General features: G+C 67.0%; 51 protein-coding genes (1 of these 51 only partly in view). 21 read left to right on the forward strand and 30 right to left on the reverse strand.

Annotated features, from left to right (window positions below; genetic code table 11):
• From M1248_RS20815 to M1248_RS20830, 4 genes are all read left to right on the forward strand, one after another.
• On the forward strand, positions 1–916 hold a 916-nt coding region (locus M1248_RS20815; protein WP_410506707.1), incomplete at its 5' end, for a hypothetical protein.
• A gap of 113 nt (positions 917–1,029) precedes the next feature.
• Complete coding sequence (locus M1248_RS20820) at positions 1,030–1,983, forward strand: hypothetical protein (RefSeq protein WP_317149595.1); 954 nt, start codon at positions 1,030–1,032, stop codon at positions 1,981–1,983.
• 66 nt (positions 1,984–2,049) lie between these two features.
• The gene (locus M1248_RS20825) at positions 2,050–2,487 is read left to right on the forward strand and encodes an HIT family protein (RefSeq protein WP_163730129.1); all 438 of its coding nucleotides are present in this window, start codon (positions 2,050–2,052) and stop codon (positions 2,485–2,487) included.
• A 3-nt stretch (positions 2,488–2,490) separates the two neighbouring features.
• Positions 2,491–2,934: a nitroreductase family deazaflavin-dependent oxidoreductase gene (locus M1248_RS20830; RefSeq protein WP_163730130.1), complete on the forward strand. Its 444-nt coding sequence runs from the start codon at positions 2,491–2,493 to the stop codon at positions 2,932–2,934.
• On the opposite strand, the gene M1248_RS20835 is transcribed toward M1248_RS20830, so the two are convergent.
• The 4 genes from M1248_RS20835 to M1248_RS20850 form a co-directional block, all read right to left on the reverse strand.
• Positions 2,935–3,972 (reverse strand): LLM class flavin-dependent oxidoreductase, encoded by a 1,038-nt coding sequence (locus tag M1248_RS20835; RefSeq protein WP_317149596.1) that lies wholly within the window; start codon positions 3,970–3,972, stop codon positions 2,935–2,937.
• Between the two features lie 13 nt (positions 3,973–3,985).
• Positions 3,986–4,249, reverse strand: a complete 264-nt coding sequence (locus tag M1248_RS20840) for a hypothetical protein (protein WP_317149597.1) — start codon at positions 4,247–4,249, stop codon at positions 3,986–3,988.
• Between the two features lie 227 nt (positions 4,250–4,476).
• Complete coding sequence (locus M1248_RS20845; protein WP_014805440.1) at positions 4,477–5,667, reverse strand: MFS transporter; 1,191 nt, start codon at positions 5,665–5,667, stop codon at positions 4,477–4,479.
• A 41-nt stretch (positions 5,668–5,708) separates the two neighbouring features.
• Positions 5,709–5,855 (reverse strand): hypothetical protein, encoded by a 147-nt coding sequence (locus M1248_RS20850; RefSeq protein WP_014805441.1) that lies wholly within the window; start codon positions 5,853–5,855, stop codon positions 5,709–5,711.
• A 103-nt stretch (positions 5,856–5,958) separates the two neighbouring features.
• Between M1248_RS20850 and M1248_RS20855 the strand changes: the two genes are divergently transcribed.
• Positions 5,959–6,366: a heavy metal-responsive transcriptional regulator gene (locus tag M1248_RS20855; protein ID WP_014805442.1), complete on the forward strand. Its 408-nt coding sequence runs from the start codon at positions 5,959–5,961 to the stop codon at positions 6,364–6,366.
• 424 nt (positions 6,367–6,790) lie between these two features.
• Here the strand turns inward: M1248_RS20855 and M1248_RS20860 are convergent, their stop codons facing one another.
• The 4 genes from M1248_RS20860 to M1248_RS20875 are packed head-to-tail and all read right to left on the reverse strand — an operon-like array spanning position 6,791 to position 8,955.
• Positions 6,791–7,717 (reverse strand): cytochrome c biogenesis CcdA family protein, encoded by a 927-nt coding sequence (locus tag M1248_RS20860; protein ID WP_014805443.1) that lies wholly within the window; start codon positions 7,715–7,717, stop codon positions 6,791–6,793.
• Positions 7,714–8,304 carry a TlpA family protein disulfide reductase gene (locus tag M1248_RS20865; RefSeq protein WP_014805444.1) on the reverse strand — a complete coding sequence of 197 codons (591 nt, stop codon included), beginning with the start codon at positions 8,302–8,304 and terminating at the stop codon, positions 7,714–7,716. Before M1248_RS20865 ends, M1248_RS20860 begins: the two co-directional genes overlap by 4 nt.
• 3 nt (positions 8,305–8,307) lie before the next feature.
• Positions 8,308–8,625 (reverse strand): hypothetical protein, encoded by a 318-nt coding sequence (locus tag M1248_RS20870; protein ID WP_014805445.1) that lies wholly within the window; start codon positions 8,623–8,625, stop codon positions 8,308–8,310.
• Between the two features lie 21 nt (positions 8,626–8,646).
• Positions 8,647–8,955 (reverse strand): ArsR/SmtB family transcription factor, encoded by a 309-nt coding sequence (locus M1248_RS20875; RefSeq protein WP_079633045.1) that lies wholly within the window; start codon positions 8,953–8,955, stop codon positions 8,647–8,649.
• Positions 8,956–9,120: 165 nt separating this feature from the next.
• Here M1248_RS20875 and merA point away from each other — a divergent pair, with 165 nt between their 5' ends.
• From merA to M1248_RS20890, 3 genes are read left to right on the forward strand one after another with little or no spacing between them, the layout of a single operon-like run.
• Positions 9,121–10,506, forward strand: a complete 1,386-nt coding sequence (gene merA, locus M1248_RS20880) for a mercury(II) reductase (protein ID WP_014805447.1) — start codon at positions 9,121–9,123, stop codon at positions 10,504–10,506.
• Between the two features lie 27 nt (positions 10,507–10,533).
• A complete protein-coding gene (gene merB, locus M1248_RS20885) occupies positions 10,534–11,175 on the forward strand; it encodes an organomercurial lyase MerB (RefSeq protein WP_014805448.1) in 642 nt (213 codons plus the stop codon).
• A gap of 49 nt (positions 11,176–11,224) precedes the next feature.
• A complete protein-coding gene (locus M1248_RS20890) occupies positions 11,225–12,580 on the forward strand; it encodes a dihydrolipoyl dehydrogenase family protein (RefSeq protein WP_014805449.1) in 1,356 nt (451 codons plus the stop codon).
• 45 nt (positions 12,581–12,625) lie between these two features.
• Here the strand turns inward: M1248_RS20890 and M1248_RS20895 are convergent, their stop codons facing one another.
• Genes M1248_RS20895 through M1248_RS20915 form a run of 5 tightly spaced genes read right to left on the reverse strand, consistent with a single transcriptional unit; the run spans position 12,626 to position 19,482 of the window.
• The gene (locus M1248_RS20895; protein WP_014805450.1) at positions 12,626–13,048 is read right to left on the reverse strand and encodes a hypothetical protein; all 423 of its coding nucleotides are present in this window, start codon (positions 13,046–13,048) and stop codon (positions 12,626–12,628) included.
• Positions 13,045–15,159 carry a hypothetical protein gene (locus tag M1248_RS20900; protein WP_014805451.1) on the reverse strand — a complete coding sequence of 705 codons (2,115 nt, stop codon included), beginning with the start codon at positions 15,157–15,159 and terminating at the stop codon, positions 13,045–13,047. The genes M1248_RS20895 and M1248_RS20900 overlap by 4 nt, the downstream gene beginning before the upstream one ends.
• Positions 15,156–16,994, reverse strand: a complete 1,839-nt coding sequence (locus M1248_RS20905) for a hypothetical protein (RefSeq protein ID WP_041783812.1) — start codon at positions 16,992–16,994, stop codon at positions 15,156–15,158. The genes M1248_RS20900 and M1248_RS20905 overlap by 4 nt, the downstream gene beginning before the upstream one ends.
• A complete protein-coding gene (locus M1248_RS20910) occupies positions 16,991–18,430 on the reverse strand; it encodes a tyrosine-type recombinase/integrase (protein ID WP_014805453.1) in 1,440 nt (479 codons plus the stop codon). Before M1248_RS20910 ends, M1248_RS20905 begins: the two co-directional genes overlap by 4 nt.
• 59 nt (positions 18,431–18,489) lie before the next feature.
• Positions 18,490–19,482, reverse strand: coding sequence for an NAD(P)/FAD-dependent oxidoreductase (locus M1248_RS20915; RefSeq protein WP_317149626.1), 993 nt, complete (start codon positions 19,480–19,482; stop codon positions 18,490–18,492).
• 54 nt (positions 19,483–19,536) lie between these two features.
• On the opposite strand from M1248_RS20915, the gene M1248_RS20920 reads away from it, so the two are divergent.
• On the forward strand, positions 19,537–20,190 hold the full coding sequence (locus tag M1248_RS20920; protein WP_163730132.1) for a TetR/AcrR family transcriptional regulator: 654 nt from the start codon (positions 19,537–19,539) through the stop codon (positions 20,188–20,190).
• Here M1248_RS20920 and M1248_RS20925 read toward each other — a convergent pair.
• Positions 20,129–20,974 (reverse strand): uracil-DNA glycosylase, encoded by an 846-nt coding sequence (locus tag M1248_RS20925; protein WP_317149627.1) that lies wholly within the window; start codon positions 20,972–20,974, stop codon positions 20,129–20,131. The two genes, M1248_RS20920 and M1248_RS20925, sit on opposite strands and share 62 nt — an antisense overlap.
• Before the next feature lie 58 nt (positions 20,975–21,032).
• Between M1248_RS20925 and M1248_RS20930 the strand changes: the two genes are divergently transcribed.
• The gene (locus M1248_RS20930; RefSeq protein WP_163737494.1) at positions 21,033–22,274 is read left to right on the forward strand and encodes an MFS transporter; all 1,242 of its coding nucleotides are present in this window, start codon (positions 21,033–21,035) and stop codon (positions 22,272–22,274) included.
• A 6-nt stretch (positions 22,275–22,280) separates the two neighbouring features.
• Here M1248_RS20930 and M1248_RS20935 read toward each other — a convergent pair whose 3' ends face one another.
• On the reverse strand, positions 22,281–25,019 hold the full coding sequence (locus M1248_RS20935) for a LuxR family transcriptional regulator (protein WP_317149598.1): 2,739 nt from the start codon (positions 25,017–25,019) through the stop codon (positions 22,281–22,283).
• 12 nt (positions 25,020–25,031) lie between these two features.
• On the opposite strand from M1248_RS20935, the gene M1248_RS20940 reads away from it, so the two are divergent.
• The 4 genes from M1248_RS20940 to M1248_RS20955 all read left to right on the forward strand — a co-directional run bounded on the left by M1248_RS20940 (position 25,032) and on the right by M1248_RS20955 (position 29,993).
• Complete coding sequence (locus tag M1248_RS20940) at positions 25,032–26,690, forward strand: L-lactate permease (protein WP_317149599.1); 1,659 nt, start codon at positions 25,032–25,034, stop codon at positions 26,688–26,690.
• 28 nt (positions 26,691–26,718) lie between these two features.
• A complete protein-coding gene (locus M1248_RS20945; protein ID WP_317149600.1) occupies positions 26,719–28,086 on the forward strand; it encodes an FAD-binding oxidoreductase in 1,368 nt (455 codons plus the stop codon).
• Between the two features lie 81 nt (positions 28,087–28,167).
• Positions 28,168–29,409: a cytochrome P450 gene (locus tag M1248_RS20950; RefSeq protein ID WP_317149601.1), complete on the forward strand. Its 1,242-nt coding sequence runs from the start codon at positions 28,168–28,170 to the stop codon at positions 29,407–29,409.
• Positions 29,409–29,993 (forward strand): TetR/AcrR family transcriptional regulator, encoded by a 585-nt coding sequence (locus tag M1248_RS20955; protein WP_163730137.1) that lies wholly within the window; start codon positions 29,409–29,411, stop codon positions 29,991–29,993. Before M1248_RS20950 ends, M1248_RS20955 begins: the two co-directional genes overlap by 1 nt.
• 9 nt (positions 29,994–30,002) lie before the next feature.
• Here M1248_RS20955 and M1248_RS20960 read toward each other — a convergent pair whose 3' ends face one another.
• The 4 genes from M1248_RS20960 to M1248_RS20975 all read right to left on the reverse strand — a co-directional run bounded on the left by M1248_RS20960 (position 30,003) and on the right by M1248_RS20975 (position 33,778).
• The gene (locus M1248_RS20960; protein ID WP_317149602.1) at positions 30,003–30,299 is read right to left on the reverse strand and encodes a hypothetical protein; all 297 of its coding nucleotides are present in this window, start codon (positions 30,297–30,299) and stop codon (positions 30,003–30,005) included.
• Positions 30,300–30,370: 71 nt separating this feature from the next.
• A complete protein-coding gene (locus M1248_RS20965) occupies positions 30,371–30,784 on the reverse strand; it encodes a heme-binding protein (protein ID WP_163730139.1) in 414 nt (137 codons plus the stop codon).
• A 169-nt stretch (positions 30,785–30,953) separates the two neighbouring features.
• Positions 30,954–32,093 (reverse strand): acyltransferase, encoded by a 1,140-nt coding sequence (locus tag M1248_RS20970; RefSeq protein ID WP_317149603.1) that lies wholly within the window; start codon positions 32,091–32,093, stop codon positions 30,954–30,956.
• The gene (locus tag M1248_RS20975; protein ID WP_317149604.1) at positions 32,090–33,778 is read right to left on the reverse strand and encodes a DEAD/DEAH box helicase; all 1,689 of its coding nucleotides are present in this window, start codon (positions 33,776–33,778) and stop codon (positions 32,090–32,092) included. Before M1248_RS20975 ends, M1248_RS20970 begins: the two co-directional genes overlap by 4 nt.
• A 6-nt stretch (positions 33,779–33,784) precedes the next feature.
• Here M1248_RS20975 and M1248_RS20980 point away from each other — a divergent pair, with 6 nt between their 5' ends.
• Entirely contained in the window at positions 33,785–34,429 is a 645-nt protein-coding gene (locus M1248_RS20980; RefSeq protein ID WP_410506708.1) for an LppP/LprE family lipoprotein, read from the forward strand.
• A 50-nt stretch (positions 34,430–34,479) separates the two neighbouring features.
• Here the strand turns inward: M1248_RS20980 and M1248_RS20985 are convergent, their stop codons facing one another.
• Entirely contained in the window at positions 34,480–35,409 is a 930-nt protein-coding gene (locus M1248_RS20985; RefSeq protein ID WP_317149605.1) for a hypothetical protein, read from the reverse strand.
• 191 nt (positions 35,410–35,600) lie between these two features.
• Between M1248_RS20985 and M1248_RS20990 the strand changes: the two genes are divergently transcribed.
• On the forward strand, positions 35,601–39,020 hold the full coding sequence (locus tag M1248_RS20990; RefSeq protein ID WP_317149606.1) for a TM0106 family RecB-like putative nuclease: 3,420 nt from the start codon (positions 35,601–35,603) through the stop codon (positions 39,018–39,020).
• Positions 39,017–40,369 carry an FAD-binding oxidoreductase gene (locus tag M1248_RS20995; protein WP_317149607.1) on the forward strand — a complete coding sequence of 451 codons (1,353 nt, stop codon included), beginning with the start codon at positions 39,017–39,019 and terminating at the stop codon, positions 40,367–40,369. Before M1248_RS20990 ends, M1248_RS20995 begins: the two co-directional genes overlap by 4 nt.
• A 14-nt stretch (positions 40,370–40,383) precedes the next feature.
• Here the strand turns inward: M1248_RS20995 and M1248_RS21000 are convergent, their stop codons facing one another.
• A complete protein-coding gene (locus M1248_RS21000; protein ID WP_317149608.1) occupies positions 40,384–42,489 on the reverse strand; it encodes an MFS transporter in 2,106 nt (701 codons plus the stop codon).
• Between the two features lie 81 nt (positions 42,490–42,570).
• Positions 42,571–43,872 (reverse strand): multidrug effflux MFS transporter, encoded by a 1,302-nt coding sequence (locus M1248_RS21005; RefSeq protein WP_317149609.1) that lies wholly within the window; start codon positions 43,870–43,872, stop codon positions 42,571–42,573.
• Positions 43,873–44,017: 145 nt separating this feature from the next.
• Between M1248_RS21005 and M1248_RS21010 the strand changes: the two genes are divergently transcribed.
• From M1248_RS21010 to M1248_RS21020, 3 genes are all read left to right on the forward strand, one after another.
• Positions 44,018–44,770 carry a hypothetical protein gene (locus tag M1248_RS21010; protein ID WP_163730148.1) on the forward strand — a complete coding sequence of 251 codons (753 nt, stop codon included), beginning with the start codon at positions 44,018–44,020 and terminating at the stop codon, positions 44,768–44,770.
• A gap of 225 nt (positions 44,771–44,995) precedes the next feature.
• Positions 44,996–48,679 (forward strand): multifunctional oxoglutarate decarboxylase/oxoglutarate dehydrogenase thiamine pyrophosphate-binding subunit/dihydrolipoyllysine-residue succinyltransferase subunit, encoded by a 3,684-nt coding sequence (locus M1248_RS21015; protein WP_410506709.1) that lies wholly within the window; start codon positions 44,996–44,998, stop codon positions 48,677–48,679.
• Positions 48,680–48,771: 92 nt separating this feature from the next.
• On the forward strand, positions 48,772–49,602 hold the full coding sequence (locus tag M1248_RS21020; RefSeq protein WP_163730150.1) for an SDR family NAD(P)-dependent oxidoreductase: 831 nt from the start codon (positions 48,772–48,774) through the stop codon (positions 49,600–49,602).
• A 9-nt stretch (positions 49,603–49,611) separates the two neighbouring features.
• On the opposite strand, the gene M1248_RS21025 is transcribed toward M1248_RS21020, so the two are convergent.
• Genes M1248_RS21025 through M1248_RS21035 form a run of 3 tightly spaced genes read right to left on the reverse strand, consistent with a single transcriptional unit; the run spans position 49,612 to position 52,701 of the window.
• A complete protein-coding gene (locus tag M1248_RS21025; RefSeq protein ID WP_163730151.1) occupies positions 49,612–50,469 on the reverse strand; it encodes a glycine betaine ABC transporter substrate-binding protein in 858 nt (285 codons plus the stop codon).
• Between the two features lie 9 nt (positions 50,470–50,478).
• Positions 50,479–51,663: an NADP-dependent malic enzyme gene (locus M1248_RS21030; protein ID WP_317149611.1), complete on the reverse strand. Its 1,185-nt coding sequence runs from the start codon at positions 51,661–51,663 to the stop codon at positions 50,479–50,481.
• 48 nt (positions 51,664–51,711) lie between these two features.
• The gene (locus M1248_RS21035; protein WP_317149612.1) at positions 51,712–52,701 is read right to left on the reverse strand and encodes a malate dehydrogenase; all 990 of its coding nucleotides are present in this window, start codon (positions 52,699–52,701) and stop codon (positions 51,712–51,714) included.
• A 140-nt stretch (positions 52,702–52,841) separates the two neighbouring features.
• Between M1248_RS21035 and corA the strand changes: the two genes are divergently transcribed.
• A complete protein-coding gene (gene corA / locus M1248_RS21040) occupies positions 52,842–53,945 on the forward strand; it encodes a magnesium/cobalt transporter CorA (protein ID WP_163730153.1) in 1,104 nt (367 codons plus the stop codon).
• Here the strand turns inward: corA and M1248_RS21045 are convergent.
• The 5 genes in view from M1248_RS21045 to M1248_RS21065 are tightly spaced (at most 31 nt apart) and all read right to left on the reverse strand, a layout consistent with a single transcriptional unit that may run on beyond the window.
• Positions 53,942–54,535 (reverse strand): suppressor of fused domain protein, encoded by a 594-nt coding sequence (locus tag M1248_RS21045; RefSeq protein WP_317149613.1) that lies wholly within the window; start codon positions 54,533–54,535, stop codon positions 53,942–53,944. The two genes, corA and M1248_RS21045, sit on opposite strands and share 4 nt — an antisense overlap.
• Positions 54,532–55,719, reverse strand: a complete 1,188-nt coding sequence (locus M1248_RS21050; RefSeq protein ID WP_163730155.1) for an ABC transporter ATP-binding protein — start codon at positions 55,717–55,719, stop codon at positions 54,532–54,534. The genes M1248_RS21045 and M1248_RS21050 overlap by 4 nt, the downstream gene beginning before the upstream one ends.
• 4 nt (positions 55,720–55,723) lie before the next feature.
• A complete protein-coding gene (locus M1248_RS21055; protein ID WP_317149614.1) occupies positions 55,724–56,560 on the reverse strand; it encodes a carbohydrate ABC transporter permease in 837 nt (278 codons plus the stop codon).
• A gap of 31 nt (positions 56,561–56,591) precedes the next feature.
• The gene (locus M1248_RS21060; RefSeq protein ID WP_317149615.1) at positions 56,592–57,503 is read right to left on the reverse strand and encodes a sugar ABC transporter permease; all 912 of its coding nucleotides are present in this window, start codon (positions 57,501–57,503) and stop codon (positions 56,592–56,594) included.
• Positions 57,500–57,671, reverse strand: the final stretch of a protein-coding gene (locus tag M1248_RS21065; protein ID WP_163730158.1) for an ABC transporter substrate-binding protein. It continues 1,223 nt past the right edge of the window; 172 of the gene's 1,395 nt are visible here — the last part of the coding sequence; its start codon lies beyond the right edge, outside the window; the stop codon is at positions 57,500–57,502. Before M1248_RS21065 ends, M1248_RS21060 begins: the two co-directional genes overlap by 4 nt.

Below are 57,671 nucleotides of genomic sequence, written 5' to 3' on the forward strand. Positions count from 1 at the left end.
GCAGACCAGCCTCACCGGCGCCAACATCAGCAACAACGTCACCGTCACCAACGTCGCGATGAACAACGGCAACGGCAGCGTCGCTATGGCGGACGCAGGCGGCTTACTGCCATTCCTTTCAGGTGGGGCGGGTAACGGCAACGCCTCTCAGTTCTCCCTCCTCTCGGGGAACATCTTCAATCCGCAGACCAGCCTCACCGGCGCCAACATCAGCAACAACGTCACCGTCACCAACGTCACGATGAACAACGGCAACGGCAGCCAATCGATCTCCTCGATGGGAAATCCGTTGGGCTCGTTCGTGTTCGGCGGCGGCAACGGCAACAGCCACCAATACGGGTCATTCGTATCCAACATCTCGAATCCGCAGTGGACGTGGGGCGGCGGCAACACGAGCAACAACTCGGCCATCACCAACACCGCAGACGGCAACGGCAACGGCAGCACCAACACCGTGACCGGTGGAGGCACCGTCGTCACGGGGACCGGCAATGGCAACACGAACCAGGCCGCAAGTGGCTCCGGCAATATCTACAACGACCAGGTGAACATCGGTCCCGGTGGTCGCGGTGCGGGGGGTTCCACCACCGCCGGGCCGAAAGACCTCGACGACGTTATATCCCTCGTGTCCGCCTCCCGCACCGAAGGTGCGCGCAGCGTAGCTACGGGTGGTACGGGCCGCAATCGTCAGAGCCAGCAGGAACGACGGAATCTGTTCTCTCTCAACAGGATCGCCGGTCTTACCGCGGCCCGTAACACCTCTGCAAGCGCGACGTCGAACGACACGAACCACGGGGGCCAGCCGACCGGCCAACCGACCGGTGGCGCCGGTGCCACCGGCGGCGGTTCCGTCGGTACCGGTAACGGTGAAGCAAGCGACAGCGGTGGCGATGGCAACGGCGATTCCGACGCCTGAGGGGTCCAGGGAGGTGTGGATGAACTGACATCGGGCAGCAGTGTGGGACAGGACGACACTGCATCCGACGCCAAAGTATCGGCACAGAGCAAAAGCAAAGGAGCTCAAGCGAAATGACCAAAGACAACAAGACTCGAGAACCAGGCAGGTTGAGTCGCACAGTGGCGATCGGCGCGATCGCAGGCAGCGCCCTCGGACTGGGTGCCCTCGCGGGCGCAGCCAGTGCACAGGCCGACAACTGCGTTGATTCAGGCTTCGGCTGCGGCTGGTTCAACGAAGTGTTGAGCCGCAACAACAGCCAGATCGGATCGAACGGCAACGGCATCAGCAACCAGTTCGGGGTCGCCAACGGCAACATCGCCAACGGCCAGCTGAACGTCCCGATTCTCAGCCCCGTCATCGCCGGCGGTAATGCGACCAACGCCGCACCAACAACCGGCGGCGCCGCGGTCGGTGGCACCGCGGCGAGCACCGCCGCTGATGTGGACGTGGTCACCGCGGGCTCTGCACTGGGCCTGAACCCGGCACTCGGCGGCATAGGCGTCGGTGGCTCGAATCTCGGTGCAGCACTGGGCGGGCTGGGATTGGGCGGCTGGGGCGTCGCCACCGGCGTGCCGGTGTCGACCGGTGGTGTGGCGGTTCCGGTGACTACGGCCGCTCAAACGGGCGTCGGTGGAGCCGGCACCGGCGCGCTCGACGGACCGGGCACCGGCGGCGCCGGGACCGGTTCGCAAACGGTGGGCGGCACCACGGGTGCCACCGGCGGCACCAGCACCGCCAACTCCGCCGCAGCCGGGGGTGACGCCACCGGCGGCGACGCTGACGTGGATCAAGACGCCGGGGACGGCGAGGGCGGTTCGGCGAGCAGCAGCCAAAACATCACCCGCGGCGGCAATGCCACCAGCACCGGTGGTGCCCGTAGCGGTACCGCCAATGGCGGCACTGCGACCGGCGGCAGTGCGCGCAGCAGCGCCAACGGCAACGCCGGCGGCAACCAGTCGAACAACAACTCCTCGAACAACTCGTCGAGCAACAACGGCAACAACAGCAGCAATAGCAATGGCTGACGAGGTCTGACCGATGCGGCGCCCACCGAGAGGTGGGCGCCGCAGTGGTTTCGCTAACGTGGCGGGATGTCCTGTGTGTTCTGCGCCGTCGTCGCCGGCGAATCGCCGGCCATCAAGATCTATGAGAACGCCGACTACCTGGCAATACTGGACATTCGGCCATTCACCCGCGGCCACACCCTGGTCATCCCGAAGCAACACACCGTCGACTTGACCGATACGCCGCCGGAAACCCTTGCCGCCATGGTGACCATCGGGCAGCGGATCGCGCGGGCAGCGCGTCAATCCGGTCTGCACGCCGACGGCAACAATGTGGTCATCAATGACGGAAAGGCCGCTTTTCAGAGCGTGTTCCACATCCACCTGCACGTGTTGCCGCGCCAGAGCGGCGACAAGCTGTCCTTCGCGAAAGGCATGCTGATGCGACGGGACCCGGATCGCGAGGAGTCCGGACGCCTTCTGCGGGAGGCGCTGGCGAAACTCGACCCCGCTGAGCAGGATTGACCCATGACGTCACGTGTGCAGCGGGCGATGCTGAAGGTACTGAGCATCCACGACAAGATCTATCAAGCGACCAACGGCTGGGTGGGCCACCGCCTACCCTTCGCTCCCCCGAACCTGTTGCTTCGCTCGGTCGGAGCGAAAACCGGTGCGGCAAGGACGAACTCGCTGACCTATGCCAAGGACGGGGAGAACTACCTGATCGTCGCGTCCAACGCGGGCGCCAGACGCTATCCGGCGTGGTACCACAACTTGAAGGCGAACCCCGACGTCGAGATCAATGTGGGGCCGAAGCGGTTCCCGGTCACCGCGCGCATCGTCGGGCCGGATGACCCCGACTACGCCCGCCTGTTCCGCATCGCCGACGAGAACAACAGCGGCCGATATACGGCCTATCAGAAGAAGACGACGCGACCCATCAGTGTTGTCGCTCTGACGCCGAAGTCCTGACTAGAAAAGCTCTTTCGCCAGCAATTCCAACGTCTTGTCCCGTGCGGGTGCCGTCGCGGGGTCAGTGCCGCGGCGCGCCGACGCCGCGGGGTTGACCATGACCTCGTCGACGCCGAACTCATCGGCCAGCGCGCGCATCTGCTCGGCCGCCTCGCTAGGCGATCCGACCACCGAACGGCGCAGGACGGCGTCGGCGATGAGCTCTGCCTGGGGGCTGACCACCGCGGATTGGGCGTCCTCGACAAGGTCCAGCGCCCCGAGCGGCTGACCCGTCCGCAGCCGCGCCATCATCTGCAGGTTCGGCAGCGCCAGAGCCACTGCCTCGTCGTGCGTTTCGGCCACCACCGCATTTACGGTGAGAAACGTCAGGGGTTCCGACGCCAGGTCGCTCGGCCGGAACTCCGACCGGTACACCGCCAGCGCCTCCGCGGTGCCCTGACCTGAGAAGTGGTGCGCGAACACGTACGGCAGCCCCTTGGCCGCGGCCAGATGCGCCGAGTACATCGACGAGCCCAACAACCACAGCTTGGGTTCCGTCACCGCGGCCGGGGTCGCCTTGAGGACGTAGCGCTGGTTCGGAATCGGTACCCGCACCCCGGCGGCGCCCATCAGGGCCACCACGTCGTCGAGATACTCGGGGAACGCCTCGATATCGCGGTCGTCGCGACCGGCAGCACCGCGCAAGGCCATCGACGTCACCGGGTCGGAGCCCGGGGCTCGGCCGATGCCGAGGTCGATCCGTCCCGGATGCGCGGCCTCCAGTAACGCGAACTGTTCGGCGACCGCAAGGGGGGCGTGGTTGGGCAGCATGACACCGCCCGAGCCGAGACGCAGCCGGGTTGTGTGCGCGGCGAGATGGGCGATGACGACCGGCGGGCTGGTCGCCGCGACCGAGGGCATGTTGTGATGCTCGGCGATCCAGTATCGGGTGTAACCGAGCTGGTCAGCGGTCTGCGCGAGGTGGGTCGAGGCCGCGAGCGCATCCGACGTGGACTGGTCGGTGCGTACCGGGACGAGGTCTAGGACGGAAAGCTGCATTTGAACTTCAACGCTACGTCGCGCCCACGGCTTCCCCGACGAGTAGGTCCGGGTCCGGCTGTTCCTGCAGCAGCCGCTGAATCGGCCGCAGCGCCCGTTCCACGCTGACGAACCGCATCGCGAACTCCCGGGCCCACGCGAGGCTCCTGCTGCGGTGGAACATCAGCGTCGCCAACAGGCGGGAATTGTCCTGGGCGGCCTCCACCCGGGGGCGCTGGCCGAGCTCGAAGTTGCGAAGCAGAACGGGGAGCCGTGACGTATCCCCATGCCGCAGCATGCGAGCAAGCACCCCCGTGCTTATGTAAACAGTCAAGCTGTCGCAGAAGGAACGGTGTCGCAGGGCGGCGGCGCCTCGGTGGAACCTACCTCGGGATTCTCCAAGGGCGGGCCTGGTGTGAATGGCGATTTTCCAGCCGGCCCCTGGTGATCGCTGCGGAGTCGGAGCTCTGTTCGTCGGACTGATGCCAGTGGCCGAGCGTCGTCGCCGGCGCCGAAGTCCTCGCGTCAGCGCCTCTTCTCTTGGTGGTGGCGATGGTCGGTCAGACCGGCTCGGCCGATCAGAGCGGCAGCGACGAGCAGTGCAGCCCCTGCGGCGTAGACGGCGGTGATCCCTGCCGCATCAGCCAGCCACCCACCCAGCCCGAGGGAGGCCAGGCGGCCGAGTTGCCAGATCAGATCGAAGGCGGCGAAGACCCGGCCGCGTGCGGCGGGTGGGGTTTCGGCCTGCAGCAGCGAGTTGAAGGTGACTGCGCCGGCAGAGGTGCCCCCGCCGTAGCCGGCCAGGCTGCCCAACGCCACCACCGGGACGCGGACACTCGCAAGGACGGCATCTACGGCGGCGCGCAACAGATAGGGTCCGAAAATGAACGCGGGTTTGCGAGGATCGGTGATCAGCCGGGTCAGCAGTAACGGGCCTGCTGCGGCGCCCACGCCGATGCAGGCCAGCGCGATTCCGTATCCGGCGGGGCCCCTGCCCAGGCGCTCGCGGATCAACACAACCAGCAGGGCACTGGTCGCTCCGGCCGACAACGCCGCCAGGGCCTGACCAGCGGCCAAGGCTCGCAGCACCCGGTGCCCGGCCAGCACCCTGATGCCGTCTCGGGCCTGATGCCACCAGGCGGCACGGGCCGCATCGGCTGCCGGGCGCAGCAGGTGCAGGCGGGACAGCAGCAGCGCCGAGACGGCGAAGCTCGCTGCGTTCACCCAGAACGCCAGGCCATAGCCGACGGTCGCGACCACGGCACCCGCAGCCGGGGCGAGCACGATCTGGGAGAGCACCGCGGCGGTCCAGATCCCCGAGTTCCCGGCGATCAACTCCTCCTCGTTCACCAGCGCGGGCAGCGCGGCACTGGCGGCCGGATTGAACAACGCCGACGCTGCGGACATGGCGAACGCCACCGCGTAGATGCCCGGCACCGAGCCGGCGACCAGCGGTAGCCCCGCAGCCACCAGCACGCGCGCCAAGTCGGCAACCACCATGACCCGCACCGGCGAGAACCAGTCGACTGCCACCCCAGCGAACGGTGCCAGCAGCAGCACCGGGACGATCTCCGCGACGATCACCCCGGCCACACCGAGCCCGGAGCCGGTGCGGTCCCACACCAGCAGGCCCAACGCCACGGTGGCGAACGCGTCACCCCAGGCAGAAGCGGTGCGCGCCGCCCACAACCGGCGGTAACCAGGATGGGAGAACACCTGGCGCAGCCCGGTGCCCGCACGTCCTGGCTGGCCGCGGCTCAGCGGACTTTCTCCATGGTGTGCCCGCAGCAACAGGTGGGGTTGCGGTCGCGACCGTGGCCTGGGACGGCGCCCTTGGTGACGGTCATCTCACATCCGCGCTCCGGGTCCGGGCGCCGGTACACCTCGCACTCGACTATTGCCATGACCTGCGCCTCCCTTCGGTTTCCGGTCCTACACTGGAGACGCTAAAACCTTCACCCCAGGTGAAGGTCAAGGCGAGCGGCCGGGACGCGAAGGAGGCAGACGATGGCCCAGGCGATGACCGTCGGGCGGGCCGCCCAGGCGGCCGGGCTCACCCGTAAGGCCGTGCGCTTGTATGAGGAGCGCGGCCTGCTGCCGCCCGCCCAGCGCACTGCGGCCGGGTACCGCCTTTACAACCAGGACGACGTCGACACCCTCACCTTCATCCGCCGCGCCCGCGCCCTGGACCTCCCCCTGGACGACATCGGCACCATCCTCACCCTCCGCCGCGCCGGTCCCACCCCGTGCGGAGCCGTACGGGATCTACTCGACGCCCGGATCGCGGAGATCGACAACACCATTACCGAATTGCTGGCGCTGCGTGCGAGCCTCACCGCCAGTCGGGACACCGCCGTGGCAGCCGATACCGAGTCGGAACCGAACAGATCGATCTGCCCGATCATCGAACGGTGAAGTAGCCGCTCAAGGACCCTCATGTCTCACTGAACTCTTGATGGCCGCGTTGCGAACTGGCGGTAGCCGAGCCTTTGCGGAATGGCCACTCGTTGCGGCAAATGTCCAGTCAGACTGGGCCGACCGATCATCGGACGGCTGAGCGGCGTTCGATAAAAGACTGTGTTGTGCCAGACGCCGCCCCGCTGGGCGATGCGTTCGCGGATGCCGACGGTTCAGCAACCGGCGGCGTGGTGCGGGGCGATGCTTGCGCGATTCTCCGTGAAGATGGAGGCATGCAGAGTCCGCAGCCCTGCGTCGTCGACTGTGGTGGTTTGCTTCTACAGCAAGGCTTTGCCGCCTGCCGGACTCCCATGGGGACAATCCGGCCGCCTCGGGCTCGCATCGTAGAGGCCCGCGTGCCAGTTGGATCCCGGCAGGCAGGTCACCTGCTGCCGGGTCCTCCTACCTGGTCCGCATTTTCTTCGGGCTGTGGCCTGGGTGCGCAGCAGTCGTCGGCGGTGTCGGTGGTGGTGTGGCGGCGTTCGCGGCGGGTGAGGGTGGCGATCGCGGTGACGAGGATGAGGCCGAGTGCGGTGATGGCGATCGCAAGTTGGTGTCCGGTGATCCAGGCTGACACGGTGCCGACGACGCCGGTGAGTGCGCCGATGCCGGGGTGCCCGCCGAGTAGTTGTGGCAGCCAGTAAAGGAGTAGGTAGCCGCCGGAAAGGGCAAGCACGGCGCCGGTGATGCGGTTCATGTGGGGCAGCAGCCGTCGGAGGAACCGGTTGATCAGGCCGCTGGCGAATGCGGCGAATAGCGCGAGGGACAGCAGCAGGGTGGCGGAGCCGGCGGCGTAGGCGGCGAATACGACCAGGACGCCGGAGATGTTGGTGCTGGCCAGGGCTTGGGTGACGACCGCGAGCAGCACCGCGAGCGTGCAGGAGGCGGAGGCCAGTGCGTACCCGGCGCCGAAGGCCACCATGCCTCTGGGCCCCTGCCGCGGGGTGCCGGAACGGCGGGTGGGTAGCCGCAGCGGCAGGTGTCCGCCGGCGACCATGGCCAGGCCGCCCACGGCCAGGATCGCGCCGAGCGCGGCGGCCAGCCACGGGATGACACCGGTCAGGGAACGCAAGCCGAGGGCGAGTAGTAGTCCGATGGCGGTGAAGGTGCCGGCGAACCCGGCGGTCAGCGCGAGCCCGGCGCGCAGGCCACCGGCCAGCCGGGACAAAGCGCCGGGCCGCGCGTCCGCCTGGCCGTCGCCGGTGTCGACGGCGTAGGCGAGGAAGGCGGGCAGTACGGCGAAGCCGCAGGGGTTGACCGGGGCGAGCATCCCGGCGCCGAAGGCGAGCGCCAACAGCGGGCCGATCACGCGCTCACCTTGGCCAGTTCGGCACGGATCTGATCGGCGGTGGGCTCGACAGCGCGGAACACCGGTTTGCCGGAGGCGTCCAGCACGACGGCGGTGGACAGCTGAGTGACCTGGTAGGCGCTGATCAGGGTGGCGTTGCTGTCGCTGGCGTAGGCAAGGCTGGTGGCCTGGTTGGCGGTGAGGAAGTCTGTGATGTCCTGCTCGGTTTCGCCGGGGCCGATGTCGACGGCGACGAAGTTCGCCTTCGTGCCGACCGCCTGCTGGACCTGGGCGAGGGTGTGGGTGGCCGGACCGCAACCGCCGCACCCGACGGAGAAGAAGAACAGCACGCTGGGCCGCGAGCCGGGCACCGCGACCTGCACGCCCTGCAGGGTTCGGGCGGTGAACGCTCCCGCAGCGGCAGTGGTCCCGGCCTTTGCGCTGCCGTCGGCAGCGGGTGGGGACGCGGTCTGCTTGCTCGACGGGGAAAACGCCGAATACAGCACGACGGAGATCCCGACGACGGCGATAACGGTCAGCGCGATCGTGACGAGTCGTCGACGAGAGCGCGGCGCGGCAGGTCCGGTCGGGGCGGGTGCGTCAGGCATGGGTCAGGACTCCTGGTTGGGGTGGGAGGACTCGTGTGGCCGATCGGGCTGGTCGCGGGCGGGTGGCACGGGCGGGCAGCACGAGTTGTCTCGGGTGGCGCCGTGTCGGGTGACGCGCCGGCGCGCGAACCGCGTCACCGCGGCGAGGACCACCACGACGGCGGTGCCGATGACCCAGGGGTTGCCCAGTACCGAGCCCACCGCGCCAAGGGCTCCGGCGGCGATCAGCACCGGCAGGCCGCAACACACGATGGGGACCAGGAGGAAACCGGCGGCGGCGAGCGCGGTGCGCTTGCTCTCGGAGCCGGGGTTGGTCGACATGGAGGCGGTCTCCTCGGCTGGTCAGGCGTTCGGGGCGGTGATGCGCATGCACGCGGCGAGGGCGGCGGCGTTGTCCGCGGCCAGCGAGCGCGCCAGCAGCACCAGTTCCGCGACGCGGGGGTCGGTGACCCGGTAGTAGGCGAAGCGGCCTTGGCGGCGCAGCTGCACGTAGCCGCAGTCGGACAGGCAGGCCAAGTGACTGGACACCCGGCCCTGGGACAGGCCGATGTGCGTGACGCATTCGCCCACGGCGTGTTCCTCGTGCAGCAGGAACTCCAGCAGCCGCAGCCGGGCGGGGTCGCCGAGGGCGCGGAAGAATTTCGCCATCATCTCCACCCCGTTCGGCTCGGTGGGCAGCAGCGTGCTGCTGCGTTCGGAAGCGTCGGCCACGGTCGCCGTCCTCACATCGAGTGTCTGTCGTATCCGGATGTACGAATCTTAGGTTAGCATCTATGCATCCGGGAAGACGAATATGTCAGTGGGAGGAGATCGCTGGTGCGGTACGACTTGGCGGTGATCGGTTCGGGTGGGGGTGCGTTCGCGGCGGCGATCGCGGCCCGCGGCAAGGGCAAGAGCGTGGTGATGATCGAGCGCGGCACCGTTGGCGGGACGTGCGTCAACGTCGGCTGTGTGCCGTCGAAGGCACTGCTGGCCGCGGCCGAGGCCCGCCATGTGGCGCTGGACCAGCACTTTCCGGGGATTTCCACCAGCGCGGGCCCGGTGGACGCCGCCGCGCTGATCGGTGGCAAGGACACGCTGGTGGCAGGGTTGCGGGCGGAGAAGTACGTCGACCTGGCCGCCGAGTACGGGTGGGAGATCCTGCCCGGCGAGGCCCGGTTCATCGAGGGACCGGCGCTGGAGGTGAACCTGCATGACGGCGGCCACGTCCGGGTCGAGGCCGAGCACTACCTGATCGCCACCGGCTCCACCCCGCGTACCGACGGCCTCGACGGAGCCGACCGGGTGGACTACCTGACCTCGACCACCGCGATGGAGCAGACCGAACTGCCCGAGTCGTTGGTCGTCGTCGGCGGCGGCTACGTCGGGCTGGAGCAGGCGCAACTGTTCGCCCACCTCGGCGTCCGAGTGAGCATCGTGGGCCGATTCGCCCCGCACACCGAACCGGAACTCGCCGGCCTGCTGGCCGGGGTGTTCGCTGACGACGGCATCGCCGTGATCGCCGAGCGCGCCACTGAGGTTGAGGCCGATGGTTCGGGCGTCGTCGTCACCGCCGGTGGGCAGCGGGTGACTGGGCAGCGGCTGCTGCTCGCGACTGGGCGGAACCCGGTCACCGCCGGGCTCAATCTCGACGCGGTGGGCGTGAAGACCGGGCATCGCGGGGAGGTGGTCGTCGACGAGTATCTGCGCACCGACAACCCGCGCGTCTGGGCGGCCGGGGACGTCACCGGGCACCCGCAGTACGTCTACGTCGCCGGGGCCCATGGCAGCGTCGTGGTCGACAACGCCTTCGGCGACGCCGGGCGCACCCTGGACTACCATCACCTGCCCGCGGTCACCTTCACCACGCCCAGTCTCGCCTCCGCCGGGCTGACCGACGTCCAAGCGGTGGAGCAGGGCTACGCCTGTAAGTGCCGGGTGCTGCCGCTGGAGTACGTGCCGCGGGCGCTGGTCAACCGCGACACCCGCGGCGCGATCAAGCTCGTCGCCGAACAAGGCTCCGGGCGGCTGCTCGGCGCGCACGTGCTCGCCGCGGGCGCCGGGGACGTCATCGCCACCGCTGTCTATGCGCTGGCAAACCAGATGACGGTGCACGAGATGGCCGACCTGTGGTGCCCCTATCTGACGATGGCGGAGGGCATCAAACTCGCCGCCCAAACCTTCACCCGCGACGTGTCCAAACTCTCCTGCTGCGCCTCCTGAAACCCTGCTCTCGGAAGGACAATCCCGATGACGAATGACCTGGACACCGTGGTGTCCACTATGGATAGTGTCTTCTCCCGCCAGGACAGCCCGGCCGGATGGCTATGGCAGCCGCTGTTGCGGCAACTGGCCCGCGGCGAACCCCTCACGATTGCCGACCTCGCGGCCGCCACCGGCCGCGCCGGTGACGAGGTTGCGCAGGCGGTGGGCCGACTGCGCGACACCGAATACGACGACGCCGGACGGATCGTCGGCTACGGCATCACGCTGCGCCCGACCCCGCACCGTTTCACCGTCGACGGCCACCAGCTCTACACCTGGTGTGCCCTGGACACCCTCATCTTCCCCGCCACCCTCGGCCAATCCGCCCAGGTTGAATCCCCCTGCCACAGCACCGGTGCCCCGATACGGCTCACCGTCGAGCCCGACCGAGTCAGGGATGTCGAGCCCCAGACCGCGATGGTCTCCATCGTCACGCCTGACGACTTGGTCTCCGTACGGGCTTCCTTCTGCAACCACGTGCACTTCTTCGCCGACGCCGACGCCGCGGCGCCCTGGCTCGCTGAGCACCCCGGCGGATCGGTCCTCCCAGTCGCCGACGCTTATCAACTCGGCCGGCAGCTGGACGCCGCTCAATCCGAGGAGCCCGAGCCCGGCGGGTGCTGCTGACGCCCACCTGCGCCGCCCGAACCGCCATCACCGAGAAGGGACAGCCACTGTGAGTACGGACTTCGATGTAATCGTGATCGGCGCCGGACCGGGCGGCGAGACCGCCGCCTCGCGCCTGCACGCGGGCGGACGGCGGGTCGCGTTGATCGAGCAGGAACTGATCGGCGGGGAGTGCGCCTACTGGGCGTGTATCCCGTCCAAAACCTTGCTGCGCCCACCCGAGGCCCGCGCCGAAGCCGCCCACGCGGCCGGCCTGTCCACTCCGGCGCAGAACTGGGCGGCACTGCGAGACTACCGCGACTACATGATCCGCCACCTCGACGACACAGAGCAGGTCACCGGATACGAGAAGCAGGGCGTCACGGTTATCAAGGCCACCGCAGCCCTGGTGGGCCGGGACCCGTGGCGGGTACGGGCCGGTGGCCGGGAACTCACCGCCGAGCACGTGGTGATCGCCACCGGCTCCGACGCGATCCACCCACCCATCGAGGGCCTGGACGAGGTCAGCGTATGGACCAACCGGGAAGCTACCACCCTGCGCGAGATCCCCGAGCGGATCGTGATGATCGGCGGCAGCGCCGTCGGGATCGAACTCGGCCAATTCCTCGCTCGCATGGGCGCTCGGGTCACCCTGATCCAGCGCGGCGACCGGCTGCTGGACCGGGAAGACCCCCGTGTCGGGGACATCGTCGCCACCCACCTGCGCGCCGACGGCATCGACGTCCGTCTCGGCCGGCAGGCCACCGCCGCGCGCCGCGACGGCGCCGATACGGTGATCGACCTCGACGACGGCACCACCGTGCGCACCGACGTCGTCGTGCTCGGCACCGGACGCCGCCCCCGCACCCACGGGCTCGGCCTGGAGACTGTCGGGGTCACACCGGACCCGCGCGGCGCGCTGGAGGTCGACGAGCACTGCCGCGTCACCGCCGGCCTCTGGGCGCTCGGCGACGTCACCGGGGTCGCGCTGTTCACCCACGTCGCCATGTACCAAGGACGGGTCGTGGCCGACAACATCCTCGGCACACCCCGCCAAACCACCTACAGCGGCATCCCCCGCGTCGTGTTCGCCCAACCCGAGATCGCCGCTGTCGGCCTGACCACCGACCAAGCCCGCCAGCGTGGCCTCGACATCGCCACCACCGAACTCGACCTCGCCGACTCGATCGCGCGACCCTGGACTTACGAAACCGACCCCGACGGCACCCTCGGTCTCATCGCCGACCGCACCCAGCGGACGCTCATCGGGGCCTGGGCCATCGCACCCCAAGCCGGGGAATGGATCCACACCGCCGCCCTCGCCATCCGCGCCCAGATCTCCATCGACACCCTGCTCGACGGCGTCGCCCAATTCCCGACCTACACCGAGGCGTACCTCGCCGCCCTCGAACAGCTCGCCATCTAGAAACCGCCCGGCCGCTCTCGGTGTCACAGCGTCGGTGGACGGGGGTCACCTCCGGGTGTGAAGCGAGATCACGTCGGGATCGTGGTGCGCCAGATGTCGGATCTGGTCCTCCAACTCCGAGTTGCGCAGGGCGAGGACCTGGATCTGGTTGGCGTAGACCCTGATCGTCTCCTCCAGTTCCCGCACGGTGGCGGCGTGGTCGCTGGCGGTCTGTTTGCGTTCCCGCTTGAGGGCGGTGATCTCCTCGCGCAGCGCGACGAGTTCAGGTTGCTGGGCTTCTCGATTCGCTTGTGCCGCAACAACGGCGTCCTTGAACTCCGGAGGCGAGCGGTAGAACGAGTCGCGGCCCACACCGGCTTCCCGGCACAGGTTGGAGACCGTCAGCTCGCCGTCGGTCACAGTCGGCTGACCGGCGAGCAGCCGGGTCAGCGCCTGCTCCAGGCGGACTTGGGTAGCGACGCGGGTCACGCCTGCGCCTCCTCGCTGTCGAGATCACCGATGAGCTGGTCGAGCTCGGTGATGTAGCCGGTGAGCGCGACCTGCTGGAGTTTCGGGACCGGACCGGCTTTCTCGCAGGACGCCTGGAGATCCAGGGCCTGATTGCGGGCGGCGGCCAGCCGGGGCCGGTGCACTGTGGACCGTCGGGCGTTCGGACAGCGCAGGCACATGTTGTGCTGCGGAACGGGCTGCCCGACGACCTTGGCTCGCTTGACACAGACCGCGGTCGCCGCGTTGAAGAAGCAGTCGTTGAGCACGCCGGGATGCAGCGTCTTGGTGAGATGCCGAAGCATCGTCCGCAGCCGCAGCTCGTCGGACACGACGCCGGGGAGATCACCCAGCTCGCGCCGAATGCGCTGGAACTCGGCGTTGATCCGCTCGGCCGCCCCACCGCCGGACTGGGCGCCGGTGTTCCAATCCCGGTAAAGATCCTCCACGTAGTCGAGCATGGCGACCGCCTCCTCGGCGGCGACCTCGGCGGCGAACCCAGAGGCTGAGGTCCCGGCATAGCCCTCGAACATGGTCACCTTGGCGTGGTGGTACTGCCGGGCACCGGCGACCACACCGAAGGGCTGGTGTGCGATATGCCAGGCCAGACTCCGCCGGAACTGCCGGGTGGTGAACACCCACTGCTGTTCCCCGTCGGCGGGGACGAACGGTTCGGCCACCCCGTCGGACGATTGGGTACCGAACAGCTCGTTGACGTGGTCCCGGAAACCACCGAGGCGCTCGGTGAGCTTGTTCGCCAGCCGTGGCTTGCTGGCGGGCCAGAGCCGGTAACCGAACAGATGCGTGGGGTCGTCGTTGATCTGCAGCAGGACGTCGATCGCCTCGTGAACGGCGTCGAGCACGACCCACTCGGCCTCGTCACCGGTGAGCTTGCGGCCCTTGAAGACCCGGCCGCGCAGCTTGTAGCGGGTCCGGCCGTCAACGGCGGTGGTGGTGGTGACAGCGCAGTCCCGCGCCAGCTCCAGGACTTCCATGTCCCGAAGTCCTGACAAGTAAGCCACCAGCACCCAGCAGGCGGTGCGCAGGTGGTGCAGTTCGTCATGCAGGCTGCGGTGATTCAGCCGCCCTCGCCAGGGTCGCCCGGTGTCCGGCCACGTCGAGATCGGCGTGTCCAGACCACCCTCTTCGTAGCCGATCTCGGCGCCGATCTGCTCCATCAGCCGTGTCGGATGCCCCTGGAAGCTGTTGGTTCCGCTCATCAGGGCGACGAGAGCGGCGTTCGGGGCTTGCACGACGCCGTCGACAACCGGCGCGGTCGGGCGCTGGGCCAGGCAGTACAGCGGCAGTGCGGGAACACCTCGCCCCTCCTGACGGCGGCGGTCCAGGAACGCCTCGATCTTGGTGACAGCCTCGCCATGCCGGCACCGGCCGCCTGCTCGGGCCTGCTCCAGGTCGGCGATTTCCCGCTGGGCGGCCAGGAGGTCCCGGCTGGCGGTCTGGACGTAGAACAGGGCGGCGCGCAGCAGTGGAGCCATGATCGGCTCGGGGATGCGCGGGGTGCTGTTCTCCTCGTCCGGTCGCCGCCCGGCGACCTGGGTGGCCGGGCGGCCCTTCCAGGGCACGACGGTGAGGCGGTCCGCGGTCAGGTACGGGCTGTGCGCCTCCAGGTGCTGGATGACGCCGATCCGGACAGCCAGCGTGTTTGGCACACAGGTCTCACGCCAGACGCGTGCGGTCGCGTCCAGGTGGGATTGGCGGGCCTGCGCCAAGCGCGTCACGCCCTGCTTGCCGAGCTCGGTAAACAGTTGACGCACGATGATGAAGTCCTTGTAGGTGTTGGTGATTTTCATCGGTCGGGCGGTCCGCGATCCGTAGGACAGCGGGACCACGCGGTGGATGCGGGAGTAGATGAACTCCTTGGCCGTGAGCATCGCGATCTCGTCGGGCAGCTCGGTGAAGTCCAGCCGGAGGTAGCCGTTGCTGCGGGGCGCGAACGGTCGGAAATCCCAGATGTCGTCGCTGAACCGGGGGCCGCGGCCAGTTGTCTCGGTGGTCAAGGACTCGGGCAGCACCCAGGGATCGGCCGATGGCTCCGGCGCGGCGGACGGGCGCGGTGCGGGGGCGCGGGTCACGCGACGGCCTCCCAGAACTCGGGCGGCAGCAGCAACCGTGCCCCACCGCTTTCGGCGATCGTCTGGGCGGTGGTGATCTGCTCGTCTCGGAACTTGGCCCGGATGCCGCGCACGATCCGGTCCCACGCCAGGCCGTAGCGCACGTTCCACTCGCTGACGGGGTACTCCTCCCGCTGGCGCTCGATGAAGTCCAGGAAGGTCAGAACCTGCGGCAGGTGCCGGGTGGTGAACACCGCGTTCGGGCACTCCAGGCAGCCCCACAACGACACCGGGCACGGCTTGCCCTTCGCCCCGAAAGGCGAGTCGTAGAAGTCGCGGCAGGAGGCCAGGAACACGTCGCTCTCGCGCGACAGCAGCGCCTGCACCTGCTCGGGTGGCAGGTCCCCTTCTCCGGCATCGAGGCGGGTGCCGTCCTCGTCGAGTACCACCGGCGGCGGCAGCGCGACGTCCAGCGCTTCGCGCAGGCCGTTCTCCACGGCTTGGTCGTGCAGCTCGTCGTGGGCGGGGATGTTTGCGTAGTGGTTTGCGGCGACGTCGGCGGTGTGGCCCTGGGTGAAGTCGGCGAGCACGCCGGTGGCTTTGAGGTATTGCTGGGACTTGTAGGTCTTGCGCAGCCGCCGCAGATCCAGCCGCACCGGCGTTCCGTCAGCGTCGGTCATCTGGTCGATGCCGTGTCGTTTCTGCCAGTTGTCCACGTGACCCCAAGGACCCTGCCCGCCGAGCGGGAAGGAGTCCCGCAGGCCCTTGTCTCCGTAGTCGACCCACAAATCGGTGCTGCCACTAAACTCGCGGGCTCGCGCGGTGAGCCGCAGCGCCAGTCGGATCAGACCGCCGGGATGGTGCAGGGCACCGCCATCGCTGACCCGCATGGACTTAGAGATCCGGCGACCGTGCGCGCGCCGCTTGACATAGTTGACACTCACGAACCCGCGGGCCGGGTTGGTCAAGCAGTCGGCCTGCAACCGCTTGGCGCACTCCGGCTCAAGCCCGGTCATGCAGATCAGCAGGATCAGGAACACGACGTTGTCCTCCCGAGTGAGGATGAGCGCCGCGTTGAGCGGGCGCCCGTTGCCCAGCCTCTTGCCGACCAGGGGCCGCAGGAACTGCATCGTGACAGGCCCGTGACGGGCGATGTGCCACAGCACGTTCTCGATCACATCCCAACCGCCGACGTTCGGGTCCTGGCCCGTCGCGGCTCGGGCTTCGCCATCCTGTATTCGGCGCGCGATCGCGCGGACATCCGCCAGCGCGGCGTTCCTGATCGCCTCGAACACGTTCTGCGGGTAGGCATCCAAGGGTCTCGTCTGACGGGCACGGGTTTCCCGTCCGAGGAACCTCAGCCGGATAGCCAGGTCGGGATCGAACGTCGTGGGGCTGGCGTCGAACGCCACGCGGAGCAGCCGGACCACCACACCGATGCTGATGCGCGGCTGGTCACTGTCCGGTCCGTACTCGGCGATCAGCGCCTGCTCGAACGCGTCGATGTGCTCGGCCTCCAGGTCACTGAACTCGACCTCGGTGGCGTTCTGCGGTTCGGCTCCAGTGATGAACCGCACGAACTTCCGCACCGAGAACAGGTTCACCTTGAACGCCTGGTAACTCGATTCGGGTCCGTCGGCGGCCACCGTGCGCAGCGTCGCGGCAAGCTGGCGGGTCAACCGCGGGCATGGCCACGCGGACATGTCGAACGTGCGGTCGGCGCCATCCAGGTGCAGCCGGAGCACCAGCGGACCGATGTCCGGGACAGGAGCGGGTTGCGCGGGCATCTGCTCCTCGGTCGGGAAAGCCGCCCAGCGGCCACGGCGACCGGAGCCGGCACCCTCGGTGCGGTTCACGCGGCAGCACCATCCTCAAGCCGGACCCTGCTCAGCGCTTCGGCTTGTTCATCCCATTCGCGCAGCGCGGACAGCACGATCTCCTGCGCCTCGTCCAGGACGTCGAGGTAGACGAAGACCGTCTCGCGCTGGCGATGGCCGAGCAGTAGCTGCAACTTGCGCAGCGGGTCGCCGACCAGCAGCCGTTTCACCTGCTGGCTCATCAGGGTCTCGCCGGGCTCCATGCGCAACGCGCGGACGGTCTGGCGCAGCAGCAGCCCGAGCATGTGCACGGCGAATGTGTGACGCAGGGCGTGCGGATGGACCACCAGGTCCAGGCCGAACCGGGCGCACCGTTCGTTGGCTCGCCGAAACACCGCCTGCCACGTCGACCGCGACAGCGGCAAGCCGTCCTCACCGAGCCACAGCCACAACGGACCACCCGGACCGTCGTCGCCGACCCGGCACAGTCGCTGCCGTTCCTCGATCGTCACCCGCGAGTACGGCCGCGAGCGGCCATCCTCGACGAGCGTCAGCGCAGTCTTGCCGGCGGAGCGAACTCCCATCCAGGCGTCCGTACACCCGTAAGCCCCGGCCGCCCGGCGGCGCTCGACCAGTTCGTCGCGTTCGATGTCGACGTAGTGGTGCAGGTCGCGCAGCACGCGGCGCGACACGAAAACCGTCCTCGGCCGGCTGCGCTTGGTGATCGTCGCGGGCAGGTTTAGGTCTCCGGTCAGCCGCCGCTGCGCCAGCGGCGGTACCTCGGTGACCAGGAGGCTCGACGCCTCTCTCAGCCGCATCCCGGTGCAGACCAACAGGTCGGCGAACACCGCGTTGCGCTCGCCGTGCCGACCGCGCCAACTCGGGTCCGGCGAGCCGTCGGGTAGTTGGCCACGCAACCCGACGTCCCGCCACACCAGGTAGTCCTCGTAGGCCAGGAACCGCACCGGCCCGGCGCTGTCCTCGACCTCGCGCTCGGCATTGAACAGCACCCGTACCAGCCCGCGGGGCGTCAACACCGTCTTCTCCACCATGCGGAACGGCTGGGCCTCGATCAGCTCCTCGTGTATCGCCCACTTGACCCACTTGTCTAGCGCCGCGATGAACCTGTTCCAGGTCGACGCGGACACCGTGAAGCCCTTGGTCCGCCGCCGCGCCCGCTTGTAGGCGCGCAGATCGTCCTGGCCGGCGTCCCAGATGGACCGTCCACCACGGTGCTCGTGGAGGAAGCGGCCGAACAACATCAGATCACGCGCGTACGCCTCTCTCGTGTGTTCCGAGCGCACACCCCACCCGTCCAACTCGCGCACGAACCGGTTCAACTCCAGGTCGTACGAGCCGTCGGGGCCGAGTAGGAACGGCAGCCCGTCGCCTACACCGGCACGACGCAGCACCTGGGCTTCGTCACCGCCGAGCCCAGGTGCGCCGAGCGCTCTCACCGGTGACGTCTTGTACATGAGCAAGGTTGAGATCCTCCGGGATCTGAACACGCCAAACACAGCGAAGCTGGCGTTGGCTAGGGACCTCTGCGACAGCAGTGAAGTGTCACCATAAACGCCGATTCCATCGCCATCCCCGCGCCCACACCAGCGGTGGGTAGAAAGCCCGCGGCCGCGTCCCCGAGCAATACCGTGCGGTCGGTGGTCCACGCCGGTGCGCGGCAATCGGTCAGCGGCCAGTAGTAGGGATCGGCGGCCCGGGCCACTGCCGTCAGCGCACGCGCGATTCGCGGGTTGACCGTCGCAAGCTTGCCGCGGATCCACTCGACGAACGGTCCCGGCCCCACGGCGGTGTCGGCACGCGGCCCGCCGAGAAAGATTCCCAGCTGTCCGGCGACGGGATACATGCCGATGAAAAAGCCGTCGCCCCAAACCTCTTCGCCGAGGTCGGTGTCGTCGTCACCCGGCGACCACACCACCCAGCCGCCCCACTTTGTATCGGTGATCGCGGCTGGCCGGTAAGCCGGCACCAGCTCGCGCGTCGTCGATCCGATCCCGTCGGCGATGACGACGAGGTCGAAATCGAGTTGTTGTGTCACACCGTCGGTCGTGATACCCACCTCGACGCCGCCCGGGTTTTCTTGAAGCGCGGTGACCGTCGAATCGAACGTCACGGGACATCCTCCGGCCGAGAGCACATCGAGCAGCGACCCACGTGCGATGCCCCGGTAATCGCCATAACTGGCGATGACTTCGGCCATCGAATCCTCACGCAACATGCGGCCGGTGTGCCCGTGTACGGCGTAGCGGTCGAAGGAAACGCTGGACGCGCGATACCGGTCCCGGACCCCGAGGTCGTCGATGGCGCCGTCGACCATCGGCATCAGGGCAAGCATGTAGCCGGCGGCTGAGGCGTCGTGTGCCCGCTCGATGAGCACCGGGCGACGCCCGCCCCGGCGGAACAGTTGCGCGGCCGTGACGCCGGCGATTCCCGCCCCCACCACCAGCACGCGCAGGTCGTCGGCACGGGCCTGCTCATATTGCGCTTCGACGGATTTCGGCACGAACATATTCGCCAAGTTACCATTCTGTGTACTACCCGGTCCACTTGGTATCATCTGGACGTGAACACGGGCCGAATTCGGCGGATGGACCCGGAGCGAAGGCGGCGGCTCGTCGAGGTGTCAGCAGCTGAATTCGCCTCTGCGGGTTACGCTAACGCATCCCTGAACCGCATCATCGAGGCGTGCGACATGAGCAAGAGCTCGTTCTACTACGTGCTGAGCTCGAAAGCGCAGCTCTTCGAATTCGTGGTACGCGAATTAGTCGAGACTGTGGCGGGGACCATCACATTTCCGAAGCCAGAGGAATTCGCCGGCCGCATGTTCTGGCCGCGGCTCGAACGGTTCTTCGCCGAACTCGTCGTCGCCTCCCAGACCCAGGAGTCGTTCCTCACCCTGGGCCGGATGTTCTACAGCCGGTCGCCGTCCGCGGAGCACGGCACCGTCGGCGACACCATGGCCGCGGTGCGCACCTGGGTCGAAGAACTACTCCTGATCGGTCGCACGTCGGGGGCGGTGTCCGACGACCTGCCGCAGGCGTTGCAGGTCAGCCTGACGTTCAGCGTCATCCAGGTGTTCGACGAGTGGACCATCGCCCACTACGACGAGATTCCGCCGGCCGAGATTGGCGCGCTGGCCAACGCCCAGTTCACGACTATTCGTCGGATGCTAGAGCCTTCGCCCGCACGAACACGTCGTCGAGCATCTGCGCAGTGAGGCGCCCGGTGAACGTGTTCTGCTGACTCGGGTGGAAGCAGCCGATGAGCGTGACCTCACCGAGGTCAGCGGTCACGCCGTGGCCGAAGCGCGGTGCCGGCGATCCGATGGTTGCGCCACCGTTGCGGACCATCTCCAGTGCGGCCCGCCACCCGAACCCGCCGAGCGCAATGATCACTCGAACCGACGCACGTGTCAGGCGCCACTCGGCGTCCAGCCATGGCGCGCAGGTGATCCGCTCCTCCGGTGTCGGCGCATTGGCCGGCGGTGCGCATCGCACCGCGGCAGCGATCCGAGTGTCGTTGAGCGCCAACCCATCAGCGGCATCGACGCAAAGTGCCTGATTCGCCAGGCCTGCACGGTGCAGTCCGGCGAAGAGAAAGTCACCGGATCGGTCTCCGGTGAAGACCCTGCCAGTGCGGTTGCCACCATGCGCCGCAGGCGCCAGTCCGACGACCATCACCCGCGGACGCGGTGACCCCCACCCGGGTATGGGCCGCCCCCAATACGGTTGGTCGGCGTAGGACTTGCGCTTGCCGACGGCCACGTCCTCGCGCCACCGCACGAGCCGCGGACAGGCACGGCAGACGGATATCTCGGCGTCGAGTTGCTCGATCGACATCGCCGCGGCGGCCAGCCGGACCACCTGCGTCGACTTGGTCGCGACCGGGGTCGCGGGAGAGGCGACGTCTCCAGGCCAGCCGGCACCGGGTGGTACCGGCGAGGCGAACCGCTCGCCGGTACGCGGATGGGGCAGCTTCAAATCCACATGACCACTGTGCATGCGCTGCGAAATGGCATGTCGAGCGGCCCTCGCCGCTGTTATCTTCGTCAAGATCAACATGATGACGAACAAGCGCGGCCCGCTCTTTCTGATCCTGTTCTCCGCGCTGATGGCCGGCGCCGGCAACGGCATCTCGATCGTGGCATTCCCATGGCTTGTGTTGCAGCGCAACGGCTCTGCTGTCGAGGCATCGGTGGTCGCGATGGCCGGAACGCTGCCGCTGCTCGCGGCGGCCCTGATCGCCGGCGCCGCGGTGGACTATCTCGGGCGCCGACGCGTGGCGATGATCTCCGATGCGTTGTCCGCGATATCGGTGGCCGCGGTGCCCGTGCTGGCGTTGACGTTTGGAGTCGATGTCATCAACGTCGCGGTGCTGGCGGTGCTCGCCGGACTCGGCGGCTTCTTCGACCCGGCGGGCATGACCGCCCGCGAGACGATGCTGCCGGAGGCGGCAGGGCGGGCGGGTTGGACCCTGGACCGAGCCAACAGCGTGTACGAGGCGATCTTCAATCTGGCCTACATCGTCGGGCCCGGTATCGGAGGCCTGCTGATAGCCACGCTCGGCGGCGTCAACACCATGTGGGTCACTGCGACGGCGTTCACGCTGTCGATCATCGCGATCGGCACTCTGCGGCTGGAAGGCACGGGCAAACCCGACCGAGAAGCGCTGTCGGAGAGCGTCTGGGCGGGCATCGTCGAGGGGCTCCGGTTCGTCTGGAGCAACAGGGTCCTGCGCACATTGGCGTTCATCAGCCTGGCGGCCAACGGCCTGTATCTGCCGATGGAGTCAGTTCTCTTTCCCAAGTACTTCACCGACCGCAACGAACCCGCGCAGCTGGGCTGGGTGTTGATGGCCATGGGCATCGGCGGTCTGGTCGGCGCGCTGGGATACGCGGTCCTGTCGAGGTACATGAGCCGCCGCACCACGATGCTGACCGCGGTGATCACCCTCGGCGCGGCGATGACGGTGATCGCGTTCCTCCCGCCCCTGCCGCTCATCCTCGGGCTCAGTGCCGTCGTCGGGCTGGTGTACGGACCGATCGCACCGATCTACAACTACGTGATGCAGACCCGCGCGCCGAAGCATCTGCGGGGTCGGGTGGTCGGGGTGATGGGTTCGCTGGCCTACGCCGCTGGCCCGCTCGGGTTGATCGTGGCAGGACCGCTCACCGATGCCGCCGGCCTGACTACGACCTTCCTTGCCCTGTCGCTGCCCATGCTGCTGCTCGGCATCGTCGCCGTGTTCCTGCCAGCGCTGCGGGAGCTGGATCGCCCACCGCCGGCTGAACACTCACGCTGAGCGGGCTTAGCGGGTCGCGGCCGGTCCCGCCCGTGCGATCCTCGTCAGTTCCTCGCGAGAACTGGCCCCGACCCGCTGACACGCGCGGTACACGTGGCCCTCGACGCTCCGGACGGACATCACCAGCCGGTCAGCGATCTGGCGGTTGGACAGCCCCGCCACGATCAGTTCGACGATCTCGCGCTGCCGTCCTGTCAACGGTTGACTTGCCGGGCTGCGCAGAGCGGGGGTGCACAACCCACCGCACGCGTCGCTGAGTTCCTTGGCCAACGCAGCGGCCCAGAGACCGCGCTTACGCTGCTGATCCGCGGTAAACGCCACAGCCGCCTGAGCGGCGACGTCGGCAGCGGTCGCGCGGTCACCCATCGCCTGGTAATCGCTCGACGCCCGCAAGAGCCCTTCGCCGTCGTTGGCGGCCAACGATTCCGCGTGCTGGGCAACGGCTTTGGCCAGCGGCAGGTCCAGGTCGTTCGCGATCTCGCGGGCCCGTACCGCGCCGGAGACGTCGCCCCACTGCGCCGCCACCTGCAGGCAGGCCAGCTCGTGCGTCGGCTGTTCGCGTTGACGCGCCTGGGCTGCAGCCGACTTGACCGCGCGGATCGCCTCGTTGACACAACCGTTCGCGGCCAGCGACCATCCCGTGGCGATGCTCAGCGCGGTCTGCATGAACAGATAGTCGGGTGGAACGCATTTCTGGGCCTCGACGATCGCTTCTTTGGCCGCTTCCGCCTCGCCGAGTTTCGCATGCGCCTCTGCAAGCAGAAAACAGGTAGCGGGACGCAAACCCGTTCTGACACTGTGCCGTTCGACGCCGGCCAGCGCCTCGTGCAGCAGTTTCGCGGCGCTCCTGACATCGCCGCGCATCAACTCGGCGACACCCATCAGCGACGCCAGGTTCGCATAGGCCAGGCCGGGAACCTCACGAGCCGAGTCAGCAAGGCGTTCAACCATCGCCACGCACTCCTCGGTGCGCCCAGTCAGCCTGCAGGCCCGGGCGTAGACGCTGCCGAACCAGAACCGCATGTGGGATGCCTGGAACGACGTGATGGCACGGTCGAGGGCACCTTGGGCGACGGTGGTGAGGTCATCCCCCCGGCCCAGCGCACCGAGTGCCATGGTGAGCGCCACCGATGCGAGCATCGCGTGGAAATCCGACAGTAAGCCGGACTTCAGTGCCGCTGTTGCCTTTTCCGCAGCCGCGCCGCACCGGGCGGAAACCGCGTCGACGCAGGCCTCCACCGCCGTCCGAGCCGCCGCATCGGCGGGTGATTCGGTGTCGGGGCCCGAATTCTGCAGTAGCGCCGCGGCATCGTTGCACCGACCGAGCATCCAGATCATGTTGGCGGCGCGCAGCGTGTTCCATTGATTCGCCCCGGCCGCGCCGCCTTCGCCGATCTCACGCAATACGTTCTCGGCCTGCGGACCGCGACCGAGAAGTAACAGGTTCATCGCTCTGACCCCGAGGGCGTCCGGCGCCCCGGCCGACGCCGCCGCGGTCGCGAAGCGGTCGGCCAGATCGAGATCCAGCAGAGTCATCGCGTACTGCGCGGCCTGCAGGCACAGTTGTGGATCCGGCGGCAGATCGGACTCGAGGGCAAGCAACGCCCTGCGCACCGTCGCCTGTGAATCCGCATCCGCGTCCCTTGCGAGTCGCTGCGCCAGTCGGCCGCGGATCTTCGACAGGTACATCTCGCCGGCCGCGGCCCGGCGCAGTTCGCCGTACAGCGGGTGTGCCAGGCGGGCCATGAGTTGATCGCCGGACCTTTCGATGGTGATCAGGCGCATCCGCTCGGCGTCCTCGAGATCGCCACGCCCCACCAGATCGCACAGCACATCGACGGCCAGCGGTTCGCACTGCGACAGGAGGTCGACGACCACGGCCATCTCTGGTGTGAGCTCGTGCAGTTGTCGACCGACCATGTCGCTGATGCTTTGCGACACCGCGACGTCGCCGTCCCACATCCAGACGCCGGCCATCAGTCGCATCCGGCCCGCGGCGACCTGATCCTTGACGAGCTGGTGCAGGAACAGCGCGTTTCCGCCGGTGAGCTTCCAGAAGCGACGCGCGCTGCGGGCGTCCACCACGCCGCCGAGAGCGGTCTCGATCATGGCGCGCGTGGCATCGACGGTCAGCGGCTCGAGATCCAGACGTGCGAGCAGGCCGTCCTTCCACAGCGCGGTGATGGCATCGGGTGGTTTCGTGCCTGCCCGCAGGGTCACCACAAGACGGGCGTTATGCGTATTGGCAAGTTGATGAACCACATGCGCGGACAGGCCGTCGAGCAGGTGAGCATCATCGACGCCGATCAGGACACGCCCCTGACGCTGTTGCGCGACAAAGGAATTGATCAGGTGTCGCACATTGGGCATGGGGTCGGCGATCGCATCGCCGATCAGCGCCGTGAAAGCACCTAGCGGGAGTGCCCGCGCGGACTCGGTACCGACGATCCAGTTGGTGCGCTCCCCGGCGGTTTCGGCGCGCGCGAGGACTTCGCGTGCGAGCCGGGTCTTTCCGACCCCTGCAGCGCCCACGATCACAACGCCTGAATTCTTGCTTCCCCCGCTGAGTGCGCGACGAATCGCCAAAAGCTCGCTGTCGCGCCCTGCCAGCGGATCCCCGCTGATCACGGCGCGACTATAACGCGCCCGCCGTGCTTGTCGGCGCGAATAACAGGGATTCTCGCGACGGCGTTTGGCATCACGCGGGCGCTGGGTAAGCGAGTCTCGATGTGATGCGCACCACAACCGAGGTAGGCCATGTATCAGCAAGTTCTCGATCCAGTCGCCAACTCGCTCGCCTGGAGTGCGGTGATCGCCGCGCTGCCGCTGCTCCTGCTGTTCGTCTTGCTGGGCGCTTTGAAGGTCACCGCCTGGGTGGCGTCGCTGATATCGCTGGCCGTAAGCATCGTGATCGCCGTCCTGGTTTACGGCATGCCGATCGGGCAGACCTTGCTGGCCGGGACCGAGGGTGCCGCGTTCGGGTTCTTCCCGATTCTGTGGATCGTCATCAATGCGATCTGGGTGTACCAAATGACCGTCGAGACAGGGCATTTCGACGTGTTGCGCCGCTCGTTCAGCCAGGTGAGTGACGACCAGCGGATCCAGGCCATCATCATCGCCTTCTCGTTCGGCGCGCTGATCGAGGCGTTGGCCGGATTCGGCACCCCGGTGGCGGTCACCTCGGTGATGCTGATGGCGCTCGGCTTCAAGCCGCTGAAGGCCGCCGTGATCGCATTGGTCGCCAACACCGCGCCCGTCGCGTTCGGCGCCATGGCGACTCCGATCATCACGTTGGGCAAGGTCACCGAGATACCGGTCGACACCCTGGGCGCGATGGTGGGTCGGCAGACGCCGATTCTGGCGCTGTTCGTTCCGCTGGCTCTGGTCGCCATCGTCGACGGCTGGCGCGGCATCCGGGAGACGTGGTTGGCGGCGGTGGTCTGCGGATTCGTGTTCGCCGTCGCGCAGTACGCCACGTCGAACTTCCTGTCCGTGCCGCTGGCCGATGTGGTCGCATCGCTGCTGTCCGCCGCCGCGGTGGTCGCGCTGGTACGGGTCTGGCGGCCGCGGCACGCATACACCGAACAGCCGACCCCCGTCGCGGGCGGTGCGGCCGACGAACCGTCCGCGGACTTCGCCCAGCGAGTCGAGAATGCCGACGGCCGTCACGATTCGCGCGCCGATGTCGTTCGGGCGTATGCGCCGTACGCCATCATCATCGCGGTCTTCGTCGTATGCCAGATCTCGGCGGTGAAGAGCCTGCTCGAGAAAGCCACGTTCACGTTCAATTGGCCGGGACTCGATGTCGTCGACCCGGACGGCGACCCGTTGTCACTCACCAAGTTCAGCCTGAACCTGCTCACCACCCCGGGCACTCAGATGCTCGTTGCAGGCATCCTCACGATGATTGCGTTGAAGCTCTCGGCGCCGCGCGCGCTGAAAGCGTACGGCGCGACGCTGCACCAGCTCCGGTGGGCGGTCGTGACGGTGATGGCGGTGCTGGCGTTGGCGTTTGTGATGAACCTGTCCGGTCAGACGATCACGCTCGGCACATGGATGGCCGCGACGGGTGGATTGTTCGCGGTGATCTCACCCATCCTGGGATGGCTCGGGGTAGCCGTCACAGGGTCGGACACGTCGGCGAACTCACTGTTCGGCGCACTGCAGGTGACCGCGGCCAATCAGGCCGGGCTTTCGGACGTTCTGATGGCGGCCTCGAACAGCTCGGGCGGCGTCCTGGGCAAGATGATCTCACCGCAGAACCTCGCCATTGCGGCCGCGGCCGTCGGTCTCGACGGCAAGGAAGGCGACATCTTCCGCAGGGTCGTGCTGTGGAGCCTGGGCTTCCTGTTACTGATGTGCATCCTGTCGGGGCTGCAGGCCACCCCGGTGCTGTCGTGGATGGTGCCGTCATGACGTCCGACGCTGCTCGTAGCATCTACTCATGAGTGCGGATGCGCTGGCCGACCTGACCGCCGAGCTACCCGAAGGTGCCGTCGTCACCGATCCCGACATCCTGGCGTCCTACCGCCAGGACCGCGCCTTCGACCCGAATGCGGGAACACCACTGGCCGTGGTGCGGCCGCGGTGCACCGAAGACGTGCAGGCGACGCTGCGGTGGGCCACCGCCAACCACGTGGCCGTCGTGCCCCGCGGTATGGGCACCGGATTGTCCGGCGGCGCAACGGCGTTGAACGGCGCGATCGTGCTGACCACCGAGAAGATGCGCGACATCACCGTCGACCCGGTGACACGCACGGCCGTCGTGCAACCCGGCCTGCTCAACGCCGAAGTCAAGGCCGCGGTCGCCGAGCACGGGCTGTGGTATCCGCCGGATCCGTCGTCGTTCGAGATCTGTTCCATCGGCGGCAATATCGCCACCAACGCCGGCGGGCTGTGCTGTGTGAAGTACGGCGTCACCACGGACTACGTCCTCGGGCTGCAGGTGGTCTTGGCCGACGGCACCGCGGTGCGACTCGGCGGTCCGCGTCTGAAGGATGTCGCCGGGCTCTCGTTGACCAAACTGTTCGTCGGCAGCGAGGGCACGCTCGGCGTGATCACCGAGGTGACACTTCGCCTGCTTCCGCCGCAGCGGGTGGCCAGCACCGTCGTCGCCACGTTCGATTCCGTCGAGGCCGCAGCGCAATCCGTCGTCACCATCACCGGCAAGATGCGGCCCTCGATGCTGGAGTTCATGGATTCGGCGTCGATCAACGCCGTCGAGGACAAGCTGCGGATGGGGCTGGACCGGACCGCCGCCGCCATGATGGTCGCGGCGACCGACGACCGCGGCGCCACCGGAGTCGAGGATGCCGAGTTCATGGCCGGGGTGTTCACCAAGTACGGCGCGAAAGAGGTGTTCACGACCGCGGATCCCGACGAGGGTGAGGCGTTCGTCGCGGCTCGTAGATTCTGCATACCCGCTGTGGAGATGAAGGGTTCGTTGTTGCTCGAGGACGTCGGCGTTCCGCTGCCCGCGCTGGCAGAGCTGGTCGGCGGCGTGGCGAAGATCGCCGCGAATCACGACCTGTTGATCTCGGTGATCGCGCACGCCGGCGACGGCAACACCCACCCGCTGATCGTCTACGACCCTGCGGACGCCGCGATGACCGAACGCGCCCACCAAGCGTTCGGCGAGATCATGGATCTGGCCGTCGGACTCGGCGGCACGATCACCGGCGAGCACGGCGTGGGCCGGTTGAAGCGCCCCTGGCTCGAGGGCCAGATCGGCCCGGATGCGATGGAGCTCAATCGGCGCATCAAAGCGGCGCTGGACCCCGACAACATCCTGAATCCCGGGGCCGCGATCTGACCGCTGTGCGTTATCTGCGACAAATCGGCCAGTCTGCTTCTACCTATTGACACTCGGGGTGGGTTGTCGTACCAATGAGACATGACGGCAACTCTGTCTCAGAGCTCTCCGGTCCGTTTTCAGCTAGCCACCGCCAGCACCTGGGCCAACCCATGGGGTATGTACCGGGCGCTGCGCGACCACGACCCCGTCCACCACGTCGTGCCCGACGACAAACCCGACCACGACTACTACGTCATGTCGCGGCATGCTGACATCTTTGCGGCGGCGCGCGATCACGAGACCTACTCCTCCGCCCAGGGTCTGACGGTCAACTACGGCGAACTCGATCTCATCGGCCTGGCCGACAACCCGCCGATGGTCATGCAAGATCCGCCGGTGCACACCGAGTTCCGCAGGCTGGTGTCGCGTGGCTTCACACCTCGTCAGGTCGAGGCCGTCGAGCCCAAGGTGCGCGAGTACGCGATAGAGCGAGTCGAGCGCATCCGTGCCAACGGTGGCGGCGACATCGTCGCCGAACTGTTCAAGCCGCTGCCATCGATGGTCGTCGCGCACTACCTCGGCGTGCCGGAAGGCGACCGCGACAAGTTCGACGGATGGACTGACGCAATCGTCGCCGCCAACACCGCCGAGGGCGGCATCGGTGGAGCCCTCGAGCATCTGGGTGATGCGCTGGGCGAGATGATGGCCTACTTCACCGCGCTGATCGAAAAGCGTCGCTTCGACCCCGAGGACGATACGGTCTCGCACCTCGTGGCGGCGGGCGTCGGCGCCGACGGCGACATCGCCGGTGTGCTGTCGATTCTCGCGTTCACCTTCACCATGGTCACGGGTGGTAACGACACCACGACCGGCATGCTCGGCGGCTCCGTGCAACTGCTGCACCAGCGGCCCGACCAGCGAAAGCTGCTGGCCGACAACGCCGATCTGATCCCCGACGCGATCGATGAGTTCCTGCGTCTCACCTCGCCGGTCCAGATGCTCGGCCGGACGGTGACCCGCGACGTCACGGTCGCAGACACCACCATCCCCGAGGGACGGCGGGTGATGCTCCTCTACGGATCGGCCAACCGCGACGAACGCCAGTACGGCGACGATGCGGGCGAGCTCGACGTGACGCGTAAACCGCGCAACATCCTGACCTTCAGCCACGGTGCCCACCACTGCCTCGGTGCCGCCGCCGCCCGGATGCAGTCCCGCGTCGCGCTGACCGAGCTCCTGGCGCGAATCCCCGACTTCCAGGTCGACGAGGACGGGATCGTCTGGGCCGGAGGCAGTTACGTGCGCCGGCCGCTGTCAGTTCCGTTCACGGTCATCCGCTGATGGCGGGCGACTGGCTGGCGGCACGGCGGACCGAGGTCGCCGCCGACCGGATCCTCGACGCGGCGGGTGAGCTGTTCGCCGCAAAAGAGGCCGCGACCGTCGGCATGCACGAAATCGCCTCCGCCGCAGGATGCTCGCGCGCGACGCTGTACCGGTACTTCGAGAACCGTGAAGCGCTCTACACCGCGTATGTACACCGTGAGGCCTACCGGCTCTATCGCGAGATGACCGATCAGATCACCGCGCTGGTCGATCCCCGTGAGCGTCTGATCGAAGGCATGATCGCCTCGCTGCGTAATGTTCGCGAAAGTCCCGCGTTGGCATCGTGGTTCGCGACGACGCAGCGACCGATCGGCGCGGAGATGGCCGAGGAATCTGAGGTCATCAAGGCGTTGACCGAGGCGTTCGTCATCTCGCTGGGACCCGACAACCCCGAACTGGTCGCACACCGGTCACGCTGGCTGGTGCGCGTCATGACGTCGCTGATGCTCTTCCCCGGGCATGACGAGGACGACGAGCGGGCGATGCTCGAGGAGTTCGTCGTGCCGATCGTGCTGCCCGCGGCCCGCGAGACCGCTAGGTAGAACGGCGGTCTAGTTGCATCCGGAGGCGTTGACCCACCGGCCGTTGTAGCCGACACACGCGCTGACGTTCGGGGGCGGCGGCGGGTCGTACGGCATGGGCGCGTAGTACGCCGGCGGCGGAACGTAAGGCGCAACGGCGTCGGCGATATTCGCGCAGCCACTCACAGATACCCGGCGGCCCGCACTCACGCACACGTCGGCGTTTGCGATCCCCGGGGCGTGAACGGTGACGATCGCCCCGGGGACGGCGGCGAGGGCGAAGACGCTCGCCGCCGCGATAGCCCAGGATCGTGTCCATCGGGTCATTTCGGTTATCTCCTCACAGGCGCTCGATTGGCGCATCAAGCCGAAAGATGAGCGTGGCAACGCTCATGTCGTTACCTATCCAAAGGGGCTGGCGCGTCGCAGCGAGTCCGCAGATCCGTAACCGGCTGACGGATCGCGTTGAGCTCGGCCTCAACCTGAGGATTGGCGTCCATATATGTCTGCACCCTGCCGCGGAGTTCCTCGTTCGGCAGCCCACGGAGACTGGTGAAGAAGTTGTTGACGTCCGGGTGGGTGAACAAGTACTGCCCCGTCGCCGTTCCGACTGTGCCCGACGCCTGCGCCAGGTCGGCCGCCGTGCACCCAGGCGGCGGGGCCCCAGGCGCCGGAGGCGGCGGAGGCGGCGGGACGGGCGTGGGTTGAGCAAATGCCATTGCGGCGCCCCCGAACAGCATCGCGCCAGCCACCGCCCCGCTACCGATCACTGCAGCCACTGCACGCCGTGCAGCGCGGCTCGCTTTCACCATTCTCGCTCCCTTCGTAGAGGCGTTGGGAGCCCTCCCGTGAGACGGCTACCGACGACAATGACACAACCACAACCGCCGGCCCCAATGTCGCGATTGGGCCGATCGTTTCCGGGATCGGAGTGGCCTACAACCACGACGCGAAGGCCCTTCGGAGTGCTGACCCAGACTCCTAAGCGGTGCGCACGCGGGTGACTCGGTGCAACAGCCAGGCCATCGGCACCGTCACCGCGAACGTCACGATGAACAGCCACCCCATCGAGCCGGTGTAGATCGGATACCGCAAAATCTCGACCATCACCAGCTCCATCGTGAGCAGGTGGATCAGGAAGATCTCGTAGGAGATCTCGCCGAGGAAGACCATGGGCCGTGACGACAAGAACCTCGCGTAGAGGCCGCGGTCCCCCAGCGCCAGCGGCGCCACCATCAGCGTGGCGATCACTGCGTAGAAGCCCGCCTTCACCAACGCCTCACGCAGTTCCGCCGGTGACGTCGTCGGCTCACCGCCAATCGGCGTGGACACGATGAAGTAGCAGACCATGGCGAGCGGGATGCATGCCAGCCCGTATGCCCTCACCCCGAGTGGCTGCAGGACCGCGAGAAACATGCCGCCGAGGAACCACACCAGATATGTCGGCAACCATAGCCGCGCGGCATCGGGCAGGAAGTCGGTGGTGTGCACCAGGAGCAGCCACGCCGGGGTGAGCAACGCCAACGCGCCAAGTCCCGCCAACAGCCGACCCGGCCGCCATTGCCTGCGGCACAACACCACGAGCAGTAGGTAGGCCAGCGCCGGTAGGGCGATGTAGAACGCCACCTCGACCGCCAGGCTCCACATCTGCGTAAGCCCTTGGTGCAGAAACGAATACAGGTAGTTGTCGGTGTAGATCTGGGTCAGGGTGAGGTTGCGGAACAACCCTTCCCACGTGTGGCCGGGGTTGGGCCCTGCCGTGCGGAAGTGGTACAGCAGATATGCAGCGAGCACCGTGACGACGTATGCCGGCATGATGCGCCGCACCCGATGCCAGGCGTAGCGGCGCACCGAGGGCGGGGCGTCACCCGTCGCGGCAGCCTTCACCCACGGGCTGAAAAGCAGAAACCCGGAGAGCACGAAGAAGATCGGCACGCCGATCTCGGCGCGCGACCACACCAGACCGATATAGCCGTGCGTGTACTTGCCGGTGGTGTACGCGGCATGGGTGAGCATGACCAGCAGCGCCGCCACGGCCCGGACGCCGGTGAGCGATGAGACCCGCTCGGCCTTTGCCACCGATTCCAGTCCGCCTTGAGCGACGCTGTTCGATACGGTCATTTGGCTTTGTGGCCGGGTTTCCCGCCTTTTCGTGGCGGACGATCAGGTTGCAGGTTGATGAGGATGCCCTGAATGCGAGTGCGCTCAAGGGCTTTCATCGTTTCGGGGGACAGCTTGGCCGGCAGCTCCACCAGGGAGTGGTCGGGCCGGATCGAGATGTGCCCGAAGTCGCTGCGGTGCAAGCCACCCTCGTTCGCGATGGCGCCGACGATCGCACCCGGCATCACCTTGTGGCGCTTGCCGACCGCGATGCGATAGGTCGCGAAATCACCCCGCCGCTCGCGCGGCTTGCGCGGACCGTCCTCACGCGGACCGCGGTCGGGGCGTTCGCGACGCTTCTCCGGCGGCGGCTCGGTCATCAGGAACTCTTCGCCGTCGCGGCTCTGCAGAGCCAACGCCGCGGCGATATCCGCCATGGGCACATCGTTATCGCGCTCGTAGCCCTCGATCAGCTGGCGGAACAGATCGATTCCGGGCGCATTGAGCGCCGCGGTGATCGAGTCCAGGAATTTGGCGACGCGTTTCTCATTGACGTCGTCCACGGAGGGCAAATCGATCTCGACGAGCTTTTGCCTCGTGACCCGCTCGATGGACTTGAGTAGATGGCGCTCTCGAGGTGTGACGAACAACAACGCGGTACCAGATCGGCCCGCCCGACCGGTGCGTCCGATGCGGTGCACGTAGGACTCCGGGTCGTGCGGGATGTCGTAGTTGAGCACATGCGAGATGCGTTCGACGTCCAGGCCGCGCGCCGCCACGTCGGTGGCCACCAAGATGTCGAGACTGCCGTCCTTGAGCGAGTTGATGGTGCGCTCGCGGACCGCCTGCGGAATATCGCCGTTGATCGCCGCGGCGGAAAACCCACGCGCACGCAGCTTTTCGGCGACTTCCTCGGTGGCCTGCTTGGTACGGACGAACACGATCATCGCGTCGCCCTGCTCGACCTCGAGCAGGCGGGTCAGCGCGTCCATCTTGCGCTGGTGCGACACCTGCACATACCGCTGCGTGATGTTCTCGGCGGTCTGGGTCTTGGACTTGACCGTCACCTCGACCGGGTCGTGCAGGTATTTCGACGTGATCTTCTTGATCGCCGGCGGCATGGTCGCCGAGAACAACGCGACCTGCTTGTACTCAGGGGTGTCGGCCAGAATGCGCTCGACGTCCTCGGCGAAGCCCATCTGCAACATCTCATCGGCCTCGTCGAGCACCAGATAGTCGAGGTGGGTGAGGTCGAGCGTGCCCTTTTCCAGGTGGTCGATCACCCGGCCCGGGGTGCCGACCACGATCTGCGCGCCGCGCTTCAGCCCGGCCAGTTGGGGGCCGTACGAGGATCCGCCGTACACCGGCAGGACATTGACCCGTAGGTGCGCGCCATACCGACTGAACGCCTCGGCCACCTGTAGTGCGAGTTCGCGCGTCGGCGCCAGCACCAGCGCCTGGGTGGTGCGGCTGTCGGTGTCGATCTTCGACAGGATCGGGATGGCGAACGCCGCGGTCTTGCCGGTGCCCGTCTGCGCCAGCCCGACGACGTCCGACCCTTTCAGCATCGCCGGGATCGTCGCGGCCTGGATGGCCGACGGTGACTCATAGCCGACCTCGTTGACGGCCTGCAGCACCGAAGGGTGCATCTGCAGGTCCTCGAAGGTCAGATCTACCCGGTTCTCGTCCGGGTCGGGGGACGTCATCAGTCGATGAGTCTAGTGCCCGTCACGTGCCCGACCCGCCGCGCGGCCTGCCCGATCGCCGAGGCGGGTTTCGGTACGGTGCGCAACGTGAAGTCGGCGGTCAAGATTTGTTTGGCGACGGTCGCAGTGGCATCCGCGATTGCCGGGTGCGGGTCCAGCGACTCCACGGCCTCCAAGACTCCCGGCCCGCCTCCCGTGAGCACGCCGCCCCCGGCGGGCGCGCCCGCGCCGTCCGCGCCGTCGGCGCCTGCAGCCACCCCGGCCACCGAAGCCGATCCGTGTGAGGTCAACCTGGCCGCGCCCGAGATCGCCAGCGCGGTGTCGGAGTTGCCACGTGACCCGCGGAGCAACCAGGGCTGGAGTCCCGAGCCGGTGGCGGGCAACTACAACCAGTGCGCGCAGCTGTCGGTGGTGATCGTCAAAGCGAACACCAATGCGGAGAACCCCAACACCCGGGCCGTCATGTTCCACCTCGGCCAGTTCATCCCGTCCGGAGTGCCGGATACGTATGGCTTCAACGGCATCGACAATGCCGTGACCACTGGAGACACCGTCGCCCTGCGCTACTCCAACGGAGTCTCCGGGCTGGACAGCGTGGTGCGGTTCCGCTGGAACGGCAACGGCGTCGAGCTGATCGGCAACACGGGTTAACTTCCCGCCGAACGTGGATTACCCGCACGTGTCTTGCGCGCGAGCGTGTGTTAAGCCCACACTCGGTTGGCCGGATCGAGCCACGAGATGCGGGCGTCAAGTCGTATGTCGTCGCAATTTGGCCATCCGACCGAACGCATCGCGTCCCGTACGCGCGCCAGGAACACCTGGGGGCGATATCGCAGAAGATCTCGACTCACCCGGATGATCACCCAGCCCCGCGCGGCCAAGTCGGCGAGCCGATCGATGTCACGCGCATGCTGTTCAGGGTCGTCCCAGTGCTGCGGACCGTCGTACTCGACGCCCACCTTCCATTCGTCCCACCCCATGTCGATGCGGCCGACGAACGAGCCGTACTCGCCTACGACGATGATCTGAGTTCTCGGTTTGGGGAAACGAGCAGCGATGAGGAGCAGCCGCGTGCTGGTCTCCTGCGGAGACTCAGCGCCCCCGTCCATCAGTTCCACATCACGCCGCAACTGCACAACTCCGCGGGCACCGCGATGGTCGGCCGCAACGCCTACGACCTCGTGCGGTTTGAGGTCTGTCGCATTCGCCAGCGCATCCAGGCGGATGATCGCCGTTTGCAGCGAGTCTCGTCGGCCGATATCGAATGCTGTGCGCGCAGGCGTCGTCGTCGGAATCCCTTGCACGAGGCAACTCTCGCCCTCGCGCAGTCGCGCGCGGTGAATCACGATGCCGTCGACGTCACAGGTGTCCTGACGGACCGGCTCCGCCGGTAGCGCTGCGTCAATCCACTTTGTTCCGTGCAGCGCCGCGGCGGACAAGCCCGCGACGGTCGCCTTGCGGTGCGACCACAGCCATGCTGCGAAGGCGCGTCGCTGCGGATCGAGTTCCACCCTCTTGTCCAAATAGACATTGCGATAGACCATCCTGTGGCGGCTGACCAGCGTCCGCCTCGTCACCGTGCCGGCGGCTAGAGCTTCAGTGCCGATGAACGGCATGGGTTCCTGTTTCATGCGCCCACCTTCGGCGCGAGGTCCCACACCGAGTGGCCGTCGAGACGTCGGTGCAGCCCGGGCTGTGGATGAATATGCGGACCTGAATGGACGAGTGTGGATTTGCGTCACACTTGGGTGGCATTTCGTGTGCCGGTAACCCACGTTCGCGCCTGAGGTGAGGTGTCACTGCGCTCACCTACAGTGACAGCGTGTTCGTTGTCGCCCACGGAACGCAGGACCGCGTCATCTACAGCGCATCCGATCTCGCGGCGGCCGCCCGCTGCGAGTACGCCCTGCTGCGCGCGTTCGACGCCAAACTCGGCCGGGGCCCGGCCGTCTCGATCGAAGACGAATTGCTCGCCCGCACCGCCAAGCTCGGTGGTGAGCACGAACAACGGCACCTCGACGAGCTTCGCGCACTGACCGAGGAGAACGTCGCGGTCATCGGCAGGCCCGACTACACCGTCGACGGGCTGACCGCAGCGGCCGAGGCGACCATGCGCGCGGTCGAACGCCGCGCACCCGTCGTCTATCAGGCCGCGATGTTCGACGGCCGCTTCGCCGGTTTCGCGGACTTCCTGGTGCTCGACGGCGACGAGTACCGGCTACGCGACACCAAGCTGGCGCGTTCGGTCAAGGTCGAGGCGCTGCTGCAGCTCGCCGCCTACGCCGACACCCTCGCCCGCGCAGGCGTGCCGGTGGCATCCGAGGTCGAGTTGGTGCTCGGTGACGGCGCGACGGCTGGATACCGCGTCGACGAACTGCTCCCGGTGTATCTGAGCAGGCGCACCAGCCTGCAGCGTCTGCTCGACGACCACCTGGCCGGCGGGACCGCGGTCACGTGGGAAGACGAGCACGTGCGCGCATGCTTCCGCTGTCCGGAATGCGAGATTCAGGTGCGCGCCCACGACGACCTGCTGCTCGTCGCGGGAATGCGGGTGAGCCAGCGGGCCCGGCTGATCGACGCGGGCATCATCACCGTCGCCGACCTCGCCACCCACACCGGCCCCGTGCCCGAACTGTCGGCGCGCACCGTGACGACACTGGCAGCCCAAGCTCGGCTGCAGACCACTGCGAAGGTGGACGGCAAGCCGCCGTACGAGGTCGTCGACGCGCAACCGTTGATGGTGCTACCCGACGCGAACAAGGGTGATCTGTTCTTCGATTTCGAGGGCGACCCGCTGTGGACCGTCGACGGCCACGAATGGGGTTTGGAGTACCTGTGGGGCGTCCTCACCGTCAACGACGAGTTCCATCCGTTCTGGGCGCACGACCGCGCGAGTGAGCGTAAGGCACTGGTCGATTTCCTGGCCATGGTGCGCAAACGGCTGAAGCGCTACCCGGGCATGCACATCTACCACTACGCGGCATACGAGAAGAGCACGTTGCTCCGGCTCGCCGGTCGCTACGGCGTCGGCGAGAACGACGTGGACGACCTGCTGCGCAACGGCATACTAGTCGACCTGTATCCGTTGGTGCGCAAGAGCATTCGAGTCGGGACCGAGAACTACAGCATCAAATCCCTCGAACCCCTCTACATGGGCAACGAATTGCGCGACGGCGAAGTGACCACCGCCGCAGATTCCATCACGCAGTACGCGCGTTACTGCGCGCTGCGCGACGAGGGAAGATCCGACGAAGCGGTCGTCGTGCTCAAGGAGATCGAGGACTACAACGTCTACGACTGCCGCTCGACGCGCCGCCTGCGTGACTGGATGATGGCCCGCGCCATCGAATCCGGTGTCCCGCCGCGCGGGCCACAGCCCGTGCGCGACGACGACGTGATCGAACGCGGCGACGATCTCGAACGCAAGCTGATGAAATTCGCGGGTGACGGCGTCGAAGCGCGGAGCGCCGAACAAGCCGCTGTCGCGATGATTGCTTCCGCCAGAGGTTTTCACCGTCGCGAGGAAAAGCCGTTCTGGTGGAGCCACTTCGACCGCGTCAACAACCCCGTCGACGAGTGGGCGGACAACAGCGACGTCTTCATCGCCGACAAGACCGTCATCGACAACGACTGGCACCAACCGCCGAAAGCGCGCAAGCCCCAGCGACATGTGCGACTGATCGGCAGCCTCGCGAACGGCGGACTGACCAACAGCATGTACGCGCTGTACGACCCGCCCGCGCCCCCAGGCCTCGCCGACGATCCCGACCGACGCGGGTTCGGGAGTGTCACCGTCATCGGTTACGACGACCCCGAGGTGCCCACCGAAGTCGTGGTCTGCGAAAGACCACCCAAGGACGGCGACGTGTTCGACCAGGTGCCGTTCGCGCTGACGCCGGGACCGCCGATCAACACCAGGCCGCTGCAGGAGTCGATCGACGCGACAGCGGCCGACGTGGCTGCCGGACTCCCCAGCCTGCCGTGTGACGCCGTGACCGACATCCTGCTGCGCCGTCCACCCCGCACCGTCCACGGCGGCGAACTCCCTCGCAGCGGCGTGATCGCCGACGACATCGCCTCAGCGCTGAGGGATCTCGATTCGTCCTACCTGGCGGTGCACGGGCCGCCGGGCACCGGCAAGACTTTCACGTCCGCAAAGGTGATCGCGCGACTGGTCAACGAGAATGCGTGGCGCGTCGGCGTGGTGGCCCAGTCGCACGCGGTGGTCGAGAATCTGCTCGGTGGCGTGATCGAGGCGGGTGTCGACCGCGACCGGGTGGGCAAGAAGAAGAGCGCCGACATGCCGTGGCGACAGGTCGAGGAGAAGGACTACGCCGCGTTCATAGCCGACACGCAGGGTTGTGTAATCGGCGGCACAGCATGGGACTTCGCCAATTCCGGACGCGTACCGCGGCGTTCGCTCGACCTGCTCGTCGTCGAGGAGGCCGGCCAGTACAGCCTCGCCAACACCGTTGCCGTCGCGCCGGCGGCACGTAACCTGTTGCTACTCGGCGATCCGCAGCAGCTGCCCCAGGTCAGTCAGGGAACCCATCCCGAACCGGTCGACACGTCGGCATTGGGCTGGCTCATCGACGGAAGGCACACGCTGCCAGCCGAATTGGGTTACTTCCTTGATCAGTCCTATCGCATGCACCCCACCGTGTGCGCGGCGGTCTCACGTCTGTCCTACGACGGCAGGCTGCAGTCGTACGACGCGGTGACCGCGGCGCGCAGCCTCGAGGGGCAGGCGCCCGGGGTGCGCGTGCTCAGCGTCGAACACGACGGCAACTCCACCGACAGCCCCGAGGAAGCCGATGCGATCGTCGCCGAGATCCGCGGCCTGCTCGGCGCGGCTTGGACCGACGAAAGCGGCACGGTTCCCCTGGCTCAGCGGCACGTGATGGTTGTGACGCCGTACAACTCACAGGTCGTGACGGTACGGCGACGCCTCGATGACGCGGGGCTGACCGGCGTCGAGGTCGGCACCGTCGACAAGTTTCAGGGCAGGCAGGCGCCGGTGGTGTTCGTGTCGATGACCGCATCGTCGGCCGACGATGTGCCACGCGGAATTGCGTTCCTGCTCAACCGGAATCGGCTCAACGTCGCGGTGAGCCGGGCCAAATATCTCAGTGTCATCGTGCAGTCGCCGCTGCTCACCGAATACCTGCCCGGCACACCGGATCGCCTCGTCGAACTGGGCGCGTTCCTGTCGCTGACCACGTGTGATAGACCCACGGCATGAACTTGACCGAGCGGCTGGCGGACATCGTCGGGCCCGGCTACGTCAGCACCGACCCCGATGTGCTCGACGGCCGTAGCGTCGACCACACCGGGCGTTACCGCGGGCACGCCGGGCTGCTCGTGCGGCCGGGGTCGGCCGACGAAGTCGCCGACGTGCTGCGCGCCTGCCGCGACGCGGGGGCGTATGTCACGGTCCAAGGTGGACGGACCTCGCTGGTGGCCGGCACGGTGCCCGAGCATGACGACGTATTGCTGTCGACGGAACGGCTGCGCGACGTCGGCGAGGTCGAAGTCGCGGAACGACGGATCCGCGTGGGGGCCGGCGTCACACTCGCCGAGGTGCAGCACGCGGCGACGGCGGCGGGGCTGGTGTTCGGTGTCGATCTGGCCGCGCGCGACTCGGCGACCGTCGGCGGTATGGCGTCGACGAATGCCGGCGGCCTGCGCACGGTGCGTTACGGCAACATGGGCGAACAGGTCGTCGGCCTCGATGTGGCGCTCCCCGACGGCACGGTGGTGCGTCGCCACAGTCAGGTCCGCATGGACAACACCGGCTACGACCTGGCGTCGCTGTTCATCGGGGCCGAGGGCACGCTCGGGGTCATCACCAGCCTGGACCTGCGGCTGCATCCGGCCCCGCGCAGCCGGGTGACCGCGGTCTGCGGGTTCGCCGACCTGGATGCGCTGATCGAGGCGGGCCGGGCGTTCCGCGAGATGGACGGTATCGCGGCGCTGGAGTTGATCGACGCCCGCGCGAGCCTGCTGACCGCTGAACACGCCGGGGTGTCCGCGCCCGTCGAGGGCGCCTGGCTGCTGCTGATCGAATTGGCGGGCGACACCGACCAGACCGACCGTCTCGCCGAGGCGCTCGAGGAGGCGCAGCTGGCCGGCGAACCCGCGGTCGGCGTGGATACGGTCGCACAGCAGCGGCTCTGGCAGGTGCGCGAGGCCGTCGCCGAAGTGCTCGGCGTCTACGGGCCTCCGCTCAAATTCGATGTCTCGCTGCCCCTTTCAGCGATTCCCGCCTTCGCGAGCCAAGCCGTCGACCTGGTCGCCGAGCATTCACCGGACACCATCCCGGTGCTGTTCGGCCACATCGGCGAAGGGAATCTGCACCTCAACCTCGTGCGGTGCGCGCTGGAGTCCGAGCGCGAGCGCAATCTGTATTCGGCGATGATGGCACTGATCGCAGAATTGGGCGGCAACGTCAGCTCCGAGCACGGCGTCGGCACCCGCAAACGCGACTATGTGTCGATGTCACGCACCGCGGCGGACATCGCGGCGATGCGCGCGGTCAAGGCGGCATTCGATCCGACCGGCTACCTGAACCCCGCGGTGCTCTTCGGCTAGTTCGCATCCACGATCTAGTCCGGCCAGGGGGTGGAGTGTCTGCCGTGGCGGGGCGTGTCATCGGGATCATCGCGGGCATGCCTGCCGTTGGACTCGAACCAGAACGTCCGCGGCTCCGGTTCTTCGTCGCGCGCCCGGTGCCGCGACGGTTCGCGCTCGTCGAGACGACGCGCATGGCGGCCGGCCGGGTCGGCGATCTGCGGCCGCGCCACCGGCTGGACGTGCTTTTCATCGTCGACGTGAAATCCGTTGTGTGCGAATCCGATCGGCTGGACCTTCGGCGCGGGTGTATCCGCGGCGCGCAAGAAGTCCAGGATGTCCTGCGCTGCCGGCGGCGTGTCCTCGACCACGGCGGGGTATTCGTCGGTCACGTGGCGCCAGGACTCGACGGGCTCGTCGTGCCAGAGGTCCGCGGGCGCGTGCAGTACGTGCTGCGGTCGGGAAGCCATCGGCTCGGTGGCCGGCTCGGGATCGGACTCGGCGCCAGGCCGACGCGTCCTGACCGGTTCCAAGTCATCCCACGACACCGTGTACTCGACGTACTCGTCGTGGTCGACGGCGAACCCGTCGTCGTCGCTCCATCCCGGGGCGTTGCCGATGTCGCGGTCGGGGCGCGGATCGTCGAACTCCACCGACCGCGGACTACCGAACCCGAGGAGGAACAGTGCCGCGCCCACCCCGAACAACGCGACGAACGCCGGCAACAACAGCGTCTGCGACATCGCCGCCGCGAACGGTTCCTGCAGGAATGCCGGCAACAGGTTCGCGCTGTCGCCCGCGGGCGACTCCGCGCCCGTCACTCCCACCTCGTCGCTGATCCGCCACGCCATGAAGGCCGCCACACCCGCGCTGCCCAGCACCGACCCCACCTGACGGGTGGTGTTGTAGACGCCCGACCCCGCCCCGGCCAGTTGCGGCGGCAGGTTGCGTGTGGCCGTCGCTGCGAGCGGCGACCAGATGAACGCCATGCCCACGCCGACTACCGTCAACGGCAGCACGATCCGCCAGATCGGGGTGGCGGACGTCATCTCTATGGACAGCCACGTCATCGCGATCGCCACCAGCGAGAAGCCGAAGCCGATCACCGGGCGTGGATGGGACCTGTCGATGATTCTGCCCACCAACGGTGCGAGCACGCCGCTCGCGACGGCCATCGGCGCCACCACCAGTGCCGAACGGGTAGGCGAGAGTCCGCACACCTCCTGGGCGTAGAACATGACCGGCACGATCATCGCCGTCACGACGAAACCGATGGTGGCCACACCGATGTTGGACAGCGAGAAGTCACGGTCCCTAAAGATGCGGAGCGGAACCAGTGGATCGGTGGGGTTGACGTACTGCCAGAACAGGAACGCGGCCATGAAGCCGATGCCGCCCGCGATCGTGCCCCACACCCACGGCGCCCAGTTGTGCGACTGCCCTTCCTGGAGGGCGAACACGATCATGAACATGCCGATCCCGGACAGCGCCATACCGAGCAGATCGAACCGCTTCACCTGGGTGTCCAATTGCGGAATCAGTCGCACGGCCAAGGCGACCCCGAGGACACCGACCGGCACGTTGACGAAGAAGATCCACTGCCAGCCAAGGACGTCGAGCAACAGACCACCGGCGAGCGGACCTACCAACGTCGCCACGCCCGCCGTCGCGCCCCACAGGCTCATCGCGACACCGCGCCGGTCGGCCGGAAAGATACGGGTGATGGTCGACAGCGTTTGCGGTGTGAGCAGAGCCGCCCCGAAACCCTGCATGACCCGCGCGACGATCAGCGTGTTGATGCTGTCGGCCAGCCCGCACCACAGCGATGCCAGGGTGAAGACCGTCAGCCCGACCACGTAGAGGTTCTTCGGCCCGAACCGGTCGCCGAGACGGCCCGCCACGAGCAGCGGAACCGCATAGGCGAGAAGGTAGGCGCTCGTCACCCAGATGACCGAGTCATAGCTGGCGCCGAGCGCGGCCATGATGGACGGGTTGGCGACCGACACGATCGTCGCGTCCACGAGGATCATGAAGAAGCCGACCAACATCGCCCACAACGCATGCCACGGGTTCGCCGTGGCGGCACCGCGCCGCGTTGCGGTTGCGCGGTCGTTGTTCCGGGAGGTCAGGGTCTTGTACATCACATCGACTTACTCAAAGATTCGGCCGACGCTACGGGCGGTGGCCAACCCCGACAAGTCAGGGTCGCGCCACTACAGACCTCAGGCCGGCTCTGGGACGGCGTCGCCGATGACACCATCCCGCTCATTGTCCTTGGATACGGGCGCCGGCGTGCCCACCGCCCGAGCCCCGACGCGCAGCGTAAGGGCCAATGCGAACAACGCGATCACCATACCGACCGTCATCACCAGCGCGAGGGCGAACTCGTCGTTGCCGAGCACCCCGACGAGCGGGGCGATCGCCGCGCCCAGCCCGAACTGCGCCGCGCCGAGCGCCGCCGCCGCGGTGCCCGCGGCCTCGGGATGCCGGGTCAGGGCGACGGCCGGCGCGTTCGGGATTACCAGTCCCATCGCACCGAGGATCGCCCACACCGGAATGACGAATCCGAACAGCCCGCCGACGTGGGCAGCCGAGAGACCCACGAACACAACGCCCACCACGGCCGCTGCGGCCAGCGCCCACAGCGCGATGGTCTGCGGCGTGAACCGGCGCAGCAGCACGACATTGAACTGGGTGGCACCGATCAGCGCGACGGCGCCTGCCGCGAACACCAGTGCGAAAGCCTGCTGGTCCAACCCGTACCGGCCCTGCAGCACGAAGGCCGCGCCCGCGATGTACGCGAACAGCCCGGACATGCCAAGCGCGGCGACGAGGACCAGCACGACGAAGCGGACGTCGCGCAGAACCTCGACGTATGTGGCCGCGATGCTGCGCACCTTCAGCGGACGTCGATGCGACGCCGGCAGGGTTTCCGGCAGCGCCAGGGCGGCCAGCAACAACAGCGCCCCCGCCATGACCACCAGCACCGCGAACACCCAGTGCCAGGAGGCCTTCAAGAGGACTACCGCGCCCAGCGACGGGGCGAGTACCGGAGCAGCGCCGAGCACGAGCATCACCCGGGAAAAGACCGTGGCGGCGACCGACTCTTCGAACAGATCCCCGATCGCGGCGAACGCCACGACCATCGCCGCGGCGGCGCCCACGCCCTGCAGCCCGCGCGCCACGCCCAGTACGGCGATGTTCGGCGCGAAGAGGCACACCAGCGACGCCAGCATGTGCAGGACGATGCCGGCCATCAGCGGCCGCCGACGACCGAGCGAGTCCGACAGCGGACCGACGATCAGCTGGCCGAGGGCGAGGCCCGCGAGGGTTCCGGTGAGCGTCAGCTGCGCCACCGACGACGACACCCCGAGGTCCTCGGTGATCTTCGGCAACGCCGGGAGGTACATGTCGATGGTCAGCGGGCCCAGGGCGACCAACAGTCCCAGGATCAGAACCATCTTGGTGCGGCTCGGCGACTTCGCCTCCACAGTCGTCGCGTCCACGAAGGGTGATGTTGCCATGAAAATGGTTAGCGTCGCTTCCCAATATTTTCTTCCCCACTTCACAGACAGTGAGCGCGATCACGTACGGGCACCCGCCGCGCCCGTTCGCGCGTTCATATAGGGCTAGCCTGAAAGGCCAGCCGTACGCACAGGGAGGCCGCACATGAGTGCCAGGTCAAGCGCCAAGAACCAGCTGCCGGCGACCAGAGATGGCGTCGACGAGAATCCGAGTGCCGCGGCGAAGGTCCTTTCGGCGATCATCGAACGCAGCGCGCGCGTGCAGGCGCCCGCGGTCAAGGCCTACGTCGACCGGCTGCGCCAGCAGAGCCCCCATGCGACACCCGCCCAGATCGTTGCCCGCCTCGAGAAGCACTACCTCGCCGCAGTGATGGCCAGCGGTGCCGCCGTCGGTTCGGCGGCCGCCTTCCCCGGGATCGGCACGCTGGCGGCCATGTCGGCCGTCGCGGGCGAGACGGTCGTTTTCCTCGAGGCGACGTCGCTCTATGTGCTGTCTGTCGCCGAGGTGCACGGCATCCCCGCCGATCATCGGGAGCGCCGACGGGCGTTGGTCCTGGCGGTGCTGGTCGGCGAGGACAGCAAGCGCGCGGTGACCGATCTGCTCGGCCCCGGCCGCACGAGCGGGTCGTGGCTTGCCGATGGCGCGGCGACGTTGCCGCTGCCCGCGGTTTCACAGCTGAACTCGCGGCTGCTGAAGTACTTCATCAAGCGCTACACGCTCAAGCGCGGAGCGATCGCATTCGGTAAGTTGCTGCCGGTCGGCATCGGGGCCGTCGTCGGTGGTGTCGGCAACCGGATGATGGGCAAGCGCATCGTGTCCAACGCGCGCAACGCGTTCGGCGATCCGCCTCCGCGCTGGCCGGCAGCGATTCACGTCCTGCCCGCACCGCGAAACTAGCCGTCACCCGGCAAGCGTCTGACCACAACGACCATAAGAGCGTTGTCATGGTCTGGTCGTTGTGAGAGCGATAGCCTTTAGACGGCACACAGCGGGTACCCGCTGACTAGAGGAGAAAAATCGGCGAGCGCCGAGGTGCGCTTGCGTGAGGCGAAGGAATCGAGGCGAGTAGCTGCCGTGAGCTCACCATCACCATTCGGACAGAACGAGTGGTTGGTCGAGGAGATGTATCGCAAGTTTCGCGAGGACCCCTCTTCGGTAGATCCCAGTTGGCATGAATTTCTGGTCGACTACTCCCCCGAACCGACCACCGACAGTCAGACCGGCAACGGCCAACGGACAGCTGCGCCCGTCGCCCCACCCGAGCCCGCGCCTGCACCGCCCCCCAAGCCGGCCGAGAGCAAGGCCGAGTCGAAACCGGAAGCCAAACCGAAAGAACAGAGTTCCGGGCCGAAGGCCGAGGCCAAGAGCGAGCCGGCGCCCAAGCCGAAGCCGGCCCCCGCGCCTGCGGAAGGCTCCGATTCCCAGGTGCTGCGCGGTGCCGCGGCCGCCGTCGTGAAGAACATGTCGGCGTCGCTGGAGGTGCCGACCGCGACAAGCGTGCGTGCCATCCCGGCCAAGCTGATGATCGACAACCGGATCGTCATCAACAACCACCTCAAGCGGACCCGCGGCGGCAAGGTCTCCTTCACCCACCTCATCGGCTACGCGCTGGTGCAGGCGGTGAAGAAGTTCCCGAACATGAACCGTCACTTCGCCGAGATCGACGGCAAGCCGAACGCGGTGACCCCCGAACACGTCAACCTCGGTCTCGCGATCGACCTGCAGGGCAAGGACGGCAACCGTCAGCTCGTCGTCGCAGGCATCAAGAATTCCGAAAACATGCGGTTCGGGCAGTTCCTCGCCGCCTACGAGGACATCGTGCGGCGCGCCCGCGACGGCAAGCTGACCGCCGAAGACTTTGGCGGCGTGACGATTTCGCTGACCAATCCCGGAACCATCGGCACCGTGCACTCCGTGCCCCGGTTGATGCGTGGGCAGGGCGCCATCATCGGTGTCGGCGCAATGGAGTACCCGGCAGAGTTCCAGGGCGCCAGTGAGGAGCGCATCAACGAGTTGGGCGTCGGCAAGCTGGTCACCTTCACCTCGACCTACGACCACCGCATCATTCAGGGTGCAGAGTCCGGCGACTTCCTGCGCACCGTGCACGAATTGCTGCTGAGCGACGACTTCTTCGACGAGATCTTCCGTGAGCTCGGCATCCCGTACGAGCCGGTACGGTGGCGCACCGACAACCCGGACTCGATCGAGGACAAGAACGGGCGCGTCATCGAGTTGATCGCGGCGTATCGCAACCGCGGCCACCTGATGGCCGACATCGACCCGCTGCGGCTGGACCAGACCCGGTTCCGCAGCCACCCCGACCTCGATGTGAACTCCCACGGCCTGACGCTGTGGGACCTGGACCGCGAGTTCAAGGTCAACGGGTTCGGTGGCGCCGAGCACAAGAAGCTGCGCGACGTGCTCGGGCTGCTGCGCGACGCGTACTGCCGCCACGTCGGTGTCGAGTACACCCACATCCTGGAGCCCGATCAGCAGAAGTGGCTGCAGGAACGCATCGAGGTCAAGCACGAGAAGCCGACGGTCGCCGAGCAGAAGTACATCCTGTCGAGGATGAACGCCGCAGAGGCGTTCGAGACGTTCCTGCAGACCAAATACGTTGGGCAGAAGCGCTTCTCGCTCGAAGGCGCGGAGACCGTCATCCCGATGATGGACGCCGCGATCGACCAGGCCGCCGAGCACGCCCTCGACGAGGTCGTCATCGGCATGCCGCACCGCGGCCGCCTCAACGTGCTGGCCAACATCGTCGGCAAGCCGTACTCGCAGATCTTCAGCGAGTTCGAGGGCAACCTGAACCCGTCGCAGGCCCACGGCTCGGGTGACGTCAAGTATCACCTCGGCGCAACCGGCAACTACATCCAGATGTTCGGCGACAACGACATCCAGGTGTCGCTGGTGGCCAACCCGTCGCATCTCGAAGCCGTCGACCCGGTGCTCGAAGGACTGGTGCGCGCCAAGCAGGACCTGCTCGACGTCGGAGAAGAAGTCGACGGTTCCAAAAAATTCTCGATCGTGCCGATGATGCTGCACGGCGACGCCGCCTTCGCCGGACAGGGCGTGGTCGCCGAAACGCTGAACCTGGCGCTGCTCCGGGGTTACCGCACCGGCGGCACCATACACATCATCGTCAACAACCAGATCGGGTTCACCACTCACCCGGGCGACTCGCGCTCGTCGGAGTACTGCACCGACGTCGCGAAGATGATCGGCGCGCCGATCTTTCACGTCAACGGGGACGACCCGGAGGCCTGCGTCTGGGTGGCACGGCTGGCGATGGACTTTCGACAGCAGTTCAAGAAGGACGTCGTCATCGACATGCTGTGCTACCGCAGGCGCGGGCACAACGAGGGCGACGACCCGTCGATGACGCAGCCGTACATGTACGACGTCATCGACACCAAGCGCGGATCGCGAAAGACCTACACCGAAGCGCTGATCGGCCGCGGCGACATCTCGATGAAGGAAGCGGAGGACGCGCTGCGCGACTACCAGGGTCAGCTGGAGCGGGTCTTCAACGAGGTCCGTGAACTCGAGAAGCACGAGATCGCGCCCAGCGCGTCGGTGGAGGCCGACCAGATGGTGCCCGCCGGCATGAACACCGCCGTCGACAAGTCACTGCTGGCCCGGATCGGCGATGCCCATCTCGCCTTCCCGGAAGGCTTCAACGTGCACCCGCGCGTCAAGCCGGTGCTGGAGAAGCGCCGCGAGATGGCCTACGAAGGCAAGGTCGACTGGGCGTTCGCCGAGCTGCTCGCACTGGGATCCTTCCTCGCCGAAGGCAAGACGATCCGACTGTCGGGCCAGGACACCCGGCGCGGCACCTTCACCCAGCGTCACTCGGTGATCATCGATCGCAGCACCGGTCAGGAGTTCACGCCGCTGCAGCTGCTCACCTCGAACCTCGACGGCTCGCCGACGGGTGGCAAGTTCATGGTGTACGACTCGGCGCTGTCCGAGTTCGCCGCGGTGGGCTTCGAGTACGGCTACTCGGTCGGCAATCCCGATGCACTTGTGTTGTGGGAGGCGCAGTTCGGTGACTTCGTCAACGGTGCGCAGTCGATCATCGACGAGTTCATCAGCTCCGGTGAGGCCAAGTGGGGCCAGCTGTCCGATGTGGTGTTGTTGCTGCCGCACGGTCACGAGGGCCAGGGCCCGGACCACACGTCGGGCCGCATCGAGCGCTTCCTGCTGCTGTGGGCGGAGGGTTCGATGACGATCGCGATGCCGTCGACGCCTGCGAACTATTTCCACCTGCTGCGCAGGCACGGCCTGGACGGGATCCACCGCCCGCTTATCGTCTTCACGCCGAAGTCGATGCTGCGAAACAAGGCAGCCGTCAGCGACCTTCGTGAGTTCACCGAGATGAAGTTCCGCTCGGTGATCGAGGAGCCCACCTACACCGAGGGCACCGGTGACCGTGAAAAGGTCAAGCGAATCCTGTTGACCAGCGGCAAGATCTACTACGAGCTGGTGGCGCGCAAAAACAAGGAGGAGCGCGACGATGTGGCGATCGTGCGCATCGAACAGCTCGCTCCGTTGCCGAAGCGCCGGCTGAGCCAGACGCTCGACCTGTATCCGAACACCGAGGAGTACTTCTGGGTGCAGGAGGAGCCGGCGAACCAGGGTGCGTGGCCGACGTTCGGGCTCACGCTGCCCGAGGTCTGCGCGGATCGGTTGACGGGCATCACGCGGATCTCGCGGCGTGCGATGTCGGCACCGTCGTCGGGCTCGTCGAAGGTGCATGCCGTCGAGCAGCAGGAGATCCTCGACGAGGCGTTCGCGCGCTGAGCGCGTGGAATCAACCCGTTAGTGGGCCCCTTTTAGCGGAACCCGCGGTAACGACTACCCTCGATCCGAGTCAACGGACACTGAGGAGTGGCATGCAGGGCTTCGCTGGAAAAGTCGCCGTGGTGACGGGCGCCGGATCGGGCATCGGGCAGGCCTTGGCGATCGAACTCGGACGCTCGGGCGCCAGCGTGGCGATCAGCGACGTCGACACCGAGGGCCTCGCGGTCACCGAGGAGCGCCTGAAGGCCATCGGCGCCAAGGTGAAGGCCGACCGGCTCGACGTCACCGAGCGTGAGGCCTTCGAGCTGTACGCAGACTCGGTGGTCGAGCATTTCGGCAAGGTCAACCAGATCTACAACAATGCGGGCATCGCCTACGTCGGCGATGTCGAGATCACGCCGTTCAAGGACATCGAACGGGTGATGGACGTCGACTACTGGGGAGTGGTCAACGGGACCAAGGTCTTTCTGCCGCATCTGATCGCCTCCGGCGACGGACACGTCGTGAACATTTCGAGCCTCTTTGGCATCTTCTCGGTTCCCGGACAGGCGGCGTACAACTCGGCGAAGTTCGCGGTCCGCGGGTTCACCGAGGCGTTGCGTCAGGAGATGATCGCCGCAGGCCACCCGGTGAAGGTGACCACCGTGCATCCCGGCGGCATCAAGACCGCGATCATGCGCAACTCGACCGCGGCCGAGGGCGTCGACAAAGACGGCCTGACAAAGACTTTCGACAAGAAGCTGACGATCACGACGCCCGAGAAGGCGGCACAGATCATCCTCGAGGCGGTACGGAAGAACCGCGCGCGGGTGCTCGTCGGTCCCGACGCGAAGATCCTCGACGTGATCGTGCGGATCACCGGATCGGGCTATCAGCGGCTGTTCTCGACGGTCGTATCGCGGCTCGTACCCAACGCGCACTGACCGAAAAGATCAGTCGCCCAATGGGTGTTCGGCGAGAAACGCGCCTGCGACCAGACCCGGTTCGGTGCCGTCCTCGACCTGGGCGCGCATATCGGCCAGCGCGGCGGTGTCCAGGACCCCCGCAACCTCGTTGAGCGCCAGCACCTGCGACTCGTTGAGCTCGTTGCGCCGGTAGAGCGGCACCAGGTTCTCGGCGCGGATCAATGATGTGCGGTCAGAGAGCATGAGCAACTCGGCCGGGATGTTGGGCGCCGCCGTCGACGTCCACGCGGCATTGATCTTGCCCGCCTGGACCGCCTCGAACAGCGTTGCGGGGTCGGGATATTCGCGGGCCTTGGACAGCTTGCATGTGCCGATGACGTCGGGTCCTGGCGCGCGGAATTCGTCGGAACCATTCGAGACCTCGCCGACCTTCAGCTTGTCGCAGTTCCGCGTCGCCGCCGTCAGATCCCGCCCGCCCCATGCTTCTGCCGTGGCTTCGGTGACGGCCAGCGCGGGTTTGTCCTCGGCCGACGTCGTGTAGTCCCCCGCAGCGATGCCTTCGGGCAACGACGACACCATCTCCCGGTACACCTGGGTCGCCGACCGGGCCGTCGAATCGGGGAAGAACCTGTGCAGCACGCGGCCGGTGAAGCCGGGAACGACGCGCGCCTCCCCCGAGTCCAGTCTCGACAGTGGATCCGGTGACGTCTCGACGTGGGCGGGGCTGCCGTAGAACCGCAACGCCTCGGTGTAGATGTGCGCGATCAGCGCCGACTCGGGATCCGGCGCCGAACCGACCGTCAGCGACGGCGTCTGGTCGCTGACGCCGCAACCGGCGGCGCTCACCGCGACGAGCGCAGCGAGCGCGCAGGCGAGCCGGCGCACCGAGAGGACCTAGGCCTGCGACGCCGCGGCAACCGCCTGGGCCACGGCGGGGGCGACCCGCGGATCCAAGACGCTGGGCACGATGTAGTCGGGTGCGAGATCGTCACCTACCACCGCGAAGATCGCCTCGGCTGCCGCCACCTTCATCTGCTCGGTGATACGCCGAGCGCCGGCGTCCAGCGCGCCGCGGAAGACCCCGGGGAACGCAAGCACGTTGTTGATCTGATTCGGGAAGTCGCTGCGTCCGGTGGCCACCACCGCCGCGTACTGCTTCGCGTCGTCGGGGTGGATCTCCGGGTCGGGATTGGACAGCGCGAACACGATTGCATCCGGGGCCATCGTCGCGACGATCTCCGGAGGCACGACACCGGCCGACAAGCCGAGGAACACGTCGGCACCCTTCAGCGCCTCGGCCATGCCACCCGAGAGGCCGTTTGGATTCGTCGCCTCGGCGATCTCGGCCTTGTACGAATTGAGATTGCCGCGGCCCTTGTGCAAGATGCCTTGCGAGTCGAGCAACGTGATATCGCGAATGCCCTTGCCCAGCAGGATCTTTGCGCATGCCACACCTGCGGCACCGGCACCGGAGACGACCACCCGCAATCCGGTGATGTCGCGGTCGAGCACCTGTGCAGCACCGATGAGCGCCGCCAGAACGACGATCGCGGTGCCGTGCTGGTCGTCGTGCATCACCGGGCAGTCCAGCGCCTCGATGACACGGCGTTCGATCTCGAAGCAGCGTGGTGCCGAGATGTCCTCGAGGTTGACCGCGCCGAACGACGGCCGCAACCGCACCAGGGTCTCGACGATCTCGTCGGGATCCTTGGTGTCGAGCACGATCGGGATGGAATCGAGGTCGGCGAACGCCTTGAACAGTGCGCTCTTGCCCTCCATCACCGGAAGTGCCGCCGCAGGCCCGATATCGCCGAGGCCCAGAACCGCGCTGCCGTCGCTGACCACGGCGACCATGCGATTGGCCCACGTGTAGCGCGCCGCCAGGGTGTGGTCGGTCGCAATGGCACGGCTGACCTGCGCAACCCCGGGCGTGTAGGCAACCGACAGCGCACGCTGGGAGTCGAGCGGCGCGTTCAGCGCTACCGACAGCTTCCCGCCCACATGGGCAGCGAAGATCTCGTCGTCGTGCAGGACGATCGGGTCTCTGTGGTCAGGCACGTTTTCCACCGCTTGGGACACGGCGCTCAGGTTACTGACGAACCGGTAGGTAACCTAATCGACTTTGTCTCAGATAAGCCCCAGGTCAGTGACGGCTTTGCGCTCGTCGGCCAGCTCAGCGGTCGACTTGTCGATGCGCGCCCTGGAGAAGTCGTCGATCTCCAGCCCTTGAACGATGGACCAGTTGCCGTCCTTGGTCGTGACGGGGAAGGATGAGATCAGACCCTCGGGAACGCCGTAGCTGCCGTCGGACAAGACCGCCATCGACACCCAGTCGCCCTCGGCGCTGCCGAGCAGCCAGTCACGAGCGGCGTCGGTGGTCGCCGATGCGGCCGAGGCCGCCGACGACGCGCCGCGGGCGTCGATGATCGCCGCGCCGCGTTTGGCGACGGTCGGGATGAAGTCGTTCTCGATCCAGTTCTGGTCATTGACGACCTCGGCGGCGTTCTTGCCACCCACCTCGGCGTGGAACAGGTCCGGGTATTGGGTGGCCGAGTGGTTACCCCAGATCGTCATCTTCTTGATGTCGGTGACCTTGGCGCCCGTCTTCTGGGCCAGCTGCGAGATCGCCCGGTTGTGGTCGAGGCGGGTCAGCGCGGAGAACCGCTCGTTCGGGATGTCGGGGGCGTTGCTCATCGCGATCAGCGCGTTGGTGTTCGCCGGGTTACCGGTGACGCCGATGCGGACGTCGTCGGCGGCCACCTCGTTGAGCGCCTTGCCTTGGGCGGTGAAGATCGCACCGTTGGCCTCGAGCAGATCTCCGCGCTCCATGCCCGGGCCGCGGGGACGGGCGCCGACGAGCAGGGCCAGGTTCACACCGTTGAAGATCTTGTTGGCGTCGGCACCGATCTCGACGCCGGCCAGCAGCGGGAACGCGCAGTCGTCGAGTTCCATCACGACGCCCTCGAGCGCCTTGAGCGCCGGTTCGATCTCCAGGAGTCTCAGTTCGATCGGACGGTCCGGGCCGAGCAATGAACCGCTGGCCAGACGAAACAGCAGGCTGTAGCCGATCTGGCCGGCGGCACCGGTGACCGCGACCTTGAGGGGAGATGTGCTCACGTCAGGTGCTCCTTGGACGGATGTGTAAAGCGGTTGCTTTCGGGGACGAAACTAGCAGGGTCCGTTTCAGGTATGCCGCGTAGCATTCACCAAGTCTTATAAGGCCAGCGCTGCGCGTATCGACCCGGGGAGGTGACCCGATGCCATCGTTTCGCCAACTGCCTCCGTCACTGCGACCGAACGTGCGGCCCAGGCCCGGCCAACCGGATGCCGCCTCGATTCATGTTCCCGTCGCGCGGGCCATGGTGGATTGCGCCGTCTACTGCGAGGGCACCCGGTTGCCCGGCAAGTACACCCACGCGGCGGCGCTGAGCAAGGTCCACGATCTCGAGGCCTCCGGCAAGGACGCCTTTGTATGGGTCGGCCTGCACGGGCCCGACGAACGTCAGATGCAGGCCGTCGCCGATGTGTTCGGCCTGCACCCGCTGGCCGTCGAAGATGCGGTGCACGCTCACCAGCGACCGAAGCTGGAGCGCTACGACAACACCTTGTTCCTGGTCCTCAAGACCGTCAACTACGTCGAGCACGTCTCCGTAGCCCTGGCCCGCGAGATCGTGGAGACCGGCGAGATCATGATCTTCGTCGGCCAGGATTTCGTGGTCACCGTGCGCCATGGTGACCATAGCGGCCTGGCCGGGGTCCGCAAGAAGTTCGACTCATCACCCGACAGCCTCAAGCTGGGCCCGTATGCGGTCATGCATGCGATCGCCGATCACGTCGTGGACAGCTATCTCGACGTCACGGACCTGATCGAGACGGACATCGACGCGATGGAAGAAGACATCTTCTCGCCGAACGCCAAGACCAACATCGAGTGCATCTATCTGCTCAAGCGAGAGATCGTCGAGCTACGCCGGGCCGTCGCGCCGCTGACACTCGGATTGCAGCGAATCGGCACCGACCACAACGATCTGATCTCGATCGAGGTCCGCCGGTACATGAGCGATGTACTCGATCACAACATCCAGGCGTCCGACCGGATCACCAGTTACGACGAGATGCTCAGCTCGCTGGTGCAGGCCGCGGCGGGCAAGGTCGCGATGCAACAGAACACCGACATGCGCAAGATCTCCGCGTACGTCGCCATCGCCGCTGTGCCAACAGCAATCGCAGGCATCTACGGCATGAACTTCGAGTACATGCCAGAGCTCAAGCAGCCCTGGGGTTATCCGGCAGTGCTGTTGGTGATGGTCATCATCTGCTCCCTGCTGTTCCGGGCGTTTAGGCGCAACCACTGGCTCTAGCTCGGTTGCGCGGCGCGCCGGGCGGGGTTCAGTACGTCGACGCCGTCCTGCGTCCACGCCTCGCGCATGGCTTCGGCACCTTTGAGTCGGACCCACGCCGCTTCGGTCGCGGTGATCGGCGTGGCGCTCAGCACCGTCACCGGCGGCAGTGGGTCGGTCAGTGCGACGTCTTCGATGTCGCTGCGGCCCAACAGAAAAGCGGAGAAGGATGCATCCTCCCAGAGTGGCGTCTCCAGATCGATAAGTGCATCCGCTTCCAGGATCAGGCCTTCGACGGCGGGCGCCGCGGCCAGGATCGCCAGGGAGCGCGCGAGACCCTTGGGCGTCGGACCGTACAACGCGACGACGGCTTCGGCGCGGGGACCGTGCAGTGCGTCGGTCACCAGCTCCGTGGGATCGAACATCGGGTGACGCGAACAACCAACCGACACATAGTGACTGACTCCGTCGCCATCGGGACCGAAGCGCAGCACATCGATCCGTTCGGTGCCCAGGAACGTGACACTGGCCTCGACGGGCTCAGCGGTGATGCCAGTCCGGGCGAAATGCTCGCGCAGGTGTGCGCGAACCGCGGCCGGGACGTCGGTCACTCGGCCGGTGCGGGGGCCGCGTCGGGAAGCGTGAGGTTCTTTCCGGTGTCGGCGTCGAAGATCGTCAGCTTCGACGTGTCGAACGCCAGCTGTACCGTGTCGCCCTGCTTCGCCTGGGACTCGGTGGAAACCCGTGCCACGAACTCGTTTTCGGCGACCCCCGACTCACTGGCCAACTCGGCGAGCTGGGCGGCCCGCGCACCCTCGCCCTCACTCTTGAAGTGCAGATACTTGTCCGCGCCCAGCGATTCCACGAAGTCGACCGTCACGTCGAACGTCAGCGCCCTGATCCGCGCGTAGCCGTCCATCACCGCGGCGTCCTCGAGGTGCTCCGGCCGGATGCCGACGATGACGTTGTTGGGGGTTTGGTGCCTGGCGATCAGGTCGTGGACTTCCTGGGTCAGCGTGACTTCGCCGAACGGCAGGCGCACGCCGACGTCGGTCATGGTGGCCGGGAAGAAGTTCATCGCAGGCGATCCGATGAAGCCCGCGACGAACAGGTTGGCCGGCCGGTTGTACAGCTCCTCTGGCGTGCCGATCTGCTGTGCCTCCCCGGCGAGCAGGACCACCACGCGGTCCCCCAGCGTCATCGCCTCGGTCTGGTCATGGGTGACGTAGACGGTGGTGGTGCCCAGCTTGTCCTGCAGGCGGGCGATCTCCGAACGCATCTGCACGCGCAGCTTGGCGTCGAGGTTCGACAGCGGCTCGTCCATCAGGAACGCCTTGGGGTTGCGCACGATCGCGCGTCCCATGGCCACCCGCTGACGCTGGCCGCCGGACAGCTGGGCGGGCTTACGGTCCAGAAGCTGGCTCAGGTCAAGGACTTTCGCGGCCTCCTCGACCTTCTGCGCGATCTCGGCCTTGTTCATCTTGGCCAGAGTCAGCGGGAACGCGATGTTCTGGCGCACGGTCATGTGCGGGTAGAGCGCATACGACTGGAACACCATCGCGATGTCGCGGTCCTTGGGCGCCTTCTCGTTGACCCGTTCGCCGCCGATCCTCAACTCTCCGGAGGAGATCTCCTCGAGACCGGCGATCATGTTGAGCGTGGTCGACTTTCCGCAGCCGGAGGGTCCGACGAGGATGATGAACTCGCCGTCGGCGATGGTCATCGAGAGGTCCTTCACGGCCGTGGCGCCGCCTGCGTAACTCTTGGTCACCCGGTCCAACACGATTTCGGCCATGGAGTTACCCCTTCACCGCGCCGGACGTGAGGCCGGCGACGATCCGTCGCTGGAAGATGAGAACAAAGATAATGATCGGGATCGTGATCACCATCGCGCCCGCCGCGATCGACCCGGTCGGTTCCTCGAACTGCGAACTGCCCGTGAAGTTGGCGATCGCGACCGGCGCGGTGATCGCACGCTGCGTCGCCGTCAGTGAAAGCGCCAGCAGCAGGTCGTTCCACGCGAAGATGAAGACCAGGATCGCCGCGGTGACGATGCCGGGCGCGGCCAGCGGGGCGATCACCTTACGGAACGCCTGCGCCGGCGTGGCGCCGTCCATCTTGGCCGCCTTCTCCAGATCCCAGGGGATCTCCTTGAAGAACGCCGAGAGGGTGTAGATCGCCAGCGGAAGCGCGAAGGTGATGTACGGGATAATCAGACCCGGCCAGGTGTCGAACAATCCCAGCCTGCGTTCGATGTTGAACAGCGGTGTCACCAGCGAGATCTGGGGGAACATCGCGATCAGCAGCGCGACGCCGACCAGCACTCGCTTACCCGGAAACACCAGTCGTGCCACGGCGTACGCCGCCATTCCGCCGATCAAGACCGCGATGAGGGTGGTGATCAGGCCGATGCCGATCGAGTTGATCAGCGCCGAGCTGAACGCATCGCCGGTGAAGATTCCCTTGTAGTTCTCGAACGTGACCTGCGTCGGAATCAGCTTGCCGTCCTTGACGGTTGACGTCGGCTTGAGCGAAAGGCTGAGGATCCACAGCACCGGCAACAACGCATAGACGATGACGATGATGTTGACGACCGTCCAACCGGTCGCACGGCCCGCGCCAACCCGTTCGGCCATCAGCGCTGTCTCTTCTTCGCGCAAGCGCTCATCAGCGCCTCTCCTCGTCAGACCCGGGCGCCGCCGCCCCAAAGAGCTTGATGTAGATGAAAGCGATGACCGCCACCGACAGGAATATCAGCACGCTGATCGCCGATCCCAGCCCTAGATTGAACGCCTTGAACAGATTGTCGTAGCCCAGGATCGACACCGAACCGGTGTCGTTGGCGCCGCCGGTGAGCACGTAGATGTTGTCGAAGATACGAAACGCGTCCAGCGTGCGGAACAGTAGCGCCACGAGAATCGCGGGTTTGATCAGCGGCAGGATCACCTTGATCAGCCGCTTCCATGCCCCCGCACCGTCGACCTGGGCGGCGTTGAGCAGATCCTGCGGCACGAGCGCCAACCCGGCGAGCAACAGCAACGCCATGAACGGCGTTGTCTTCCACACCTCGGCGAGGACCACGATGGCCAGGGACGGCAGCTGCTCGGTGAGTGGAGCGCTGCCCTCCGGCAGTAGGTTGGCCAGATATCCGGTGCCGGGCGTCCACGCGTAGTACCAGCTATAGGACGCCGCGACTGTGACGATTCCGTATGGAATCAGGATCGCCGTGCGCACAACGCCTTTGCCGAAGATCGTCCGGTGCATGACCAGCGCCAGCGCCATGCCGAGGACGAACTCGATCGCCACGGACACGACGGTGATCGCCAGCGTCACGGCGAACGCCGTCCACCAGTACCGGTCGGTCAGCACCGTGATGTAGTTCTCCAGGCCGACGAACTCGACATCGTCGGGCTGTGCGAGGTTGTAGCGCTGCAGGCTGAGCCACACCGCGTAACCGATCGGGTAGGCGGTGACCGCAAGCATCAGGATGACAGCGGGCGCGATCAGCGTGAATGCCAGTCGCCGTTCAGATTTCGTGTCGTCGGTACCGACCTTGGCCGGCTCTGCGGTGACGGTCACGGAATCAGCCCCTTACCGTCGATCGCCTTTTGCACCTGAACGGTCAACTCGTCGGCCATCCGCTCGGGGTCGATATCGGTGATCGGGGCCAGCGTCGCCGAGATGCGGGTGGAGACAGCCTGATAGACCGGCGTCGCCGGCCGCACCGCCGCGTTGGTCAGTTGTTCA

This window comes from Mycobacterium sp. 29Ha (genome assembly GCF_032883055.1).
Taxonomy (GTDB): Bacteria; Actinomycetota; Actinomycetes; order Mycobacteriales; family Mycobacteriaceae; genus Mycobacterium; species Mycobacterium gallinarum.

Bases quoted from the DNA above. Each gene is read 5' to 3' on its own strand.
- M1248_RS20820 (WP_317149595.1), top strand. From the start codon at position 1,030: ATGACCAAAGACAACAAGACTCGAGAACCAGGCAGGTTGAGTCGCACA.
- M1248_RS20825 (WP_163730129.1), top strand. From the start codon at position 2,050: ATGTCCTGTGTGTTCTGCGCCGTCGTCGCCGGCGAATCGCCGGCCATC.
- M1248_RS20830 (WP_163730130.1), top strand. From the start codon at position 2,491: ATGACGTCACGTGTGCAGCGGGCGATGCTGAAGGTACTGAGCATCCAC.
- M1248_RS20835 (WP_317149596.1), bottom strand. From the start codon at position 3,972: ATGCAGCTTTCCGTCCTAGACCTCGTCCCGGTACGCACCGACCAGTCC.
- M1248_RS20840 (WP_317149597.1), bottom strand. From the start codon at position 4,249: ATGCTGCGGCATGGGGATACGTCACGGCTCCCCGTTCTGCTTCGCAAC.
- M1248_RS20850 (WP_014805441.1), bottom strand. From the start codon at position 5,855: ATGGCAATAGTCGAGTGCGAGGTGTACCGGCGCCCGGACCCGGAGCGC.
- M1248_RS20855 (WP_014805442.1), top strand. From the start codon at position 5,959: ATGGCCCAGGCGATGACCGTCGGGCGGGCCGCCCAGGCGGCCGGGCTC.
- M1248_RS20865 (WP_014805444.1), bottom strand. From the start codon at position 8,304: ATGCCTGACGCACCCGCCCCGACCGGACCTGCCGCGCCGCGCTCTCGT.
- M1248_RS20870 (WP_014805445.1), bottom strand. From the start codon at position 8,625: ATGTCGACCAACCCCGGCTCCGAGAGCAAGCGCACCGCGCTCGCCGCC.
- M1248_RS20875 (WP_079633045.1), bottom strand. From the start codon at position 8,955: ATGATGGCGAAATTCTTCCGCGCCCTCGGCGACCCCGCCCGGCTGCGG.
- merB (WP_014805448.1), top strand. From the start codon at position 10,534: ATGACGAATGACCTGGACACCGTGGTGTCCACTATGGATAGTGTCTTC.
- M1248_RS20910 (WP_014805453.1), bottom strand. From the start codon at position 18,430: ATGTACAAGACGTCACCGGTGAGAGCGCTCGGCGCACCTGGGCTCGGC.
- M1248_RS20915 (WP_317149626.1), bottom strand. From the start codon at position 19,482: ATGTTCGTGCCGAAATCCGTCGAAGCGCAATATGAGCAGGCCCGTGCC.
- M1248_RS20925 (WP_317149627.1), bottom strand. From the start codon at position 20,974: ATGCACAGTGGTCATGTGGATTTGAAGCTGCCCCATCCGCGTACCGGC.
- M1248_RS20930 (WP_163737494.1), top strand. From the start codon at position 21,033: ATGATGACGAACAAGCGCGGCCCGCTCTTTCTGATCCTGTTCTCCGCG.
- M1248_RS20940 (WP_317149599.1), top strand. From the start codon at position 25,032: ATGTATCAGCAAGTTCTCGATCCAGTCGCCAACTCGCTCGCCTGGAGT.
- M1248_RS20945 (WP_317149600.1), top strand. From the start codon at position 26,719: ATGAGTGCGGATGCGCTGGCCGACCTGACCGCCGAGCTACCCGAAGGT.
- M1248_RS20950 (WP_317149601.1), top strand. From the start codon at position 28,168: ATGACGGCAACTCTGTCTCAGAGCTCTCCGGTCCGTTTTCAGCTAGCC.
- M1248_RS20955 (WP_163730137.1), top strand. From the start codon at position 29,409: ATGGCGGGCGACTGGCTGGCGGCACGGCGGACCGAGGTCGCCGCCGAC.
- M1248_RS20960 (WP_317149602.1), bottom strand. From the start codon at position 30,299: ATGACCCGATGGACACGATCCTGGGCTATCGCGGCGGCGAGCGTCTTC.
- M1248_RS20965 (WP_163730139.1), bottom strand. From the start codon at position 30,784: ATGGTGAAAGCGAGCCGCGCTGCACGGCGTGCAGTGGCTGCAGTGATC.
- M1248_RS20970 (WP_317149603.1), bottom strand. From the start codon at position 32,093: ATGACCGTATCGAACAGCGTCGCTCAAGGCGGACTGGAATCGGTGGCA.
- M1248_RS20975 (WP_317149604.1), bottom strand. From the start codon at position 33,778: ATGACGTCCCCCGACCCGGACGAGAACCGGGTAGATCTGACCTTCGAG.
- M1248_RS20980 (WP_410506708.1), top strand. From the start codon at position 33,785: ATGAGTCTAGTGCCCGTCACGTGCCCGACCCGCCGCGCGGCCTGCCCG.
- M1248_RS20985 (WP_317149605.1), bottom strand. From the start codon at position 35,409: ATGAAACAGGAACCCATGCCGTTCATCGGCACTGAAGCTCTAGCCGCC.
- M1248_RS20995 (WP_317149607.1), top strand. From the start codon at position 39,017: ATGAACTTGACCGAGCGGCTGGCGGACATCGTCGGGCCCGGCTACGTC.
- M1248_RS21000 (WP_317149608.1), bottom strand. From the start codon at position 42,489: ATGTACAAGACCCTGACCTCCCGGAACAACGACCGCGCAACCGCAACG.
- M1248_RS21005 (WP_317149609.1), bottom strand. From the start codon at position 43,872: ATGGCAACATCACCCTTCGTGGACGCGACGACTGTGGAGGCGAAGTCG.
- M1248_RS21010 (WP_163730148.1), top strand. From the start codon at position 44,018: ATGAGTGCCAGGTCAAGCGCCAAGAACCAGCTGCCGGCGACCAGAGAT.
- M1248_RS21015 (WP_410506709.1), top strand. From the start codon at position 44,996: ATGTATCGCAAGTTTCGCGAGGACCCCTCTTCGGTAGATCCCAGTTGG.
- M1248_RS21020 (WP_163730150.1), top strand. From the start codon at position 48,772: ATGCAGGGCTTCGCTGGAAAAGTCGCCGTGGTGACGGGCGCCGGATCG.
- corA (WP_163730153.1), top strand. From the start codon at position 52,842: ATGCCATCGTTTCGCCAACTGCCTCCGTCACTGCGACCGAACGTGCGG.
- M1248_RS21050 (WP_163730155.1), bottom strand. From the start codon at position 55,719: ATGGCCGAAATCGTGTTGGACCGGGTGACCAAGAGTTACGCAGGCGGC.
- M1248_RS21055 (WP_317149614.1), bottom strand. From the start codon at position 56,560: ATGGCCGAACGGGTTGGCGCGGGCCGTGCGACCGGTTGGACGGTCGTC.